This window comes from Flavobacterium aeripolare (assembly GCF_013294025.1).
In the GTDB taxonomy this organism is placed as follows: Bacteria; Bacteroidota; Bacteroidia; order Flavobacteriales; family Flavobacteriaceae; genus Flavobacterium.
Map to the genome: position 1 here is coordinate 1 of NZ_JABSNL010000015.1, position 57,671 is coordinate 57,671.

The 57,671-nt window shown below is 35.3% G+C and carries 51 protein-coding genes and 2 tRNA genes (1 of these 53 running past the window's edge); 20 read left to right on the plus strand and 33 right to left on the minus strand.

The window, feature by feature from the left end; all coding sequences use genetic code 11:
* Window positions 1–887: 887 nt before the first annotated feature.
* From HNQ00_RS15020 to dnaE, 6 genes are all read right to left on the minus strand, one after another.
* A tRNA-Asp gene (locus HNQ00_RS15020) sits at window positions 888–961 on the minus strand.
* Window positions 962–1,048: 87 nt separating this feature from the next.
* Window positions 1,049–1,975 (minus strand): DUF58 domain-containing protein, encoded by a 927-nt coding sequence (locus tag HNQ00_RS15025; RefSeq protein ID WP_173839328.1) that lies wholly within the window; start codon window positions 1,973–1,975, stop codon window positions 1,049–1,051.
* A complete protein-coding gene (locus HNQ00_RS15030; protein ID WP_173839329.1) occupies window positions 1,972–4,536 on the minus strand; it encodes a M1 family metallopeptidase in 2,565 nt (854 codons plus the stop codon). The genes HNQ00_RS15025 and HNQ00_RS15030 overlap by 4 nt, the downstream gene beginning before the upstream one ends.
* A 105-nt stretch (window positions 4,537–4,641) precedes the next feature.
* Window positions 4,642–4,959 carry a thioredoxin gene (trxA, locus tag HNQ00_RS15035; protein WP_026708908.1) on the minus strand — a complete coding sequence of 106 codons (318 nt, stop codon included), beginning with the start codon at window positions 4,957–4,959 and terminating at the stop codon, window positions 4,642–4,644.
* Between the two features lie 362 nt (window positions 4,960–5,321).
* A complete protein-coding gene (locus HNQ00_RS15040; RefSeq protein WP_173839330.1) occupies window positions 5,322–6,251 on the minus strand; it encodes an outer membrane beta-barrel protein in 930 nt (309 codons plus the stop codon).
* A 299-nt stretch (window positions 6,252–6,550) separates the two neighbouring features.
* On the minus strand, window positions 6,551–11,071 hold the full coding sequence (dnaE, locus tag HNQ00_RS15045; RefSeq protein WP_173839331.1) for a DNA polymerase III subunit alpha: 4,521 nt from the start codon (window positions 11,069–11,071) through the stop codon (window positions 6,551–6,553).
* Between the two features lie 687 nt (window positions 11,072–11,758).
* Between dnaE and leuC the strand changes: the two genes are divergently transcribed.
* The 6 genes from leuC to leuB all read left to right on the plus strand — a co-directional run bounded on the left by leuC (window position 11,759) and on the right by leuB (window position 17,558).
* Entirely contained in the window at window positions 11,759–13,153 is a 1,395-nt protein-coding gene (gene leuC / locus HNQ00_RS15050) for a 3-isopropylmalate dehydratase large subunit (RefSeq protein ID WP_173839332.1), read from the plus strand.
* A gap of 37 nt (window positions 13,154–13,190) precedes the next feature.
* Entirely contained in the window at window positions 13,191–13,577 is a 387-nt protein-coding gene (locus HNQ00_RS15055) for a GxxExxY protein (RefSeq protein ID WP_173839333.1), read from the plus strand.
* Between the two features lie 105 nt (window positions 13,578–13,682).
* Window positions 13,683–14,279 carry a 3-isopropylmalate dehydratase small subunit gene (leuD, locus tag HNQ00_RS15060; protein ID WP_173839334.1) on the plus strand — a complete coding sequence of 199 codons (597 nt, stop codon included), beginning with the start codon at window positions 13,683–13,685 and terminating at the stop codon, window positions 14,277–14,279.
* A gap of 42 nt (window positions 14,280–14,321) precedes the next feature.
* Window positions 14,322–14,831 carry a GNAT family N-acetyltransferase gene (locus tag HNQ00_RS15065; protein ID WP_173839335.1) on the plus strand — a complete coding sequence of 170 codons (510 nt, stop codon included), beginning with the start codon at window positions 14,322–14,324 and terminating at the stop codon, window positions 14,829–14,831.
* A 40-nt stretch (window positions 14,832–14,871) separates the two neighbouring features.
* Window positions 14,872–16,389, plus strand: a complete 1,518-nt coding sequence (locus tag HNQ00_RS15070) for an alpha-isopropylmalate synthase regulatory domain-containing protein (RefSeq protein ID WP_173839336.1) — start codon at window positions 14,872–14,874, stop codon at window positions 16,387–16,389.
* A gap of 107 nt (window positions 16,390–16,496) precedes the next feature.
* A complete protein-coding gene (gene leuB, locus HNQ00_RS15075; RefSeq protein ID WP_173839337.1) occupies window positions 16,497–17,558 on the plus strand; it encodes a 3-isopropylmalate dehydrogenase in 1,062 nt (353 codons plus the stop codon).
* Between the two features lie 81 nt (window positions 17,559–17,639).
* Here leuB and HNQ00_RS15080 read toward each other — a convergent pair whose 3' ends face one another.
* Complete coding sequence (locus tag HNQ00_RS15080) at window positions 17,640–18,314, minus strand: LytR/AlgR family response regulator transcription factor (protein WP_173839338.1); 675 nt, start codon at window positions 18,312–18,314, stop codon at window positions 17,640–17,642.
* Window positions 18,307–19,323, minus strand: coding sequence for a sensor histidine kinase (locus HNQ00_RS15085; protein WP_173839339.1), 1,017 nt, complete (start codon window positions 19,321–19,323; stop codon window positions 18,307–18,309). Before HNQ00_RS15085 ends, HNQ00_RS15080 begins: the two co-directional genes overlap by 8 nt.
* A 185-nt stretch (window positions 19,324–19,508) precedes the next feature.
* Between HNQ00_RS15085 and HNQ00_RS15090 the strand changes: the two genes are divergently transcribed.
* From HNQ00_RS15090 to HNQ00_RS15110, 5 genes are all read left to right on the plus strand, one after another.
* On the plus strand, window positions 19,509–20,909 hold the full coding sequence (locus HNQ00_RS15090; protein WP_173839340.1) for a CotH kinase family protein: 1,401 nt from the start codon (window positions 19,509–19,511) through the stop codon (window positions 20,907–20,909).
* 414 nt (window positions 20,910–21,323) lie between these two features.
* A complete protein-coding gene (locus HNQ00_RS15095) occupies window positions 21,324–21,614 on the plus strand; it encodes an EF-hand domain-containing protein (protein ID WP_173839341.1) in 291 nt (96 codons plus the stop codon).
* A gap of 38 nt (window positions 21,615–21,652) precedes the next feature.
* Complete coding sequence (locus HNQ00_RS15100; protein ID WP_173839342.1) at window positions 21,653–22,396, plus strand: YHYH protein; 744 nt, start codon at window positions 21,653–21,655, stop codon at window positions 22,394–22,396.
* Between the two features lie 10 nt (window positions 22,397–22,406).
* Window positions 22,407–23,018: a toxin-antitoxin system YwqK family antitoxin gene (locus tag HNQ00_RS15105; protein ID WP_173839343.1), complete on the plus strand. Its 612-nt coding sequence runs from the start codon at window positions 22,407–22,409 to the stop codon at window positions 23,016–23,018.
* A complete protein-coding gene (locus HNQ00_RS15110) occupies window positions 23,005–23,637 on the plus strand; it encodes an SCO family protein (protein ID WP_173839344.1) in 633 nt (210 codons plus the stop codon). The genes HNQ00_RS15105 and HNQ00_RS15110 overlap by 14 nt, the downstream gene beginning before the upstream one ends.
* A 92-nt stretch (window positions 23,638–23,729) precedes the next feature.
* On the opposite strand, the gene HNQ00_RS15115 is transcribed toward HNQ00_RS15110, so the two are convergent.
* Complete coding sequence (locus HNQ00_RS15115) at window positions 23,730–24,086, minus strand: RNA recognition motif domain-containing protein (protein WP_026707763.1); 357 nt, start codon at window positions 24,084–24,086, stop codon at window positions 23,730–23,732.
* A 549-nt stretch (window positions 24,087–24,635) separates the two neighbouring features.
* On the opposite strand from HNQ00_RS15115, the gene HNQ00_RS15120 reads away from it, so the two are divergent.
* From HNQ00_RS15120 to HNQ00_RS15150, 7 genes are all read left to right on the plus strand, one after another.
* Window positions 24,636–25,184: a 30S ribosomal protein S16 gene (locus HNQ00_RS15120; protein ID WP_026707764.1), complete on the plus strand. Its 549-nt coding sequence runs from the start codon at window positions 24,636–24,638 to the stop codon at window positions 25,182–25,184.
* 15 nt (window positions 25,185–25,199) lie between these two features.
* The gene (rimM, locus tag HNQ00_RS15125) at window positions 25,200–25,724 is read left to right on the plus strand and encodes a ribosome maturation factor RimM (RefSeq protein ID WP_173839345.1); all 525 of its coding nucleotides are present in this window, start codon (window positions 25,200–25,202) and stop codon (window positions 25,722–25,724) included.
* 103 nt (window positions 25,725–25,827) lie between these two features.
* Window positions 25,828–26,178 (plus strand): four helix bundle protein, encoded by a 351-nt coding sequence (locus tag HNQ00_RS15130; RefSeq protein WP_173839346.1) that lies wholly within the window; start codon window positions 25,828–25,830, stop codon window positions 26,176–26,178.
* Between the two features lie 186 nt (window positions 26,179–26,364).
* A complete protein-coding gene (locus tag HNQ00_RS15135) occupies window positions 26,365–27,072 on the plus strand; it encodes a tRNA1(Val) (adenine(37)-N6)-methyltransferase (protein WP_173839347.1) in 708 nt (235 codons plus the stop codon).
* A 532-nt stretch (window positions 27,073–27,604) separates the two neighbouring features.
* Complete coding sequence (locus HNQ00_RS15140; RefSeq protein WP_173839348.1) at window positions 27,605–28,783, plus strand: acyl-CoA dehydrogenase family protein; 1,179 nt, start codon at window positions 27,605–27,607, stop codon at window positions 28,781–28,783.
* 91 nt (window positions 28,784–28,874) lie between these two features.
* A complete protein-coding gene (locus HNQ00_RS15145; protein ID WP_173839349.1) occupies window positions 28,875–29,657 on the plus strand; it encodes a DUF3050 domain-containing protein in 783 nt (260 codons plus the stop codon).
* Window positions 29,658–29,712: 55 nt separating this feature from the next.
* Window positions 29,713–30,432: an SGNH/GDSL hydrolase family protein gene (locus tag HNQ00_RS15150; RefSeq protein ID WP_173839350.1), complete on the plus strand. Its 720-nt coding sequence runs from the start codon at window positions 29,713–29,715 to the stop codon at window positions 30,430–30,432.
* A gap of 62 nt (window positions 30,433–30,494) precedes the next feature.
* Here the strand turns inward: HNQ00_RS15150 and HNQ00_RS15155 are convergent, their stop codons facing one another.
* The 8 genes from HNQ00_RS15155 to HNQ00_RS15190 all read right to left on the minus strand — a co-directional run bounded on the left by HNQ00_RS15155 (window position 30,495) and on the right by HNQ00_RS15190 (window position 35,736).
* Window positions 30,495–30,812 (minus strand): 2Fe-2S iron-sulfur cluster-binding family protein, encoded by a 318-nt coding sequence (locus tag HNQ00_RS15155; RefSeq protein ID WP_173839351.1) that lies wholly within the window; start codon window positions 30,810–30,812, stop codon window positions 30,495–30,497.
* A gap of 167 nt (window positions 30,813–30,979) precedes the next feature.
* A complete protein-coding gene (locus tag HNQ00_RS15160) occupies window positions 30,980–31,219 on the minus strand; it encodes a NifU family protein (protein ID WP_173839405.1) in 240 nt (79 codons plus the stop codon).
* Between the two features lie 33 nt (window positions 31,220–31,252).
* Window positions 31,253–32,383, minus strand: a complete 1,131-nt coding sequence (locus HNQ00_RS15165; RefSeq protein ID WP_173839352.1) for an Mrp/NBP35 family ATP-binding protein — start codon at window positions 32,381–32,383, stop codon at window positions 31,253–31,255.
* Between the two features lie 309 nt (window positions 32,384–32,692).
* Window positions 32,693–33,292 carry a phage terminase small subunit-related protein gene (locus HNQ00_RS15170; protein WP_254598542.1) on the minus strand — a complete coding sequence of 200 codons (600 nt, stop codon included), beginning with the start codon at window positions 33,290–33,292 and terminating at the stop codon, window positions 32,693–32,695.
* 56 nt (window positions 33,293–33,348) lie between these two features.
* Window positions 33,349–33,675, minus strand: a complete 327-nt coding sequence (locus HNQ00_RS15175; RefSeq protein WP_173839353.1) for an MGMT family protein — start codon at window positions 33,673–33,675, stop codon at window positions 33,349–33,351.
* Window positions 33,676–33,706: 31 nt separating this feature from the next.
* The gene (locus HNQ00_RS15180; protein WP_173839354.1) at window positions 33,707–34,345 is read right to left on the minus strand and encodes a LysE family transporter; all 639 of its coding nucleotides are present in this window, start codon (window positions 34,343–34,345) and stop codon (window positions 33,707–33,709) included.
* A gap of 55 nt (window positions 34,346–34,400) precedes the next feature.
* Entirely contained in the window at window positions 34,401–35,078 is a 678-nt protein-coding gene (gene trmB / locus HNQ00_RS15185) for a tRNA (guanosine(46)-N7)-methyltransferase TrmB (protein ID WP_173839355.1), read from the minus strand.
* A gap of 145 nt (window positions 35,079–35,223) precedes the next feature.
* Entirely contained in the window at window positions 35,224–35,736 is a 513-nt protein-coding gene (locus HNQ00_RS15190; protein ID WP_173839356.1) for a nuclear transport factor 2 family protein, read from the minus strand.
* Window positions 35,737–35,896: 160 nt separating this feature from the next.
* Between HNQ00_RS15190 and HNQ00_RS15195 the strand changes: the two genes are divergently transcribed.
* Window positions 35,897–37,483 (plus strand): L,D-transpeptidase family protein, encoded by a 1,587-nt coding sequence (locus HNQ00_RS15195; protein ID WP_173839357.1) that lies wholly within the window; start codon window positions 35,897–35,899, stop codon window positions 37,481–37,483.
* A gap of 77 nt (window positions 37,484–37,560) precedes the next feature.
* On the opposite strand, the gene HNQ00_RS15200 is transcribed toward HNQ00_RS15195, so the two are convergent.
* The 12 genes from HNQ00_RS15200 to HNQ00_RS15255 all read right to left on the minus strand — a co-directional run bounded on the left by HNQ00_RS15200 (window position 37,561) and on the right by HNQ00_RS15255 (window position 53,422).
* Window positions 37,561–37,875, minus strand: a complete 315-nt coding sequence (locus tag HNQ00_RS15200) for an HPF/RaiA family ribosome-associated protein (RefSeq protein ID WP_173839358.1) — start codon at window positions 37,873–37,875, stop codon at window positions 37,561–37,563.
* A 259-nt stretch (window positions 37,876–38,134) separates the two neighbouring features.
* Complete coding sequence (locus HNQ00_RS15205; protein WP_173839407.1) at window positions 38,135–40,231, minus strand: prolyl oligopeptidase family serine peptidase; 2,097 nt, start codon at window positions 40,229–40,231, stop codon at window positions 38,135–38,137.
* Window positions 40,232–40,878: 647 nt separating this feature from the next.
* Window positions 40,879–42,165, minus strand: coding sequence for a DASH family cryptochrome (locus HNQ00_RS15210; protein WP_173839359.1), 1,287 nt, complete (start codon window positions 42,163–42,165; stop codon window positions 40,879–40,881).
* Entirely contained in the window at window positions 42,165–43,700 is a 1,536-nt protein-coding gene (locus HNQ00_RS15215) for a cryptochrome/photolyase family protein (RefSeq protein ID WP_173839360.1), read from the minus strand. The genes HNQ00_RS15210 and HNQ00_RS15215 overlap by 1 nt, the downstream gene beginning before the upstream one ends.
* 9 nt (window positions 43,701–43,709) lie before the next feature.
* The gene (locus HNQ00_RS15220; protein ID WP_173839361.1) at window positions 43,710–43,853 is read right to left on the minus strand and encodes a DUF2256 domain-containing protein; all 144 of its coding nucleotides are present in this window, start codon (window positions 43,851–43,853) and stop codon (window positions 43,710–43,712) included.
* A 1-nt stretch (window position 43,854) separates the two neighbouring features.
* Complete coding sequence (locus tag HNQ00_RS15225; RefSeq protein ID WP_173839362.1) at window positions 43,855–44,574, minus strand: YqjF family protein; 720 nt, start codon at window positions 44,572–44,574, stop codon at window positions 43,855–43,857.
* A 10-nt stretch (window positions 44,575–44,584) separates the two neighbouring features.
* The gene (locus HNQ00_RS15230; protein ID WP_173839363.1) at window positions 44,585–46,117 is read right to left on the minus strand and encodes a cryptochrome/deoxyribodipyrimidine photo-lyase family protein; all 1,533 of its coding nucleotides are present in this window, start codon (window positions 46,115–46,117) and stop codon (window positions 44,585–44,587) included.
* 318 nt (window positions 46,118–46,435) lie between these two features.
* Window positions 46,436–48,646, minus strand: a complete 2,211-nt coding sequence (locus tag HNQ00_RS15235) for a TonB-dependent receptor (protein WP_173839364.1) — start codon at window positions 48,644–48,646, stop codon at window positions 46,436–46,438.
* A 212-nt stretch (window positions 48,647–48,858) separates the two neighbouring features.
* Window positions 48,859–49,209, minus strand: a complete 351-nt coding sequence (locus HNQ00_RS15240) for a hypothetical protein (RefSeq protein WP_173839365.1) — start codon at window positions 49,207–49,209, stop codon at window positions 48,859–48,861.
* A 101-nt stretch (window positions 49,210–49,310) separates the two neighbouring features.
* Window positions 49,311–50,306: an aspartate-semialdehyde dehydrogenase gene (locus HNQ00_RS15245; RefSeq protein ID WP_173839366.1), complete on the minus strand. Its 996-nt coding sequence runs from the start codon at window positions 50,304–50,306 to the stop codon at window positions 49,311–49,313.
* Between the two features lie 159 nt (window positions 50,307–50,465).
* Window positions 50,466–50,882 carry a large conductance mechanosensitive channel protein MscL gene (gene mscL, locus HNQ00_RS15250; protein ID WP_173839367.1) on the minus strand — a complete coding sequence of 139 codons (417 nt, stop codon included), beginning with the start codon at window positions 50,880–50,882 and terminating at the stop codon, window positions 50,466–50,468.
* Window positions 50,883–50,977: 95 nt separating this feature from the next.
* Entirely contained in the window at window positions 50,978–53,422 is a 2,445-nt protein-coding gene (locus HNQ00_RS15255) for a bifunctional UDP-N-acetylmuramoyl-tripeptide:D-alanyl-D-alanine ligase/alanine racemase (protein ID WP_173839368.1), read from the minus strand.
* Window positions 53,423–53,672: 250 nt separating this feature from the next.
* Here HNQ00_RS15255 and HNQ00_RS15260 point away from each other — a divergent pair, with 250 nt between their 5' ends.
* The gene (locus HNQ00_RS15260; protein ID WP_173839369.1) at window positions 53,673–54,281 is read left to right on the plus strand and encodes a hypothetical protein; all 609 of its coding nucleotides are present in this window, start codon (window positions 53,673–53,675) and stop codon (window positions 54,279–54,281) included.
* On the opposite strand, the gene HNQ00_RS15265 is transcribed toward HNQ00_RS15260, so the two are convergent.
* From HNQ00_RS15265 to HNQ00_RS15280, 4 genes are all read right to left on the minus strand, one after another.
* Window positions 54,276–55,001 carry a porin family protein gene (locus HNQ00_RS15265; protein WP_173839370.1) on the minus strand — a complete coding sequence of 242 codons (726 nt, stop codon included), beginning with the start codon at window positions 54,999–55,001 and terminating at the stop codon, window positions 54,276–54,278. The genes HNQ00_RS15260 and HNQ00_RS15265 overlap by 6 nt on opposite strands.
* 475 nt (window positions 55,002–55,476) lie before the next feature.
* Window positions 55,477–56,019, minus strand: a complete 543-nt coding sequence (locus tag HNQ00_RS15270; RefSeq protein WP_173839371.1) for a hypothetical protein — start codon at window positions 56,017–56,019, stop codon at window positions 55,477–55,479.
* An 839-nt stretch (window positions 56,020–56,858) separates the two neighbouring features.
* Window positions 56,859–56,943, minus strand: a tRNA-Ser gene (locus HNQ00_RS15275).
* Window positions 56,944–57,020: 77 nt separating this feature from the next.
* Window positions 57,021–57,671, minus strand: partial view of a LysR substrate-binding domain-containing protein gene (locus HNQ00_RS15280; RefSeq protein ID WP_173839372.1) — the 3' portion only. It continues 237 nt past the right edge of the window; 651 of the gene's 888 nt are visible here — the last part of the coding sequence; the start codon falls outside the window, past its right edge; its stop codon occupies window positions 57,021–57,023.

The window sequence follows — 57,671 nt, forward strand, 5'->3', positions numbered from 1 at the left end:
GTCAATTCAATATGTCTAGGAACGTGTTCTTATCTTATTTCTCGCCTCGTTAGCATGTTAAACATGTTTCTCGAAGCGGGTGCAAAAGTAATAAATTCTTTTAATTACCACAAGCTTTTTTTGAAAATAATTTGAAAATAAATTTTTAACTCTTCTCGTTTTGCTTGCCATCATGTAAAGAACTTATGCGCTGTTGCGGGTGCAAAAGTAGGTAGTTTAAACCTATAAACAATACCCCAAAACCGCTTTTATTTGTTTTATTTTTAAACCTGATTTTAATAAGCTGGAAATGTAGTATTTGACATTAGCTCAAAAAGAGTTGTTTTGTGGTTTGTAGGATTAATCAAGAGGTTAAAAGGTAAAGTCTCCACCTAATTAGGCGAATTAAAGATTCAATCGCACTCAATATATGACTTAATGAATCAAACACTTCTTAACTTCGTTTCTAAACACTCAACGGTTATCAATATATTAATAGAGAAACCTAATATACTTATAACCACCCAAGCCTAGCCCTGATAGCAGTGGAAATCCTTTTATACCTACTCGATGGTAATCGAGTAGATATAAAAGATTGTAACGTATAGCAGGAAATAGCTCCTGAAACAAATTTAAGAACTACCATAACTACAGGGTGAAACAAATGAAAATTTAAAACAATACTACTCACATAGAAATGAGCAACCGTAAGAAGAAAATACAAAAACGATTAAAAGCAAAGTGCCTTTAAATCAAAAAAGCCATCCACAATAAAGTGGAAAGCTTTTCATTGGTCTAACTACTAAACCCGGTCTCATTGCTACCAACTCGACCAAACAACACAACTAATCTTAAAAACCTTATGGGGCAAAAAAGCCTCTCTGTTAAGAAAGGCTTCCCCAATATTGCGGTCTGGACGGGACTCGAACCCGCGACCCCCTGCGTGACAGGCAGGTATTCTAACCAACTGAACTACCAGACCCACTGCTCTATTGCGGTGGCAAAGATACAACAGAATTCGAATTACACAACCTTTTTTATAAAAAATATTAAAAAATAATTAAGAATTTTAACCAAAGTTTTGTCTTTCAACTAAATAAGTCACCATTATATTTTCAAAATTATCACTTACCGAAACTGGAACATACTTTATTTGGTTTTGAGCACAAATTAACGATAGTCTTTTAAAGTACTTAGTCTGCTCTTTTTCATATTCCTCTTTTACATTACTAGCATATAATGACACTTGCTCCCCAGATTCGACATCTATAAACTTTTTTGGACTGTTTGCAAAGTCAAATTGAGCTTCAGTCTCTTTATCAATTACATGAAACAACACCACCTTATGTTTGTTGTGCTTGAGATGCTGCAATGCTGCAAATAACCTTTCTTCTTCCTCTTCTTGAAACATATCAGTAAAAAGGACGATCATAGAACGGCGGTGAATTTTTTGTGCTATCTGATGCAAATACGTCACTGTATCTGTTTTAGCTTTAGTGTTGTTGTCTTGCAACACTTTCTCCATAGTATTCAGCAACATTCTATGATGACGATCACTCCCTTTTTCTGGAGCATAATACTCATAGCTATCTGAAAACACGCTTAACCCCACAGCATCTCGCTGTTTTTTTAGCAAACTCATCATAACCGCAGCAGCCAAGACCGAAAACCCTATTTTACTTTCATAAAAACGCTGCTCCTTATTGAGAACGGGATAATGCATTGAAGCCGAATTATCAATAATAATGTGGCAACGCATGTTAGTCTCCTCTTCGAAGCACTTTGTATATAAACGATCTGTCTTTGCAAAAAGCTTCCAATCGATATGCCTGGTACTTTCTCCTACATTATATAGTTTGTGTTCTGCAAATTCTGCCGAGAAACCATGGAACGGGCTTTTATGCATGCCCGAAATAAAACCTTCAACGATCTGGTTTGCTATTAACTCAAGACTATTAAAACTTGAAATCTTCTCTGCCTCTGATGCAATACTCATTTTACTTGGTTTTTAATTTGTTGGCAGCGGTATAAATCATCCGTAGCCTGTAACAATTTCCTTTTTAATATGGGACTAAAATCTGGATTGTCATTTAGAAATTGTTCTAAAACAGCTAAGGCATTCTTACTACTATATCGACCTATTGAATTATTCAACCAGCCTTTTGGAAAAAAGATATCTCCTGTTAACTGAATTTCTTCGGTCATTTCTAAGCACTGCTTTAAATACTTATAAGAAACATCTTGCCGTAAGGAATGATGAACAATAGCTAATGCTGATTGCACCCAGGATTCCTTTTCTCTATTTTCTTTAGCTCGCAATGACTCCATAAAAGTATCTCTAATAACAACATCGTTTGATAATGAAGGTAATAAATACACAAATCGCTTAAGCTTATCAGGGTTTTTTATCGAAATCTTAGTTGCTTCAATAATTTCCGCTTCCTTAGCATGTTTAAAAATGATTAAATTCATGGCCAAAGCCGTGTAATCGTCTTCGTTGAGTTTTAAATTGGGAATCACTAATTTTTTGTTCCAAATTTGGTACAGCGTTTCTTTAGCGGAAGCGTTATACCCTAAATTTTGATATAGACTGAATAAGGTTTTCTTCACATTTGAAGGGATTTCATCTTGCATTCGATTAAAAACCAACTGCAAGCTGTTCTCTTGAAACTGCAGTTGTTGCCCGACAGTAAAATAGTTCCAGTATATTGATTTTAATTGGTCCACAAGTACAGTTGCAACCAATTCATTTTTCTCTTTTTGTAGTGCATTTAAAAAACAGTTGAAACCAACCCCTACATCTACAGTACCGTTTAAAATATTCTCATAAATATTCACTAAAACAGCAGCTCGAGCCACATCATCTTTACACGTATCAATAGCAGTAATAGCTTCCATACTAATAGGAAAAACACCATAGCCAAAACCATCATAGTTGTAAATAATGTAGCGCGGTTTCTCTAAGCCCAGCAAATCTTTCAAACTAGTCGTTTTACGATCGATATTTACTTTAACAACCTTTGTACTATCCGCATAGACTAAAGCGATTTCAAAAACTTGAGGCCAGACTTTATCAGACCCATCCTCTGCACTTTGATGGAGATTGAATTTGGTTATTTTATTGTCTATACTATAGCTAATATCCTCAGTAAATAATGCTCTACTAGATTCGTTAACCCAGACTTCACTCCATCTTTTTAAATCGACAGAAGTCTCTTCGTCTAAAATAGTAACCAGGTCTGACCAACTAGCATTGTTGTTTGCAAATTTAGTTATGTAGCGCTGAATCCCTTTTTTGAAAGATTCGGCACCCATAATTGCCTCTAACTGTCGCATCATGATAGGTGCTTTATGGTAAATAATATTACCGTATAGCGAACCAGCATTTTTTAAATTAGCTAACTCTTGTTTTATAGGATGGGTTCCTTCTGTGCGATCCTCAGCATAGGCAGCAGGGTAATGTCCTGTAAAGAATTGAAGATTGTGATTTACTTCAGGAAAAGCGGGATTCATTATTTTGTCGGCCATGAAATTTGCAAAAACTTCCTTCATCCACACGTCATCAAACCATTTCATCGTCACTAAATCACCAAACCACATATGAGAAGTTTCATGAGCGATTAGTTTGCCGCGGTTTAGTTTATCGCTATCGGTCGCACTGCTATCTAAAAACAAGGAAGCTTCTTTATATTGAATGGCTCCTACATGCTCCATACCACCGTACTGAAAACCAGGTATAGAAGCAAAATCCATTTTATTAAAAGGAAACGGATACTTAGTGTACTGTTCTAAGAACGAAATCGCTTGCTGATGCAAATTAAAAATAGGTGCTTTACTGGCGTTAATTTTTTCTTGGTCATTTTCACGATATAGCATTTTCATTGGAAAATTAGTTCCGTTTTGAGTCAACGCTTTAAAATCTCCCGCTACAAAGGAAAATAAATAAGTACTCATTAAATCTGATTGTTCGAATACATATTTAGTAAAATCACCATCCTGTGCTTGGCTAGCCACTTTAGCTCCAGCAAGAACAGTCCAAGACGCAGGTACTTTTAGGGACAGTGAATACTTAGCTTTAAGATCAGGTTGATCAAAACATGGAAAAACAGTGCTTGCTCGATCTGGCACTAATAATGTATACAAGTAATCATCATTTCTATTTAGGGAAGCATTTCCAGCGATGAAATCAATTTGAATCGTGTTTTTATCTGACTTTAAAAATGAGCTAGCAATTATTACATGCTCTTTTTCATGAATGATAGGTATTCTTTTCCCGTTAACGGTTACGCTTTTTACATTCTCTGTACTTTCATTAAAATCTAAAAACAGCGGTGATTTCACTATTTTTAATTTAAATTCTAAAGCAAGTGTCGCTGGAATATTCTTTGATTTCTCTATTGGAATATCAAACGAGAGCGCATAACTAATATCAGTAACTTGCCCTTTACGAAATTCAGCTAGCTCCTTAGAGATTCCAGTAGTAAGTTTAACTTGACTATTGACTTGTACAGACAGCAGTAATAAACAAGTTAGGAGTAATGACAGCACTATTTTCATTAGATACAAATATTAGTAAGGTATAAAAATAAAAAAAAGGTTTGACTTACGTCAAACCTTTTTAATCTGAATTAATCAGATCATATATAAATTATAATCTTACGATTACAACAACGCGTCTAAACTATCAGCGTAAGTTTGCTTAGGAGCTACTCCTACTTGCTTACCTACTACTTCTCCGTTATGAAAAACCAATACTGTAGGGATGTTTCTCACTCCGTATTTTGCAGCAAATTCTTGGTTAGCGTCAACATCAACTTTACCAACTACAACTTTTCCGTCATATTCAGTACTTAATTCGTCAATGATTGGTCCTACCATTCTACAAGGTCCACACCATGCTGCCCAAAAATCTACCATTACCGGTTTATCTGATTTCAAAACTACTTCTTCAAAAGTAGCGTCTGTTATTGCTAATGCCATAATATCTATATTTAATGTTTACTGTTTTAACCTATTGTTAAACTAGAATACAAATTTAGAAATTAAAAACAGATTGTGCACTATTTGTGAATTAGTTTTGATTATAAATGTATTGTAAAAAACTATTAAAGAAATCAAAATTATAGAAAATACAAACCCCTTCAATCAGCTTTAACCAGCACAATATCGCTATTTAAAGACCAGTCTCCTACTAACTAAATCAACAACTACAAAGCATACATCATTAAATAAGACACTGTAGCTATTATGATGATGCAAATTCTTAATCACAAAATATATAAAACAAAAAAAAGACCTTCAATTAAGAAGGTCTTTCATATATAGTATCTATTATTTAGCTATTATAGCGTGTATTTCAATCCAAGAGTCAATCCTAGACCACTAATCCCTACGTATGAACTAATATCATCTGCAGATTTTGATCTATCAAAACCAGCTGAATTTGTCACTTTACTGTTAGAATTTGAATCAATTTTCTCTACATAATTAACGTGATTTTCTGCGTAAGAACCATCACGGAATGAAGTAGTTGAATTTAATTGATCTACACCATTTTCAGTATACGATTTTGTTTCCTTAGACTTACCATGTACAGTAAAGTTACGGTATTCTAATTCTCCATAAACAGAAATCTTTTTTCCTAATTTATAAGTTGTCCCTACAACAGCCATAAAACCTACAGTAGGATTAGGTAAAACTTTTTCTACAGTGAAAGCGTCTACAACTCCTACTGGAGTAGTATATTTTCTAGTCGTTTCAATTTCTAAATCTCCGTGAACAGGAACAATAACTCCTACTTTAGTGTACGGTTCGAACCCATTAGCTTCTCCTAAGAACAAAACTACTGCTGGCGCAACATCAAAAGCAGATATTGTTCCTATAGCATTTCCAGTAACAAATACTGGACCTGCAGCAATTAATCTATTTGTAGTTTCAACCATAGTCTTACTACTACTCTTAAAGTAGTTTACTCCTACCTCAACACCTATTCTTGCATTAAAACGGTATCCTCCAGTAATTCCAGTTCTAAAACCTTCACCAAACGAACCATGATTAGTTTCTCTAGAAAGTAGCGTTGTTCCATTTGCTGCATAAACATCAGTATTAGGTAATGATCCAGAAACTACTGGAAACTCCGTTGCTGCTGTTTGCAAAAAATAAGATCCACCAAGTTTAAGGTAATATCCTTTATCAGTTGAATCATCTTTTGATTGCCCTAACATAGTCATTGAGCAAGCCATCATTCCTAATATAAACAAGTTCTTTTTCATAATCATTAATCTTAATAGAAGTTAGTTTTTTGTTAATTGTCTTACTACAAACTTATATAATTTTAAATCACAGTTTATCAGTTTTGCTAATTAAATGTGAACAGCAAATGACCAATGTTATGCATGCATAACAAAATCAATGCTTTAGCTTATAAAAATTAACATTAGCATTCTAAAAAAAATGTTAATTTTAAGTAGCTAATTCGATAAAAAACGCCTGAAACAGTAGCGAAACAGTCAAACTACATCGTTTTCATTCGTCAAAAATCATCTCTATTTTGTTTAGCAATAGGATGCTTTTAATTTAACTTAAAGTTAATTTGCATTTTCTCTAAAGCAATCAGTAACTCATTAGAAATTTTAATTTTCAATCGCCTACTTGGCATCGTTAATTTAGTAACCACTTTAATTTCCTCAACCTCTGTAACGGTAACCGCAGTAGCAGTTTCGCCTTCCATAGCATCATCATTAAAATCGTCCCCGTCACTCTCTAGAGTTTCAGACTCTTCCTCAACCAGTTTCTTGATTGTTTCTAGCTCCATAACCTCAAATGTAACTTGGTTATCACCTTTGTTTTCGAGAAATAAATGACTTAATCTGTGAATTACCTCTTTATCTAGATCGTTGATGTTTAACAAGACCACAAGCTTTTTAGCAAAATCATCTAAAACATCTTGCAGGTATTGTACCAGCATAAATTGTATTCTAGGATCACTTTTTTTACCAGTATCTTGATTCACCCATCCTTCTTTTACAAGCACCTTCATGAACGTAAAATTATTTTGAATAAAGAAATGTCTAAATTTTAAATAATCCTCACCAAAGATTTTGAACTCATAACTCTCGTCATATCCTTCAAGTGTGAATATCCCCCAGCCTTTTCCGTTTTTAGCTACACGGTGTTGCACATTGTTGATAATACCCCCAAAAGTCAAACTTTTACCTACATGCAGATCTAAATTTTTAAGCGCTTCTAATTTGGCGTTACAAAAATATTTCATTTCGAATCTATAATCGTCCAGCGGATGCCCAGAAATATAGATCCCAACTACCTCTTTCTCTTTAGCCAGTTTTTCCATGGTGCTCCAGTCTTCACACGGTGGCACCACAGGCTCTTCAATTTGAACATCACTAGCTTCACCAAACAAACTTACTTGGGAGCTGTTTTCATTTTCTTGAAATTTGGCACCGTATTTTATCGCTTTTTCGTAGAATGTGATTCCGTCGCCGTCATCATGAAAATATTGCGAGCGTAATGTACCTTCAAAAGAATCAAAACCACCAGCAAGTATTAAGTTCTCTAGTGCTTTTTTATTAGCTGCGCGCAAGTCGATACGCTTAGTTAAATCAAAAACCGACTTATATTTTCCGTCTTTTCTGTTTTCTACAATCGTGTTTACCGCTCCTTGACCCACACCTCTAATTGCTCCCATCCCAAAACGGACTGCATAATCATCATTTACCGTAAATTTATAGAAGGATTCATTTACATCAGGTCCTAGAACTTGTAATCCCATGCGCTTACATTCTTCCATAAAGAAAGTAACCTGCTTGATATCATTCATGTTATTAGAAAGTACCGCTGCCATATATTCTGCAGGATAATGTGCTTTTAAATAAGCAGTTTGGTATGCAATCCAAGCATAGCATGTAGAGTGCGATTTATTAAAGGCATAACTAGCAAAGGCTTCCCAGTCTTTCCAGATTTTCTCTAACACCTTAGCATCATGCCCTTTTGCGGCAGCTTGTTCAACAAACTTAGGTTTCATCTTATCAAGTACCTCCTTTTGCTTCTTACCCATCGCTTTACGCAATACATCGGCCTCACCCTTAGTAAAATCAGCTAAGGACTGAGACAAAAGCATCACCTGCTCTTGGTACACTGTAATCCCGTAAGTTTCCCCTAGGTATTCCTCACAGGCATCTAGATCGTATTTAATTTCCTCTTCTCCGTTTTTTCTTCGAACAAAAGAAGGAATATACTCTAGCGGGCCTGGACGGTACAAGGCATTCATTGCAATTAAATCCCCAAAAACAGTAGGCTTTAAGTCCTTCATGTATTTTTGCATTCCGGGTGATTCATATTGAAAAATTCCAACTGTCTCTCCGCGCTGGAATAATTCGTATGTTTTTACATCATCAATAGGAAACTCATCCGGATTCAAATCGATGTTGTTTCTATATTTTACCAGTTTAACGGTATCTTTTATCAAGGTAAGGGTTTTCAAACCCAAGAAGTCCATCTTTAATAATCCCGCACTCTCCGCAACCGAGTTGTCAAACTGGGTTACATATAAATCAGAATCTTTTGCAGTAGTTACCGGAACAAAGTTGGTAATATCTGATGGGGTAATAATCACCCCACAAGCATGGATACCTGTATTACGCATCGATCCTTCTAGAATCTTCGCTTGTTGAATTGTTTCTCCCGCTAGCTCATCTGAATTTGCAATTGCAATCAATTCTTTTACATTATCAAACTCATCAGATCGCAATGCTTTTTTAACATCTTCTTCTTTTTCAGAAATAAAACGCGCTAGATTCCACTTAGACGGCATCATCGCCGGAATTAATTTGGCTATTCTATCTGCTTCAAACAACGGCAAATCCAGTACACGCGCCGTATCTCTAATTGCTGATTTGGTTGCCATTTTACCATAAGTGATAATTTGGGCAACTTGATTAGCTCCATACTTATTGATTACATAATCCATAACACGACCACGACCTTCGTCATCAAAGTCAATATCAATATCGGGCATGGACACACGATCGGGATTTAAGAAACGCTCAAAAAGCAAATCATATTTAATAGGATCAATATTGGTGATTTTCAAACAATATGCAACAGCAGATCCCGCTGCCGATCCACGCCCAGGACCTACAGAAACATCCATCTCTCTAGCCTTAGCAATAAAATCCTGTACAATCAAGAAATACCCCGGATAACCAGAGTTGGAAATCGTTAACAACTCAAAATCCAGTCGCTCTTGAATAGACTCAGTGATTTCACCATATCGCTTCTTTGCACCTTCCATCGTTAGGTGTCTTAAATAGGCATTCTCCCCTCTTACACCATTATCAGCATCATCTTCGGGGTTTACAAATTCTTGCGGAATATCATATTTAGGAAGTAATACATCACGATAGAGTGAGTAGATTTCGACCTTATCAACAATTTCTTGAATATTGATAATTGCATCAGGCAAATCAGCAAAGAGTTTTTTCATCTCATCACCTGACTTGTAATAATATTCCTGATTAGGCAAACCATAACGATAGCCACGACCACGCCCTATAGGTGTTGCTTGCTTTTCACCATCTTTTACACATAGCAAAATATCGTGCGCATTAGCATCTTCTTTATTTAAGTAGTAGGTATTATTTGAAGCAATTAATTTTACTTCATGCTTTTTAGCAAACTCAATCAAGGTTTTATTCACGCGATTTTCATCCTCTTGATTGTGACGCATAATCTCAAGATAAAAATCATCTCCAAACTGTGCTTTCCACCAGATCAATGCTTCTTCGGCTTGGTTTTCACCAATGTTTAGAATTTTACCTGGTATCTCTCCATATAAATTTCCCGAAAGCACCATGATATCCTCTTTGTACTGCTCGACAATTTTTTTATCGATTCGAGGCACATAGTAAAAACCATTAATATTAGCTATCGAAGCCATTTTGGCTAGATTATGATACCCTTTTTTATTTTTAGCTAGTAAAACAACTTGGTATCCGTTGTCCTTTTTAGTTTTATCTAAATGGTTTTCACAAATATTAAACTCACAACCTACAAGCGGTTTAATCTCTGTTTCTGTGGGTTCTTCTCCGCTTTCAACTAGTGCTTTATTTTTGGCGGAAGCCGATTTATTATAATTCATAACAGCACTTACAAAATGGAAAGCTCCCATCATGTTAGCCGTATCTGTCATGGCTACTGCTGGAAAACCATTTTTTGCAGTCGCTGCTACTAGCGGACCTACACCTATCGTTGACTGCAATACAGAAAACTGAGTATGATTGTGTAAATGCGCAAATTTGGCTTCAGCCAGAGCCTTTTTATTTTCTAAAAGTTCTCCCTTAGAGATTCCGCCACCTTGCGTATCACCAAGTTGCTGACGTATGCGATCAGAAGCCTGTTTTAAATTAATGTGCTTTAATCCTATAAGCTGAACTTCTCTAGGGTTTTTCTCTTGAAATTCTCTAAAATAAGAAGCAGGAACATCTAACTCTTCTTTTGTAAAACGCTCTCTCCTGATTAACTCTAAAAAACAACGTGTCGTTGCCTCAACATCTGCAGTTGCATTGTGCGCTTCAGAGAAAGGTTTATTAAATAAATATTGGTGCAGTTCTGTTAATGTTGGTAATTTAAATTTACCTCCACGACCTCCAGGTAATTGCAATAACTTAGCAGTAACCTCTGTACATGTATCGAGAACAGGCATAGCCGCCATAGGAGAATCTACCCCCATACGGTGAAACTCTGCGCCCATAATGTTGACATCAAAACCTAAATTTTGACCCACAATAAATTTAGATTTAGCGAGAGCCACATTGAATTTCTCTAAAACTTCTGATAGAGAAATTCCTTCAGCAGCAGCTAGCTCTGTAGAGATTCCGTGAATACGCTCGGCATCATAGGGAATATTAAATCCTTCAGGTTTAACTAAGTAATCTTGGTGCTCGATTAGCTTTCCCATTTCGTCATGCAGCTGCCACGCAATTTGTATGCAACGTGGCCAGTTGTCTGAGTCAGTTATGGGTGCATCCCAGCGTTTTGGTAATCCTGTAGTTTCAGTATCGAATATTAAGTACATAGGCTTCCTCTCCCCAGCCCTATTGAAAAATTAGGGAACTCAAACAACAGGTTTGAGCTGTGCATTTAACTGGTTTATAGCATATTATAGTTAGAATGATTTTCAAAAAATTGAACTTCAAATTTAGGGAAATTTTAGTTATAATTTAGACATCTAAAAGACATTAACACAAAATACTCCGAATAAAAATGCTAGCGATTACTATTCCTTGCCAATGCAAAAACAGACGGTGATTTTAATTGATATTTTTTTTGGATGTCGTAATCTTTAGACGTAATAATTCACATAAAATACGAACTCAAGACACAACTTACACTATTATTAATTGCTTTTTTTAATCGAATAAAAATAAAAATTGATTGCGAATAACCCAATTATCTTATCCTATCCTCATCAATATGACAATTAAGCCCCTTAGAATTACGCATCAGTTACCAATTTCTCAAAAACCTAATGAGAACCTAGATTACAAACGATGGCACTAACGGTAGTTTTTATTTTATTCTAATTCGAATAATTAATCCAAGCTTTTATAAACTAGAAGATGTGTCGCGTATAAATTAGTTTTGGGTATCGTATAAAATGAAATATCGAAATTGACACTTTGGTCCCTTTTTCTAATTTTGTTTTCTATTGCAAAAGCTAGAAGAGCCGCTATTGTAAAAATTACAATTTAAAATTAATAAAATGAGTAAGACATTATTTGACAAAGTATGGGACGCACATGTTGTACGTAAAATTGAAGATGGACCAGATGTGTTTTTTATTGACCGTCATTTCATACATGAGGTTACCAGCCCAGTTGCATTTTTAGGATTAAAATCTAGAAATGTATCTGTTTTATACCCTGAAAGAACATTTGCAACTGCAGATCACAATACACCTACAATTAATCAACACTTACCTGTTGAAGACGCTTTATCAGCAAATCAATTAAAAGCATTAGAAGACAATGCTGCCGAATACGGTATTTCGCACTGGGGATTAGGTGATCCTAAAAACGGAATCGTACACGTGGTAGGTCCTGAAAACGGAATTACTTTACCCGGAGCAACTATTGTTTGTGGAGATTCACACACTTCTACGCATGGTGCTTTTGGAGCAATTGCTTTTGGAATTGGAACTTCAGAGGTTGAAATGGTACTTGCAACACAATGTATCATGCAACCCAAACCAAAGAAAATGCGTATCAACGTAAATGGAACTTTAAGTAAAGGTGTGGGACCAAAGGATGTTGCCTTATATATCATCTCTCAATTAACTACTTCTGGTGGAACAGGTTATTTTGCTGAATATGCAGGAAATGTTTTTGAAGAAATGTCTATGGAAGGCCGTATGACTGTTTGTAACCTTTCTATCGAAATGGGTGCTCGTGGTGGTATGATTGCTCCTGACCAAAAAACATTCGACTTTCTTGAAGGCAGATTGTATGCTCCAAAAGGGGACGACTGGACTAAAGCAGTCGCTTACTGGAAAACATTAAAAACAGATGATGATGCTGTATTTGATGCTGAATTAGATATCGACGCCGCAGACATAGAGCCAATGATCACTTACGGTACCAATCCTGGAATGGGAATAGGTATCTCAAAAAATATCCCTACAGCTAGTCAAGTACAAGGTGGTGCAGAAACTTACAAAAAGTCGTTAGCCTACATGGGTTTCAATGAAGACGATGTGATGATAGGAAAACCTATTGATTTTGTTTTCTTAGGAAGTTGTACAAATGGCCGTATTGAAGATTTTAGAGCATTTACTGATATTGTAAAAGGTCGTAAAAAGGCAGACAACGTAACCGCATGGTTGGTTCCAGGATCACACGTAGTTGAAGCACAAATTAAAGAAGAAGGTTTGCTTGACATTCTAACAGAATCTGGATTTGTATTGCGTCAACCAGGATGTTCAGCTTGTTTAGCGATGAATGATGATAAAGTACCCGCTGGAAAATATGCAGTTAGTACCTCAAACAGAAACTTTGAAGGTCGTCAAGGTCCAGGTTCAAGAACTTTGTTAGCCTCTCCTATTATGGCAGCAGCAGCAGCGGTTACTGGAAAATTGACTGATCCAAGAGAGTTAATGTAGAATTTTTCACCGCAAGGGCGCAAAGACGCAAAGAATTATGGAAATAAACCGTTACGAGGAGTTAGCAAAAGAGATATTTTTAGCTAGTCTAGAGGTTCACAAAATAATGGGGCCAGGTTTATTAGAATCCGTATATGAAATGTGTCTTTTAAGAGAGTTGCAGTTGAGAAATATTTCAGCAGAATGTCAAGTTATTATTCCGCTACAGTACAAAGGATTTAATTTGTCAAAAGAATACAAAATCGATATTCTAGTTGAAGAACAGATAATAATTGAATTAAAATCGGTTGATTCGATTTTGCCAGTTCACGAAGCACAGCTAATTTCATATTTGAAATTAGCAGACAAAAGAATGGGGTTCTTAATTAATTTTAATGTTCCATTAATAAAACATGGTTTTAGAAGATTTGTAAATAACTATTAAACTTCATAAACTTAAAAAATATAGCATTGTGCCTTTGCGCCTATGCAGTAAATTAAAAGTAATATAGCATTGCGCCATTGCGTCTTTGCGGTAAAAAAAATAAAAATGGCATACGATAAATTCAATATACTTACTAGTAGTGCAGTGCCACTACCAATAGAAAACGTAGATACAGACCAAATAATCCCAGCTCGTTTCTTGAAAGCGACTGAGCGCGTAGGTTTTGGTGATAATCTTTTTAGAGACTGGAGATACAATGGAGACGATACTCCAAAAGCTGATTTCGTTTTAAACAACCCAACCTACTCTGGAAAAATTCTTGTGGGAGGAAAAAACTTTGGTTCTGGTTCTTCTCGTGAGCACGCTGCTTGGGCGGTTTACGATTACGGATTTCGTGCTGTAGTTTCTTCTTTCTTTGCTGACATCTTTAAAGGAAACTGTTTGAATATTGGTGTTTTACCCGTTCAAGTAAGCCCAGAATTTGCTGCCTCTATTTTTAAAGCTATAGATGCAGATCCAAACACCGAGCTTGAAATCAATTTACCAGAGCAAACAATTACACTAAAAGTGACTGGTGAAAAAGAATCTTTTGACATCAACGGATACAAAAAGAACAATATGGTTAACGGTTTTGACGATATTGATTACTTGCAAAACATCAAAGAAGACATCGTAACTTTTGCTGAAAAGCAATTGATCTAAACATTTCAATTTAATTATCCGTTAAAAGCAGTAGTGATTTCGATGAAAATAGAACCAAGTAGCGTCGCTGATATAGACTGCATTTTTGAATTTTATGATTTGGCTGTAGCCTATCAAAAAACCAAGTTCAACAAACACTGGATGGGTTTTGACCGCAAAATGGTTCTTAACGAAATAACAGAAAACAGGCAGTGGAAAATTATTATTGATGATGAAGTTGCTTGCGTTTTTGCCATCACATTCCAAGACGAGAGCATTTGGAAAGAAAAAAATGCTGATGCTGCGGTATATTTTCATCGAATTGTAACGCACCCAAAATTCAAAGGACAACAATTGGTAAAAAGAATAGTGACTTGGGGATTGGCTCTTGCCAAAGAAAAGAAACTACACTATTTACGCATGGATACTTGGGGAGATAATGAAGAATTAATAGGGTATTACCAAAAATGTGGCTTTGATTTTCTAGGAGTAATTACTCCAGAATACAAGGGATTACCAAAGCATTACGAAGGGATAACATTGAGTTTATTCCAAATAAAAGTAGAATACTAGCCGCACAATAGTTCAAAACTATTGGTTTAGAAATAAGATAATGGAGAAAAGAAAGATTGAAATAATGGACACGACACTTCGTGATGGGGAACAAACCTCAGGAGTGTCTTTTTCTGCTGCAGAAAAACTAACCATTGCCCAATTACTATTAGAAGAATTGAATGTAGACCGCATCGAAATTGCATCGGCACGAGTAAGTGAAGGAGAATTTCAAGGGGTAAAAGGCATCATGTCATGGGCACAAGAAAAAGGATATACTAATCGAATCGAAGTTTTGACTTTTGTTGACGGAGGTCTTTCTATCGAATGGATGAAAAAAAGTGGCGCTAAAGTTCAAAACTTATTGACTAAAGGTTCTTTAAATCACCTGACACATCAATTAAAAAAAACTCCCGAACAGCATTTTTCTGAAATTGCAAAAACGATAAGTCTAGCAAAGGAAAACAATATTGAAACAAATGTTTATCTTGAAGATTGGAGTAACGGTATGCGCAACTCCCCTGAATATGTATTTCAGTATTTAGATTTTATCGCTACACAGCCTGTAAAAAGGGTATTACTTCCCGATACATTAGGTGTACTTATACCCGAACATACTTTTGAATACTTATCTAAAATTACCGCTAGATACCCCAACATTCATTTTGACTTTCATGCTCATAATGATTATGATTTAAGCATTGCTAACGTAATGGAAGCACTTAAAGCAGGTGTTCATGGTTTGCATGTTACTGTAAACGGAATGGGAGAACGCGCTGGAAACGCACCACTTGAAAGCACCGTTGCTGTTATCAATGATTTCATGCCTGAGATAGAAATCAATGTAAAAGAGCCTTCGTTATACAAAGTGAGTAAGCTAGTAGAAGCGTTTACAGGATATCGTATTCCTGCTAACAAACCCATTGTGGGCGATAATGTTTTTACACAAACCGCTGGTATTCATGCTGATGGTGATAATAAAAACAACTTGTATTTTAATGACTTGCTACCAGAACGTTTTGGAAGAAAAAGACAATATGCTTTAGGAAAAACATCTGGCAAGGCAAATATTGAAAAGAACTTACAAGAGTTGGGTTTGAAATTAAATCAAGAAGACATTAAATTAGTTACACAACGTATTATCGAACTAGGCGATAAAAAAGAAACAGTAACTAAGGAAGACCTGCCTTACATTATCTCTGATGTTCTACACAGTAAAATATTCGAAGAAAAAATTGTAGTGGAGTCTTACATATTATCACACGCTAAAGGAATGCGTCCTTCAACAACGTTGTCACTACGAATCGACGGTGAATTAATTGAAGAACACGCACAAGGTGACGGACAATTTGATGCTTTTATGAATGCCTTAGGCAAAATCTATAAAGGCAAGAACTTAGAATTACCTAAATTAATCGATTACGCAGTGCGTATCCCACCAGGAAGTAGCTCTGACGCCTTATGCGAAACCGTAATCACCTGGACAAACAACGGAAAAGAATTCAAAACACGAGGATTAGATTCTGATCAAACAGTTGCTGCAATAGTAGCAACGCAAAAGATGTTGAATGTAGTTTAAAGAAGTAGCTAAGCTACAAAGAATCTGAGCTTCTAAGCTTTTCGAAATTGCGACTGAAGTTTGGTAACTTAGATACTTTTAAGAATTGAAACAAAAAACAAATACATATGAAATTAAATATAGCACTTTTAGCCGGAGACGGAATAGGACCAGAAGTAATCAATGAAGCGGTAAAAGTTTCGGACGCAATTGCAAAAAAATTCAATCATGAAATCACTTGGACTGCGGCACTTACAGGAGCCTGCGCTATTGATGCGGTGGGCGTTCCTTACCCTGATGAAACACATGAAATTTGTATGGCTGCAGATGCGGTACTTTTTGGCGCTATTGGTCACCCTAAATATGATAATGACCCAACAGCCAAGGTTCGTCCTGAGCAAGGATTATTGTTGATGCGTAAAAAATTAGGCTTGTTTGCAAATGTGCGACCTACTTTTACTTTTCCTTCTTTAATTGACAATTCACCTTTAAAAAGAGAACGTATTGAGGGAACTGACTTGGTTTTCTTAAGAGAATTAACTGGAGGAATTTACTTTGGAGAAAAAGGAAGAAGAGACGGTGGAGAAACTGCCTTTGATAACTGTGTTTACACAAGAGCAGAAGTACAACGTTTAGCCAAAAAAGGTTTTGAACTAGCAATGACACGTTCTAAAAAATTATGTTGTGTTGATAAAGCTAACGTACTTGAAACATCAAGATTGTGGAGAGAAACAGTGCAAGCAATGGAAAAAGACTACCCTGAGGTAACGGTAAGCTACGAGTTTGTAGATGCTGTAGCCATGCGATTAGTTCAATGGCCAAACTCATATGATGTATTAATCACAGAGAATTTGTTTGGAGATATTTTAACTGACGAAGCATCGGTAATTTCAGGATCAATGGGCTTAATGCCTTCAGCTTCTGTAGGTGAGCACACTTCGTTATACGAGCCAATTCACGGCTCCTACCCACAAGCCACAGGCTTGAATATTGCAAATCCGTTAGCGACTGTATTATCAGCAGCAATGATGTTTGAAGATGCCTTTGGTTTAACTGAAGAAGCTGCAGCAATTAGAGCCGTAGTAAACAAATCTCTAGAACAAGGAATTGTCACCGAAGATTTGGTTGTTAAAGGAGCTACAGCTTATAAAACAAGCGATGTAGGAGATTGGTTAGTAGCTAATCTGTAATTTTAATTTTGAAGGTTATATTAAAATTGTTCAAATAGTTGATAAAAGCGGTCGAAAGATCGCTTTTATTTATTTTATGATTTATGAAAACAAATCTTGCTTGACTTTATCATAGTAACTATCGCTCACAGGAATAATTAGGTCTGATAATAGTAAGTCTCTCCCCTTCAAACCCGTTACCTTATTCTTATTTACAATGTAAGAGCGGTGCACACGTATAAATTTATTGGGATCAAGCGTTTTTTCTAGAGATTTCAATGATTGATAACTCATAATCTTTTTGCCGTTGCTATAGAAGTTTACATACTCGCTATCACTTTCTATGTGGGTAATGTCGTCCAGTTTTACTTTAAAAAAATCGTATCCAGATTTAATTGTAAGTGTATCATTAGCGATGACTTGTGCTTGTTCAGCTTTAATTTTCTGAACTGCTTGCAAAAAGCGTTGAAAAGCAATTGGCTTTAATAAATAATCAATAGCATTCAATTCAAATCCTTCTAAAGCGTACTCTGAATATGCTGTAGTAAAAATAATTTTAGTTGAAGACGGAATCAATTTAGCAAAGTCGGTTCCCTTGATTTCTGGCATTTGGATGTCCAGAAAAACAATATGAACAGTCTCCTTTTGTAAAATTGAGATTGCCTCTAATGGATTTTCAAACGAACCCACAACTTCTAGAAAGTCAACTTTGCTAACGTAGTTTTTTAAAAGCTCCCTTGCCAGTTCTTCATCATCAATTATAACACATTTATACATTCAGATCCATTTTTAATTCCACTTTAAAGGTATTACTATTTTCAGTAATCTCTAGCGAATGTGCTTCTGGATAAAGCAATAAAAGTCTCTTTTTTACATTTGGAATCCCAATCCCTCCTACGCTATCTTTAACTATAGGTCCTTTCTTAAAAGTGTTTTCGATCGAAAATAAAACAGAACTTGCTGTTGAATGAATCGTAATAGCAATAAATGATTCGTCAATTTTCTGTATATTACTGTGTTTAAACGCATTCTCAACAAAAGGAATTAAAAGCATGGGAGCTATTTGTAACTTCGGATCTTCGATTGTAAATGAAGTTGTAACAGGATATTTTTTACTACTCTTTAATAAGAATAGTTGAATGAAGTCTTCTATATAAGTCACCTCTTTTTCTATTGCAATCGCAGGCTTTTCACAATCGTATAAAACATAACGCAACATATCTGACAAGTATAAAATACTTTGTTGCGCCTTTTCTGAATCGATCATTGATAGCGAATAAATATTGTTTAAAGAGTTAAATAAAAAGTGTGGATTGATCTGCGATTTCAAAAATTTAAGTTCGTTCTCCATCATTTCTGCTTTACTAATTATCAAATCTTCCTCCTTTTTTTGAGCAAATGCAAATGTTTCTAAGAACGTAGCAAAAACATAGGAAACAGTGATTAAAAGCAAATTTATAAAAATAGGACTTGGCAGCATCTTATCCCCTCTTGCAGGCGGTGGCGGCATCCCTGACCCCATATGAGGCCTCATCATCATCGAAGAAATTAAAGTAGCAGCAATTACTAAAATTACTGAATACAGCACAAATTGTACATACTTTTTTTTGAAAAGCAAATTGGGAGCCAACACATAAATAAGTGCTACAATAAGAATTGCTTGGCATGAATAAGCCAATAGATTTTGTAATAAAAATTGAGTGATGTCTTTTTGGTTTAAACCAATAATAATCAAAACTAACAACCACAATATGAGTTGAAAGATAACGCGTGTAATTTTATTCATAGTACAAATAAATAAAATAAAAAGTAATCAAATCTTGAAAACACTTCTTTTTACCTCTTTAAAACGATTGTTTGCAGACTGCCAAGTGCGATTCACAGATTACTTCTATGTATTCACTGAAAAAAAATAATACACTTTTATAATTTGTTCAAATTTGCAAGCAACAGCAACATTAAAACACAATTATGAAAAAGTTAAACATTCTGATTTTAGCAACGCTTCAACTGTTTATAATCACATCTTGTTCAAAAGAGAACTCTAGCATTGACGAGGTCGATGAAGTTGCAGTTGAAGTAGATGACACCGTTTTTGAAACTCCTGATTGGACCACAGAAACCCACAGTAAAAAAGCAGACCCTAATTTTGAAGAAGTATTTGCAGACAATACTGTAAAAAGATTAGACATTGTTATAACGAGTACACGCTGGAAAAAAATGCTCGCAGATATGACCGCTACATACGGCACATTTGGCGCGAGTTCAGGTGGTCCTGGTCTTACTTCTTCAGACGAAGATCCGATAATGGTTCCTGCAGAAGTTTTTTATAACGGAAAAGAATGGTACCGTGTGGGTGTTCGTTTTAAAGGAAATTCTAGCTTGCAGTCCACTTGGTCTAGCGGAAACTTGAAATTATCTTTCAAATTAGATTTTGATGAATACGAAGAAACCTATCCTCAAATAGATAATCAGCGTTTTTATGGTTTTAAAAAATTAAGTCTAAAAAACAATTATAATGACAAATCGATGCTACGTGAAAAAGTGGCAACAGATATTTTTAGAGCTTCCGGTTTAGTAAGCTCGCATGCTGCTATTTATGAAGTTTATGTAGATCATGGTGACGGACCAACTTATTTTGGTGTGTATACCTTGGTTGAGGAGGTAGATGATACGTTGATCGATGAATTTTCAAATAACGACGGTAATTTATACAAGCCAGACGGTACCGGAGCTAGTTTTGCTGACGGAACTTTTACAAAGGATGTATTTGTAAAGAAAACAAATGAAGACGCTGCAGATTACAGTGATATTCAAAATTTATTCACGGCTTTACATGCTAGTACTAGAACCACTGATGCTGCGGCTTGGAGAACGAACCTAGAATCTGTTTTTGACACGGATACCTTTTTAAAATATTTAGCTGTCAATACGGTAATTCAAAATTGGGATACGTACGGAAGAATGACACATAATTATTTTTTATATAATAATCCAGATACCAAAAAACTATCATGGATACCATGGGATAATAATGAAGCATTGCAAACAGGGAATCAAGGCGGTTCATATGCTCTAAATTTCTCAGGCTTAAGCACTACGTCATGGCCATTGATTGGGTATTTATATAATGATGCAACCTATAAAGCGAAGTATGATATGTATGTAAAAAGTGTCATTAATAATGCTTTTAATGAAACTACCATGAAAGCTACCTACGCGAGTTATGGAGCACTTGTGAAACCGTATGCAATAAAAGAGGTTAAAGGATATACTTTTTTAAACAGTACTTCTGATTTTCAAACAGCAATAGACGCTTTAAGCGCTCATGTTACTGCTCGTACTACTGCTGTGAACAGTTATTTAAAATAAAAGAAACCGAGTGACCTGATTTCTTCAGCGCTAAATGATTAATGACTATTTGCGTTTTGAAGCTACTTCATTGTTACGACATTCGATTAATAGTATAGTGCATTAATAAAATTAAAGACGAAGGATATTCACCTTCGTCTTTTTTGTTTTATAACTACCTTACTTTTCAAATGCAATTTTATTCGAAAAGCATTCCTTTTGGTGCCAACCAAAATACGACTACCTCTATTAAAATAAACTATTAAAAAGTAGTCTGTACCTCCTTAAAAGATTAAAACAGGTATTTTAAACAATATATTATTTAGCATACCATCCTATTCACTGAATAGTATTCTTCATTCACTGAATACAAAAATAGCACTTCAATTATTACTGCATATTTGTACTCAGTAACAATCACAAAATCAAAATATCATGAAAAACACAATAGTAAAATTAACTTTAGGAGCGATAATACTTTTAGCAACAACTTCAAGTTATGCACAACCACCTCAAGGCCATAATGGTAAAAAACAACCTACAGCAGCAGAATTAATAAAAAAGATGGATGCTGACAAAGATGGAAAATTATCAAAAAAGGAGGTAAAAGGACCAATCAAAGATGATTTTGAAAAAATTGACACAGATAAAGATGGTTATTTAACTCTCGAAGAATTGAAAAAAGCACCAAAACCAGAAAGAAAAGGTCCTGAGGAAGGAAGATAATTTTTAAATAAACCAATATGAATTCAGTAAGTAAAAACATGAAAATTAGTATAACTCTATTAACTGCTCTTAGTATTTTCTCATGTAGCAGTTCCTCATCTGAGGATAGTACAGAAGAAGCTTCGACTGCAACAGTACCTACCGTGTTTAGCACTAATTACAAAGCAGGAGTTACTTTATCTTCTGATGGTACGTCAGTAACAATGAAATCAAACGGTACTCCTGATCACGTAACTCCTTATTGGGGAGTGGGAAACAGTCTTTATGAAGAGCAAACAGAAGGACAAACATTAACTCCAGGTAGCTTACAGTCACAAGTATTTGTCATGACAATTCCTATAAATCCAGCTGCAGCAACTACTAAAGAAGCGACCTCGCTAGGACCTATTGGTATGGCATTAAACGGAGTAGCAATTTACAATGATCGTGAAGGTGGTAACGTACCTGTAGATGCTAATACGATTACTACTTTTGACAGAGCTGGAGCACACAGTGGTCCAGGAGGATTATATCACTATCACTTTAATGGCGATTTCACGTCAAAGGACGACGCTAAACTAATAGGTTGGTTAAGAGATGGCTTCCCTATATATGGTCGTCAAGATACTAATGGAACCTACCCATCTGACTTAGATGAAAATGGAGGACATACAGGAGCAACGACGGAATATCCTAACGGAATTTACCACTACCATTGTTCGAATGTAAATTATTTAAATTCGGGATTTTATATCTTAAAAGCAGGAAGTTATTATGGTACAAAAGGAACATTTACTTCTTAAAATTGTTAGTTTGATACTTATTGTAACCTGCTCATCTTGTTACAATAAATCAGCAAAGGAGGAGGTCGTAATACCGTCCTCTTTTGTTGTTAACGATACTATGATTACTATAGACACTATTTTGTCTACTAATAAAGACTTAAAATTAGATAACGGCATTGTTTATTTAAGCAATACTGTTTACTCGGGATACATCAAGCAAATGTATGAGAATGATCAAATAAAAGATGTTTTTAGTTACTACAAAGGAAAACAAGAAGGCGCCTCACTAACCTACTTCCCAAACGGAAAGCTTAAAGATAGCAGGAGCTACAAAGCAGGAAAATCTTATGGTAGACACTATGGATATTGGAGTAACGGCAATCTAAAATATGATTTTGTTTATAACAATGATAAGCGCGAAGGATTGCAAAAACAATGGTATGAGTCTGGCGGAAAATATTCGTTTTTGACATTTAAAAATGATACTGAGGATGGCATGCAAAAAGCGTGGCGTGAAAACGGAAAAACCTACATCAACTATCAAGCAAAAGACGGCCATCGTTATGGATTACAAAAATCTAATTTGTGCTACACCCTTTTAGACGGAAAATTAAAATTACCTACAAATGAAAATAAATAAACTATATCTGCTATTGATTGCGACAGTTTTTATTTCTTGCCAAAAAAAAGAGGAAACTAGAAAACTGCCCTACTACAACACCTCCGACTTTACTCCAGTGTGGGAATTACCTACTGATAGTTCTTTTCATGCGATAAGAGATTTTAATTTAATCGATCAAGAAGGCAAACCATTTACGGCAGAGAATATCAAAGGCAAAATTTGCGTGGTCGATTTTTTCTTTACCTCTTGTCCCGGAATTTGTCCTAAGATGGCAAAAAGTATGAACGACTTACAAAAGGACTTTTTAAAAGATGATAAGGTATTACTTGTTTCACACTCAGTTACTCCAGAACAAGATAGTGTATCCGTACTAGCCAAATACGCACAAAAGAATGATGTAAATTATAATAAATGGAAATTACTCACAGGCGAGAAAGAAGAGATTTATAATTTAGGAAGGAAATTTTACTTTGTCGAAGAAGACTTAGGCGAAAACAAAGATGTTTCCATCTTCTTACATACAGAGAATTTTGTTTTAATAGATAAAAATAGAATTATCAGAGGAATCTACAATAGTTTAGACCCATCGAGCATGCTGTCTTTAAAGGAGGATATTAAGCTGTTAGAAAAAGAATAAGATGCCTTTAAAAAACCAGAACCAGACTGGTTTAAATAGAAAAAGGGGACAATTTACATTGTCCCCTTTTTTTATAGTTGTAAAAAAGAATATTAATATCCTCCTCTGTTTCCACCACCACGGTTATCTCCACCACGGCTGTTTCCACCATAACCACCACGAGAGTCTCCTCCACGGTTGTTATTAAAACTTCTTCTTTCTCCTTCTGGTTTAGGCTCAGATTTGTTAACAACAATTGCACGTCCTTGAACAGTAGCTCCGTTCAATTCGTCAATCGCTTTTTGAGCGTCGTCGTCATTTGGCATCTCAACAAAACCAAATCCTTTACTTCTTCCTGTAAATTTATCCGTGATAATTTTAACTGAATCAACTGCTCCGTAAGCCTCGAAAGACTCTCTTAAATCTGCTTCCTCAATACTGAATGGAAGGCTTCCAACAAAAATATTCATATGTACTTATTTATAATAATTGCAACAAATGTACTCTTATTTTTTTCTAATCAACTATAAATTAGCTTATTTATGTTTTTATTTTGATTTGAAAATAAAATTAACATAGCTAAAGGCATTTGCAACGCTGTAAATAATGACCAAACTTTGTTAAAATAGTCATAGCCTACTACTTAACTATTTAATTTATGCACGGATTAAGCAATCAATTATCAAAATCTACGGTCATAATTAGCACTTAATTTTACAAATTATACCTGAGTTTAATCCAAAACTGTTACGCTACAATTTCATGAGAGACTCCATTTTTCTAAAAATTGGAATTATCACAATGCTAATTGTATTTCATGCTAGCATAAAAGTTGCAGTACCGTAGCTTAAAAATTTAACTTTCAAGATATTAAACCTATTTAAACATCTTATAAGAGCCACCACATAACGACAGATAAAATATTAATTTAGTAGCTAGTTAATTTATAAATAAAAAGATTATCTTTGCACCCTTAATTAATCGAGGTCGAGTACCTCAAAATTTAATCATACAAGATTATGTCAGTAAAAATTAGATTACAAAGACACGGTAAAAAAGGAAAACCTTTTTACTGGGTTGTAGCTGCAGATGCACGCTCAAAAAGAGATGGTAAATACTTAGAGAAAATTGGTACTTACAATCCAAACACAAACCCAGCAACTATCGACTTAAACCTTGATAGTGCAGTTAGATGGTTACACAATGGTGCACAACCAACTGATACTGCTAAAGCAATTCTTTCTTACAAAGGAGCTTTATTGAAACATCACCTTGATGGTGGTATCCGTAAAGGTGCCTTGACTCAAGAGCAAGCTGATGCAAAATTAGCTGCTTGGTTAGAAGCTAAAAACGGAACTGTTGATGCTAAGAAAGATGGTTTATCAAAAGCGCAAGCTGATGTTAAAGCTAAAGCTTTCAAAGCTGAGCAAGACGTTAATGCAAAAAGATTAGCTGCTGCTGCACAAGCTGAAGCTGATGCAATTGCTGCTGCTACTCCAGCTGAAGAAGTTGAAGTATCTGAAGAAGCTCCTGCTGCTGAAGAAAACAACGAAGAAACTCAAGCATAAATTTAAAAAGCGAAGATGCGTAAAGAAGATTGTTTCTATTTAGGTAAAATCGCCAAAAAATTCAGCTTCAAAGGTGAAGTCTTGGCTTATTTAGACACAGACGAACCCGAGTTGTACGAAAACTTGGAATCAGTGTTTGTTGAATGCAACAAACACTTGATTCCTTTTTTTATTGAATGTAGCTCACTACACAAAAACGACTTTCTAAGAGTTCGTTTTGAAGATGTTACTAACGAGGAAGAGGCAGAAGCAATTTTAGGCAACGACCTTTACCTACCTTTAAAAATGTTACCAAAACTTTCTGGTAATAAATTCTATTTTCACGAAGTGATTGGTTTCGAAATCGAAGACCAAAGATTAGGCTTTGTAGGAGAAATTCAGTCAGTAAATGATACGACAGCACAACCTTTATTCGAAGTAATTAAAGATGGTGTTGAAATGTTCATTCCTATGATTGATCATTTTTTAATAAAAATTGATAGAGAAAACAAAAAGATCATCATGGACTTACCGGAAGGTTTAGTCGAAATGTATCTATAGTAAAAATTCCAATCTTCAAATTCCAAATTCCAAAAAAAAAGGACAATCTAAATTCAAAAAAATCAACTACATTTGATATTGTTTTGAAATTTAAAAATCATTTATGGAGAAACCTTTCGATTTAGAAGAAAGAACTTTTTTATTTGCTAAAGATTGTCGAATCTATATTCGAGTACTTCCTAGAACTATTTCAAATATTGAAGACTGTAAGCAACTAGTTCGTTCCTCAGGATCTGTTGGAGCGAATTATATTGAAGCAAATGAAAAATTAGGTGAGAAAGATCTATCGTTCCGATTAAAGATAGCCAGAAAAGAAGCTAAAGAGAGTAAGTATTGGCTTCGATTATTACAAGAATTAAATCCAGAACATAGTAGTCTATCAAATCCGGTTCTTTTAGAAATCGAAGAATTAAGAAGGATTTTATCCGCAATCATTACTAAAACTCAAAAATAAAAAAAGAATTTATCAATTTTTACAATGCTATTCGTGCTGACGCAATTAGAAGATACTGCATCACATTATCATATAAAAAATAAATTGGAAATTTAGAAAATTACAATTCATTAAACAATAATCAAACATCATTTTAATTCAGGTGCCATTTGGAATTTGGAATTTAAAATATTGGAATTTTAACTTATGTTTACATTCAAAAAATTTGCTGTAGAACAAGATCGTTGTGCTATGAAAATAGGTACCGATGGTGTTTTACTTGGCGCTTGGACTCCCATTACCAATAACCCATTTAGCGTATTAGATATTGGCGCAGGAACGGGTATTATTGCTTTAATGTTAGCACAAAGAACTAATGCCGAGCAAATTGACGCTTTAGAAATTGACGAACAAGCCTACGAACAAGCAGTAGAGAATTTTGAAAACTCTCCTTGGAGTGATCGTTTATTTTGTTTTCACGCAGGTCTAGATGAATTTATCGAAGAGCCTGAAGACGAATACGATCTAATTGTTTCCAATCCTCCATTTTATTCTGAAGATTATAAAACAGATAATGAGCAACGTGATTTAGCTCGTTTTCAAGACGCCATGCCTTTTGAAGATTTAATTGAAGCTGCCGATTTATTATTATCTGAAAATGGAATATTCGCGGTTATCATTCCGTTTAAAGAAGAAGAAAAATTCCTAGCACTTGCTACTGAATTTGAATTATATCCTTTCAAGATTACACATGTAAAAGGAACGCCAACTACTGAAATCAAACGTAGTTTATTGGCTTTATCTCGAAATGAAACAACCGATCTTCTAGTTGACGAATTGATTATAGAAATTAGCCGACACAATTATACTCCCGAGTACATTGCTTTGACAAAGGATTTTTATTTAAAAATGTAGCACCCAATACAAAGGCACTATATCACACAATCATTCATCTGTTTGATTTGAAACTGATTTCTAACTAAGATTCCAAAGCTAACCAACTTGCATCTTTGTTTACTGTAAGTTCGTGGTTTATTGAAAAAATTAATATCCTTTTTTTAACCTTAATTACTCCTCCTCTTTTATTGCACTGCATTAAGAGTCCTTTTCAAACCAATACTTCTCCTTTTACGGTTTACTTTTTTAAGATCTGAAAAATTAAACAAATATTCACCGTAGATGATTTCCCATTTATTTACATATTCATGTCGATCTATCATTGTTCAAAATTCTTTTAAAGAACAATCTCCGGAATTTACATACTTCCATAAAGTTTTACAAATCGATGTTACAGCAGTATCAACCTGTGAGACAGCAAGCAAATTATTCCCATATAATGCTATTATTTATTTTCACTAATCACACAATTAATTTAAAAATATAACAAATGTTAATCGTTTTGTTATATTTCTTTGTGTAAATTTGTAACACACAAATTAGCAAAACCATGAAACCAGACTTATTTCAAGCTCCAGATTATTATAACTTAGATGACTTATTAACTGATGAGCACAAACTAGTGCGCGATTCTGCTCGTGCGTGGGTCAAAAAAGAGGTATCCCCTATAATTGAAGACTTCGCTCAAAGAGCTGAATTCCCAAAACAAATTATCAAAGGTCTTGGAGAAATTGGTGGTTTTGGACCATACATACCTGAAGAATATGGTGGTGCTGGTTTAGACCAAATCTCTTACGGCTTAATCATGCAGGAAATTGAACGTGGTGACTCTGGTGTTCGCTCTACTTCATCTGTGCAATCATCGTTAGTGATGTATCCTATTTGGAAATACGGTAACGAAGAACAACGAATGAAATATTTACCCAAGTTAGCTACTGGTGAATTCATGGGCTGCTTTGGTTTAACTGAACCTAATCACGGATCAGATCCAGGAAGCATGATTACCAATTTTAAAGATATGGATGACCACTATCTATTGAATGGTGCCAAAATGTGGATTTCTAACGCGCCATTTGCAGACATTGCAGTGGTTTGGGCTAAAAATGAAGAAGGAAGAATTCACGGTTTGATCGTTGAACGCGGCATGGAAGGTTTTACAACTCCTGAAACACACAATAAATGGTCACTACGCGCTTCATCAACTGGTGAATTGATATTTGACAATGTAAAAGTGCCTAAAGAAAACCTACTACCTAATAAATCAGGATTAGGAGCACCGCTTGGTTGTTTAGATTCTGCACGTTATGGTATTGCATGGGGAGCAATTGGAGCTGCTATGGATTGTTATGACACGGCTTTGCGTTACGCAAAAGAACGTATTCAATTTGACAAACCTATTGCAGGAACACAATTACAACAAAAGAAGCTGGCTGAAATGATTACAGAAATCACAAAGGCACAACTTTTAACATGGAGACTGGGTGTTTTAAGAAACGAAGGTCGCGCGACAACCGCACAAATTTCTATGGCAAAAAGAAACAATGTCGACATGGCAATACATATTGCACGTGAAGCAAGACAAATGTTAGGCGGAATGGGAATTAGCGGAGAATATTCAATCATGCGTCATATGATGAATTTAGAGTCGGTGATTACTTATGAAGGAACACATGATATTCACCTACTTATTACTGGTATGGATGTAACTGGAATTCCAGCATTTAAATAATATATACCAGCTATTGTGCTATTGGTTAAAATGATAAAAAAAGCTTCTTGGTACCAAGAAGCTTTTTTATATTTACACAAAATTAGAAACTATGACTATTCAGCACATCAACAACAAAATACAGCCCCAAAAAGAACTGTTGTTGCAACATTCACTGTATAACAAAGTAAAAAGCATTCAAGATTTACAATGCTTTTTAGAGAATCATATTTATGCAGTATGGGATTTCATGTCATTATTAAAAGCACTTCAAGCAAAATTAACGTGCACTACTACACCATGGTTTGCTACTGCTAATCCAGAAACGCGTTATTTAATTAACGAAATTGTCTTAGCAGAAGAATCAGATTTAAGCATGGATGGTCGCCGCCAAAGCCACTACGAAATGTACATTGAAGCTATGGAGGATTGTGGTGCAAATACGGCAGAGATCAATAGCTTCTTAGCAGAGATCCATTCTTTACAAAACATATTTGTAGCTATTAAAACTAGTAGTTTACATCCAAATATCAAGGCTTTCCTTGACTTTACCTTTAGAGTTATCGAAGAAGGAAAACCACACGAGATAGCAGCTGCATTCACCTTTGGAAGAGAAGATTTAATACCAAGTATGTTTACCGCTATTTTAAAGAACTTTCAAGCAAACTTTCCAGATACTGACTTGTCTAAATTAATTTATTATTTTGAAAGACATATTGAGTTAGATGCAGATGAGCACGGACCTATGGCAATGCAAATGATTAACGAACTGTGTGGTGACGATGCTCAAAAATGGCATGAAGTAGAGCAAGTATCTATACACGCCTTAGAAAGAAGAATTGGCTTGTGGGATGCTATTGAAGAAACAATTACAATCAAGGAAGTAGTTGCATAAAACCGTTCTTTACATCACTACGTAAATAGCATAACAAGCAATACAAGCTACTAATATGAAGAATTTTACAAGCTGTTATTACGTGGTATTGACAATGTTCTTATTATCGTCTTGTTCGACTGTAAAGACTAGGGATATAGGCAAAGACAACTCACAGCAGGCTAAAGAAACAATTAAATATCTAGCCTTAGGAGATAGCTACACAGTAGGCGAAAGCGTTTGTGACAGTTGTAGATTTCCTGAACAACTTAAGGAAGCGCTGGCAACATCAATAGTCAGTAAAAAGATTACTCTAAAAGTTATTGCAAAAACAGGTTGGACAACAACCAATCTTTTGACTGCAATAGCAACTGAAAAACCAGACACAGACTATGATTTAGTAAGTCTCTTAATTGGCGTTAACAACCAATACCAAAATAAGAATTTTGCAATATATGAGAAGGAGTTTGCTGCTCTTGTATCGAAAGCGATTGCTTTTGCAAAAGGAAAACGCAAAAATGTTATTGTGATTTCGATTCCAGATTATGCCTACACTCCATATGGTCAAAGTTCAAACAAGTTTGAAACCATCACAACAGAGTTAGTAAAGTACAATACTTTTGCAAAGCGATACTGTGATCAACAGGGAATAAAATATGTTAACATCACTGACATTACTCAGCAAGGTTTAAAAAACACAAAATTGACAGCTACAGATGGTCTGCATCCTTCAGAGCTTGCTTATTCTAAATTTATCGAAAGAATCGAGCCGGTTGCACTACAAATAATTAAATAATAAAAATGCCCCCAAAATTGATACACTATTTGGGGGCATTATTATATAAAAACAATTTGTATTTAATTTTCTGGTGCGAGTTCTAACTCTAAGCCTTCCAGCTCTTCGGTAATTGGAATTTGACATCCTAAACGGCTATTTGCTTTTACATAAAAAGCTTCTGACAACATTGCCTCTTCATCATCGCCCATTTCTGGCAATGCAACGTCATTAAGGACATAACATTGGCAAGATGCACACATAGCCATACCACCACAAGTTCCTTCAACAGGAAGCTCGTAAGCCTTGCAAAGTTCCATAATATTCATTGCCATATCTGTAGGTGCTTGCAATTCATGCACCACGCCTTCACGATCTTTTATTTTTATAAGTACGTCCATATAAATGGGTGTTGAGTTTAAAAAAGGGTTATAATCAGTACACAGGATTGCATGAGGGATAGCAGCTAGCTACCGAAGTAGCGCGTATAGCCCGACCGTTTTTATAAAAAAGGCTTATCACCGTAAAGTAAATAAGCCTTTTTTATCAAAGGGGTCATGCCCAAAATCTATGCTATATTTACAACAGTTTCAATTTGTGGTGCAAACTTTTTAATTGTAGTTTCTACACCGGCCTTAAGTGTCATTTGATTTACACTACAGCTCGTGCAAGCACCTTCTAAACGCACCTTTACATGCTTATCATCTTCGATAGAAACAAGACTAATATCGCCTCCGTCAGATTTCAAAAAAGGTCGGATTTCTTCTAGTGCTTTTTGAACTTCAATTGTTAATTCTTGTGTTGTCATCATGTGTTTTTTAAAGATTTATTGCTATAAATCTTATTGTTTTTTTACCGCAGAACATCCTGCCATAGTTGTAATTTTAATGGCTTCGGTTGCAGGTAAACTATCGTTTCTTCTCACGGTTTCTTCAACAACATTACGAGTAATATCTTCAAAAACTTTAGCTACGATTGAACCTTCTTGCATGGCAGCTGGACGACCAAAATCTCCTGCTTCACGTATAGATTGTACAATAGGAACTTCTCCTAAGAATGGCACGTCTAAATCTTCTGCAAGATTTTTTGCTCCTTCTTGACCAAAGATGTAATACTTATTTTCTGGTAATTCTTCTGGAGTGAAGTAAGCCATGTTTTCTATAATTCCTAAAACGGGAACATTAATTGCCTCAGAAAGAAACATCGAAACTCCCTTTTTAGCATCTGCTAAAGCAACTGCTTGTGGCGTACTTACAACAACAGCACCTGTAACAGGCAATGATTGCATGATCGAAAGGTGAATATCTCCTGTTCCTGGAGGTAAATCGATTAACATGAAGTCTAATTCTCCCCAATCTGCATCAAAGATCATTTGGTTCAACGCTTTTGAAGCCATAGGACCTCTCCAGATAACTGCTTGACTAGGCGCTGTAAAAAACCCAATAGATAGCATTTTTACTTCGTAACTTTCAACGGGTTTCATTTTTGACTTGCCATCAACAGTAACCGAAATTGGTTTTTCGTTCTCAACGTCAAACATGATTGGCATTGAAGGACCATAAATATCAGCATCTAATACACCAACTTTGAATCCCATTTTTGCCAGTGAAACTGCTAAGTTTGCAGTAACAGTAGATTTCCCTACTCCTCCTTTACCAGAGGCAACAGCAACGATATTTTTAATTCCAGGAATAGATTTTCCTTTAATTTCTGCTTTTTCAGCTACTTGAACTTTACTATTTATTTTAATTTTTGCATCAGTAGAAACTAACTCTAAGATTGTTTTTTTAATATCATCTTCAGCACGTTTCTTGATGTGCATTGCTGGTGTACTTAATACTAAATCAACGACTACCTCATCTCCAAAAGTAAGTACGTTTGCAATGGCACCACTTTCTACCATATTTTTTCCTTCGCCAGCAATAGTTATCGTTTCTAGAGCTTTAAGAATTTCTTTTCTATCTAATTTCATTATAATGGACTATTATCTAATTGGTATTTCAGTAAAAACAATATTTATTTAAACTGATTTCAGATTACAAAGATAAAGGATTAAGTTCTTATTGTAAAGGATTTAAATCGTATTTATTGATGCAGGAATTTGCTGTAGTTATTGTAGAAAACGCAGCTAGAATACTTAAAAATAAAAACGGTCTAAAAAAACAGCAATAGCCATCCTTTGTATAACACATTCGATTAAAAATAAATTAAAATAGATAAGCATAGAAAAGTCAGTGCGCTCACCATTAAATCGCCGCCCAATAAATTCAAAGAATGTTTATTATATTTTCACTTGACTCCAGTTCTCTCCTGATTTAATTCGTCTAATTTGCATTTCGCTTACACCAAATTGTTTGGCGATCATTTTAAGTCTTGTAGTTTGTCCTGGTCTAGCAAGAATCTTTTTAATAAGCATTACTTTAGTAATTGTAAGTTTCCTTCCGTTTGACTCTAAGTTGTGCTTTACTAGATTTAATCTCGCTTGCTTTACATAAGGACTTTCTCTTGTGTGCTGCGCCATTTCTTCTGCCGTGGCCCATTTTAGATTGCGATAATCATCATTATCACGTTTGCGATCAAGATGCAAAATATGAACCTGATCTTCAGAGGTTTTTGGAATAAAATATTGTGCTACCAGCTTATAAATAAAGAGGTGTTTGTTTTTTACCACACCATCATTGTACTGTTTGTATTTAAACAATCTGTAGCCATCAGTCATGCCGCCTCTTAATTCGCGCGCAAATCGCATGTCATCTACAAAGCTAATTAGCCGTCCTTTGTTAGACACTGCGTAACGTAATCTTAGTTTGTCTTCTATAGTTATCTCTTTAAACTCCTCATGTGGATAGAGTCTAATCATTTTCATTTTTTCAAGTTTCATAAGATAAAGTATTTAAAGTATGTACTTTTAGAAGTTTATCATTTTAAAACCCACTATTATTCATTCATTGGTGGATTCCAAAAATACTTCTCAAAGTCAATTATTTGATTGTCTATTACTACAATCCCTTCGCTTTCCAGTAATTGTTGCATAAGATTTGTGCCATCAAAATGGAATTTTCCTGTAAGCAGTCCTTTTCTATTCACTACACGATGCGCAGGAATATCAGCGCGATTGTGTGATGCATTCATTGCCCAACCAACCATTCTAGCAGATCGAGCTGCGCCAAGAGCTTTTGCAATGGCACCATAAGAAGTGATTTTACCAAACGGTATTTGTCTAGCGATGACATAAACTCTTTCAAAAAAATTTTCGTCTGCCATGGAATTTCAATTAGAAGAAATTTTACAACTATTACTGCTGCATGTAGTACCTAATTATATTAAAGAGGGTTACTAGAGCAATTACTCCCGTTATACTCCCAATGATAGTATTCATGTTTCTAAGAAGGTAATCAGCCTTAGACTCGATGTGCTGGAAAAAACGGATATAAAAATAAAATACCAGTGTTGATCCCAATACTACACCACTTACAAAGGTAAATATAGCAAATGGATGAAAGGAAAACAAATCGTATGAAGACAAGGTAATAGTAATAAAAACGTAATACGGAATGGGAAAAAAGTTCAAAACCGATAAAAGCATTCCTAAAAAGAAACGCTTCTTTTTACTCTTCTTCTCAATTTTTGCTTTTTTAAGCTTAGGCTTTTTTGCAATCAATAAAAAGTAAATCGCCAAAGCCCCAAATACCCCAAACCCCAACTCACGCAGTAGAATGACGATATCTGGACGTACATTGATGATATTAGCAAAAAGGATTGCTAAATACGCTTGAAAAAATATGATGATTACTGCCCCAAAGATGAACCAGAAGGCATTTTTAGCGCCTTCTTTTAAATTAACTTTTGCCGCTGTCATATTGATTAGTCCTGGAGGAATAATACCTATTACAGCCGTGACAAAACCAAAAAATAATGGTAAAATATAATTCATTTATTATAGTTCAAATATTGAAAATAGCCTATTTACTACATTAATCTGTAGCAACTTAATCTTTAATTTTGAATCGAATATACGTAATTGCTTTATTAACTTGCAAATATTGTTTTTCGTAGAATGTTTGAAAAGCAGTAACTTCCTCGGGACTACCTTCGTTTACATATACATTGTGATTCGCATATAAAACCTCATGTCCTTCACCGTGCAACAATCCTAAAGTGTACCCGTGCATGAATTCACTGTCAGTTTTTAAGTTAACTACACCGTCTTTTTTCAATATCTTTTTATACAATTGTAAAAACTCAGAATTTGTCATTCTATGTTTTGTTCTCTTATATTTAATTTGAGGATCTGGAAAAGTAATCCAAATTTCGTCAACTTCATTTTCAGCAAAAATGTGGTTTATAAGTTCGATTTGAGTTCTTATAAAAGCTACATTATTCAAGCCTGTCTCTACAGCAGTCTTAGCACCTCTCCAAAAACGAGCTCCTTTAATATCAATTCCTATAAAATTTTTATTTGGATATCTTTCTGCTAATCCTACAGAATACTCTCCTTTTCCACAGCCTAATTCAAGTACTAACGGATTGTCATTTTTAAAAAACTCAGCATTCCATTTTCCCTTTAAAGGAAATAAATCACCTACGACCTCTTCTCTAGTTGGTTGAAAAACATTTACAAATGTTTCATTTTCCCTGAATCTCTTTAACTTATTTTTGCTTCCCACTTTTTTTCAAATATTTCGGCAAAATTAATGAATTATATCAGACAGAATGGTTTGCCACCAAAAAAATTACTTTTTAATCTAGGAGTAGTATAATTACCGTTATTTTTATTTTCGAAAAAACCAAAACCACTACTACTTCTACCGCTTAGCGATGCTCGATAAACTTCGCTAAAACCTTTTCTTCGCTTGCTGTTTTAATTTTGATAACCTCTGCTGAATTTTCATTGGGAACTGTCATTGAAAGCACATAATGTTGAATCTTCCAGTTTTTTCCCTTTTTTACTAAAACACCTGAGCCTCTGCATATTTTCATTTGCGTGTTTAACAACTCGTCAAACCAAGCTATCTTACCGGATTTGTCCAGATAAACATGGCGCTCCACCGCAGTAAAGCTCCACGCCTTTCCCTTATCGAAAAAAGGTTTTGCATAGGCCATAAATTGGTTCTTATTCCAGTTTTCACTTGCATCTGTACCTATAAAAACAGCATCTGAAGTCATGCTTTCAAAATATCGTTCAAAATCAGCTGCAGCAGCAGCCTTGTGCCACTGATCAAGAACAACATTAATTTGTTGCTCGTTACTATCTTTTACGTTTCTTGAAGTAGCAAAAGAACTAAGTAAGACAACTATTACGACTATCAACAGTGGTTTTTTCATTTGAATAAATTTAGATAATTATGGCAGCGTACATTAAATACTGTAAATATAAAGCGTTACAAATATAGCGTTTTAACAAAATTTTATTATTAATTCTGAAATCGCTTTCAAAGTATTTGAATTAATGTACTTTTACGCTACTTATTAGCAACACTAAAAAATGAAAAAAACACTACTTAAAACCCTACTATTAACCTTATTAACAACCATGTTAATTGCCTCTTGCAAAAAGAACAACAGTGAAGCCCCTGCTGTATTATCAGAGCAAGAAATAAAAGATTTAAGTGAAGTCCCATTTGACAGTACCCTCGTAGCGCCCTTTTTTAACAAGCACCCACAGTTAGAAAAGTATCACAAGGATGTTACCAATCTTTATGCAAAGAAAGATTTCCGTTTTATGTGGTACGACCGTAATGGCATTAATGAATTTGCCAATATCTTGTACAACAAAATCAATAATTTGAGCGACGAAGGTGTTGAAGCTACAATTCCTTATAAATTAGAATTTAATTCTTTTTATGAAACACCTCAAACTTCAAAAGACCCGCAAATTAATGCTGAGCTGCTAACTACTGCTTTGTACTTCTTTTACCTTGATAAGGTTTACCATGGTATCGATGCTGCTAAGTCAAATGAGATGGAATGGTTTTTACCTCGTGAAAAACAAACCTATGCCGCTTACACTGATTCTATCCTAACAGATCAATCGCATGTTAAGAAGGAGAAGAAAACACTTTTTAGTCAATATTATCTACTAAGAGATGCTTTAAAAAAATACCGCACCCTAGAAAAGAAAGCTTCATGGGACAGTATTGCTATGCCGTCAGGATATAAAACTTTAAAAATAGGCGATAGCTTAAGTGCAATAGCACAAGTACGTACCCGTTTACACCTAGAGGGTTTACTTGATACAGATAGTAAAAGTGGCATGTATGATGAAGATCTAGCCGATGCCGTTGTTAAATTTAAAGCAAGCCGCGGAATAAAAGGAGATAAATTACTTTATACCTCAACTCTAAACTATTTAAGCACGCCATTAACTAATTTAATTAAAACAATCGTGGTTAACATGGAGCGATGCCGCTGGATTTCTAAAGATATTGCTAATGCAAAAGAGGTGATTGCAGTAAACATTCCTGCTTACCAACTTACCTATTTTGAAAAAGGGAAAAACGTTTTAAATCTTAATGTTGTTGTAGGGAAGACACTGAATAAAACGGTAATCTTTAGCGCTCCTATGAAATATATTGTTTTTAGCCCGTACTGGAATCTGCCACAAAGTATTATTAAAAATGAGGTTAACCCTGCTATAAAACGAAATCCAAACTACTTAGCACAACACAACATGGAGTGGAACAATGGTAGGGTAAGACAAAAACCAGGAGCAGGAAATTCTCTAGGAAGAGTGAAATTTTTATTTCCTAATTCGAATGCAATCTATTTGCACGACACACCATCTAAACATCTATTTAGTCGCGATAAAAGAGCTTTTAGTCATGGCTGTATTCGAGTGGAACATCCTGAAGTACTGGCTGCCACAATCATGAGAAACGATCCAAACTGGGATGCTGAAAAAATTGACGAAGCTATGCATCTTGGAAAAGAGAAATGGTACACCTTAAAGAACAAGATACCTGTGTACATAGGTTATTTTACATCATGGGTAGATGCTAATGGAACACTACATTTTTATGATGATGTCTACGATAGAGATCCCGCACTAGCCGCTTTATTATTCGAAAAATAGCAGCAAAACAAAATAATGGAAAACAAAAAAGACTATCAAATGATAGTCTTTTTTTATATAGCTAATAGAAGTAAATTCTAGTGTTCTTTTTGTTTTTCAAATGTTGTCGCTAGTGACTTTTTAATTTTGTCAAGAGCACCTTTGAAAGCTTTCTCTACAGTATCAGCATGATCAGTTACAACAATAGGTTGCAATTTTGCTGGGCGAACTTCAATTAAACAACGTTTGTCATTGATTCCTGGCTTTGCACTATTCTCATCTCCTACGTGAACTTCGATTCTTGTGATTTTATCTTCAAATCTTGCTAATGCAGTTTCTAATTCAGAAGAAAAGTAAGCTTCTGCTCTTTCATGTCCTTCTACGTTTTTATCTGTGTTAAATTGTATTTTCATAGTGTAAAGTATTTATGTTTGTCTCTCAAAGTTAACGAACGACAATCCAAAAAACGAAGAAATTAGTAAAAAATTGTGAAAATAAATGACGTTATAACGGTGTTAGCAAGGCTTTCAGCAACTTACCTCATCATTATGTAAAAATATATTAAAAGCAAAAGCGCTATTCTTGACGAATAACGCTTTATAAATGCCCATTTTTCAATTTCCTCACCAGAAATTCGTAATACCTAATCTAGCATCAAGTAATAAAAACTACTTACTTGCTAGTAGGCAAATTTTTAAAACCCATATTATACAACGTAAACGCTTGTATATCTACATTCTCTTGAATACTTGCCGCTACTGATTTTCCTGCTCCATGCCCTGCTTTAACATCAATTCTAATCAATGTAGGATTTGGTCCTGTTTGCTTGTCTTGTAATTCGGCTGCAAATTTAAAACTGTGTGCTGGAACCACACGGTCATCATGATCTCCAGTAGTGACCATTGTTGCTGGATATTGTATTCCTGCTTTTACATTATGTACCGGCGAATACGCTTTAATATACTCATACATTTCCTTGCTATCTTGAGCTGTTCCATAATCATAAGCCCAACCAGCACCTGCAGTAAATGTGTGGTAACGTAACATATCTAAAACTCCCACAGCTGGTAAAGCTACTTTCATCAAATCTGGACGTTGTGTCATTGTAGCTCCTACTAGTAATCCACCATTAGATCCACCGCGAATTGCTAGATAATCAGATGTTGTATATTTTTGAGCAATCAAATACTCTGCAGCAGCTATAAAGTCATCAAATACATTTTGCTTCTCCATCTTAGTTCCTGCATCGTGCCATTTCTTTCCATATTCACCACCACCACGTAAATTAGCAACAGCATATACACCTCCATTTTCTAACCACACAGCATTTGCAATGCTAAAACTTGGCGTTAAGCTAATGTTGAAACCACCATAACCATAAAGCATTGTTGGATTTTTACCGTCTAGTTTCAAACCTTTTTTATACGTAATGATCATAGGGATTTTTGTACCATCTTTTGAAGTATAAAAAACTTGTTTTGATTCGAAATTATCACTTTTAAAATCAACATTAGGTTTTTCATACACCTCTGATTTTCCTGTTGTAGGATTTAATGCAAAAACGCTCCCCGGAGTAGTGTAATTTGTAAAAGAATAATAGACTACTTTGTCTTTTTCTTTTCCTCCAAAACCTCCCGCTGTTCCTACTGCAGGCAATTGAATTTCGCGTACCATCTTCCCGTTATAATCATATTGCTTCACCACAGAAACCGCATCTTTGATATAATTTGCAAAAAAGTATCCCGAAGCAGTAGATGGCGACAACACGTTTTCGGTTTCTGGAATAAAATCTACCCAGTTACTAGGATCAGGTTTTGCAACATCCACAGTAACCACACGTTTATTAGGTGCCATATAATCTGTTGCGATGTATAATTTATTTCCTTTAGTTTCAATAACATTATTGTCACTATTAAAATTATCAACGATAGTAACAATAGGACTATCAGGAGTTTTTAAACTCTTAATGTAAAGTTCATTTCCATAAGTAGAATTTGCTGCAGATATAACTAAATAGGCATCATCTGCGGTAACATACCCACCTATATAACGGCGTTTTTGATTAGCCCCAAAAATAACTTTATCTTCTTTTTGAGCAGTTCCTAGCTTGTGAAAATACAATTTGTGCTCGTCGGTTTTAGCAGACAATTCACTTCCCTTAGGTTTTTCATAACTAGAATAATAAAAACCTTCATTTCCCCTCCAGGACAAACCACTAAATTTCACATCTACTAATGTGTCCTCAACAATCGTCTTAGAAGCTGCATCCATGATAATCACTTTTCTCCAATCACTTCCACCTTCCGAAATAGCATAAGCGACTTTTGAACCGTCTTTTGAGAAATCTAAACCTCCTAACGACGTAGTACCGTCTTTCGAAAAAGTATTTGGATCTAGAAAAACCTCTTCTTTGCCTTTGCTATCTTTTCTATAAACAACTGACTGATTTTGAAGTCCGTTATTTTTCGAATAATACGTATACGCCCCTTCTTGTGACGGCGCTCCTATTTTTTCATAATTCCACAATTTTTCCATGCGAGATTTTAAAGCTTCTCTAAACGGAATTTGGTTTAAATAACCATAAGTTACTTCGTTTTCTGCCTTAACCCAATTTGCTGTTTCTGTAGATCGGTCGTCTTCTAGCCATCTGTAAGGGTCATTTACTTTTGCATCAAAATAAGTGTCGACAACATCTCCTTTAGGTGTTGCTGGGTATTTTAATGTTTGTTGCTTTTGCGCAACTGCAACTATCGAGGGTAGTACTGCCATTATTAAAATTAATTTTTTCATTAGTTTTTGTTTTTTTTTGTGGTTTGAGATAGCAGTCGAATGCCCCATAAATGAAGACTGCTTTTTATATGTCGGTTAGTTTGTTGTTTTGTTACTTCATTGCAGGTTAAAGTTACTACTTAAAACGGCCGTGATGCTTCGGGAAATGACAGTTATACAACTATTCCCCATAGACTCACAATTTTTCCACCATTAAGGAATTAAAATAAATTAAGCACAAAGCATTGCGGTACTTTGCGCTTCCCCTTGCGAATCTTTGCGTAACTGCTCTTTAAACAGAGAGACTCACAATTTTTTCCATCATTAAGGAATTAAGATAATTTAAGCACAAAGCGTTGCGGTACTTTGCGCTTCCCCTTGCGAATCATTGCGTAACCCCTTTTTAGACAGACACACACAATTTTTTCCACGTTGAATAAAATAAATTAAGTATAAAGCATTGCGGTACTTTGCGCTTCCCCTTGCGAATCATTGCGTAACCCCTTTTTAGACAGATACACACAATTTTTTCCACCATTAAGGAATTAAATTAAGCACAAAGTGTTACGCTACTTTGCGATATCCTTTGCGAATCGTTGCGGAACTACTTACCTTAAACTTTTCGTACTTGTTTGCGTTACTGTTTACTACAACCACAGTTTGCGAAATTCGCCTTCTTTGTCATAATCCTTTGCTTGTTTTTCTATATTAAAGTAGCGGTGTTTTCTTGGGTCGTTACCTACTCCTGCAAGGTATGCCCAGTTTCCCCAGTTGCTACAAACATCATAATCGATTAATTGTGACTCAAAATACGCAGCTCCTATTCGCCAGTCCATTTGGAGTTCGTTACAAAAATAACTAGCCACATTTTGCCTTCCTCTGTTGCTCATGAAACCAGTTTCTTTTAATTCAATCATGTTTGCATTTACAAATTCAGAATCGGTAGTTCCAGCAATCCAGTGCTGTAGTGACGCCTCATTTGTTGCTTTAGAATTAGGCTTTTCAGCAGCAATGCCAGAATATAGAAAGAACTTGGTTTGGTACTTCTTGAACATGAATCTGAAAAAATCACGCCATAATAATTCAAAAATCAACCAGTATGTCGAGTCATTTGCTTCGTGCTCTTCTTCAAATTTCTTCACCTCGCTGTAAATTGTTCGTGGTGAAATACAGCCCATTGCTAACCAAGCACTAAATTTTGATGAGTAATCACTCCCCACCATTCCGTTGCGGGTTTCTTTATAAACTGCTAACTTTTTAGATTCAAAAAAATAGTAATTCAACCTGTTCATCGCTTCAGATTCTCCCCCTTTAAATTGGATCGCCGCTCGCTTGTCTATTTTTTTATTGGTTAAATTCAAATCAGTTAAAGTAGGCAACTCCATTGGTGGAATCTCCGGAGAATTTATCGCTTCTGGCGCTTCAAAAACGGCTCTCACAGTTGCTTCTAGTTCGGTTTTCTTTCTAAATACTGTAAAAACATCTGGTATTTTCTTGATCGAAAAAGGCAAATCTTCGGCGTGGTACAAGGTACTGGTACTGAAAGTTTCTAATTCGCATCGCAATTTAAAGAGCAATTCCTGAATCTCCTGCTCAACTTTCTTTTCTTCATAAGCGACTTCGCGTTTAGCAAACACCTTCTTAGCCTTGTATTGCGCTACGACTTTGGGGATTTCAACCTCAGGCTTTCCCCTTAAAATAACCAAACCAGATCCAAGTTTCCTTAAATTATCATCTAAATTTTGAAGTGATTCTAATAAAAATTGTGCCCGATAACTGCCCGTTTTATCAAAACCATACTCGGTTTTTTTAAAGTGGTCTTCATCAAAGCAATATACTGGTACAATTTGTTCGCTTTGAGCAATTGCCTTGATAAGTGTTTCATTATCAAATAATCGTAAATCCGTTTTAAACCAAACTATAGCCGTTTTCATTATATTTTATTTATGTTTTTTAAATAGTAATCTGCTTGTTCTAGTAGCGCAACCTTTGCATCAGGCTTCATTTTCTTCCAGAGTGCATATACCATACGCAACCGTGGATTTGCCTGTAATTTATCTGCATTTTTATCAAAGAAATTCCAATACAAACTATTGAAAGGACAGGCTTTCTCTCCCGTTTTTACTGATTTTTTGTAAAAGCAAGAACCACAATGGTGACTCATCTTATCGATGTACGTCGCAGAACTAACATAGGGTTTTGTACCTACAATTCCGCCATCAGCAAACTGACTCATTCCCAGTGTATTTGTAATCTCCACCCATTCAATAGCATCTATGTACACGCCCAAATACCATGCACTCACCTCATCAGGATCAGTGCCAGCTAGCAAAGCAAAATTTCCAGTAATCATCAATCGTTGAATGTGATGCGCATAACTATACGTTAACGTTTGCTGAATTGCATCTCTTAAGCAGTGCATTTTTGTATTTCCGGTCCAATACCAATCCGGCAGCTTTGCTTTATTTTCTAAATAATTCAGTGAAGCATATTCTGGCATTTTCAACCAATAGATTCCGCGCATATACTCTCGCCAACCTATAATTTGCCGTACAAATCCTTCTAACTGATTGTATTCTATTTCAGTGGGTCTTGCCTGCCATTCATCAATTGCGCGATTTACTACTTCTTGTGGAGTAATCATTTTTAAATTCATCGAAAACGATAATCTCGAGTGGTACAGCGACCACTCTGTAGGAACCATAGCATCTTGATAGCTCCCAAAAAGTGGCAGACAGTTGGTCATGAAGTGTTCCATTAATTGCAACGATTGTTTTCGGCTCGTAGGCCAAAGAAAATTCTTAGCATCTACAGTACCTATCGTTTTAATAGTAGCCTTTTCAATTTCTTTTGCGATAGCAGAAAGATCATTTTCAAAAACTAATGGTTGTAAAGGTTTGTGTTCCTTGGGCATTTTCTTTCGATTATCGCCATCAAAATTCCACTGGCCGTTTATCGGTGTTTGCCCATCCATTAAAACATCGTGCTTTTTACGCATAGCATGATAAAAATTCTCCATGATAAAGCTTTTTTTACCCTCGTAAAACGCCGCTAATTCTGTGCGAGTAGTGTAAAAATGTTCGGTATCAATTAACGAGTGCGAAATTGAAAGTGACTGGCAAAATCCCTTCAAAATTTCATCTACACGAAATTCGTCAGGAAGCTGGTATTCAAAATGCGTGAAAGAATGTTCGGTTATAAGTTGGTTTAGGTTTTTAGCAAAATCTTGTTGGTTATTCTCTTCATTGATTGAAATGTAAATAACATCATGACCTGCATCCCTTAACTCTTGGGCAAATTTGCGCATTGCAGCAAAAAAGCCCATAACTTTTTGAATGTGATGGGTAGCATAATCTGTTTCGGTACGAATTTCCATTAACACATAAGTGGCACTCTCACTAGTTGAGTCAAACCAAGAATGAGTGCTGTTTAATTGATCTCCTAATAATAACCGAATCGTTTTTTTCATTCTTCTATTTTATTTTGCTTTGTTCATTCTGCATTTATCACTGCAATACTTCACCTCATCCCACACCTTTTCCCATTTTTTCCTCCATGAAAAGGGCCTTTGACAAACCACGCAGATTTTAAAAGGCAAATTTTGCTTTTTTACATTTCTCATATTACAACAGTAATTTGTGCCGCTTCCACTCAATCGCTACCACTGATCCTTCGGCTAGATACACGCTGTCAGGGACAGCACTACTTAAATTAGCAAACGCAGGACCATACATTTGAGCAAAATCACAGTCAATATCATAATCAATTACCTCATTTACTAACCAGCTAGGGTGTTGCAATCGGTACTCTTCAGTACTTACCTCGCTGGCTTTTGTGTAACCATAATAATGTTCGAATATAAATTGTTGTAAGGAGTCCGTTTCCATCACCTTAGCCTCATTATATGCCTGTACTGCAATTCGATTCCACTTTTTGTTCAACAGCCATTCATAATTGATTCTCTTTTTATCTATTCCTCTTTCTATACTGTGCCTCGTTTTTACGACCGTGTAATGTTCTTTGTATAATTTATTTGCTACCCAAGCCACTACAGGGTACGGTATGGTTTCATTGATAAATACAACGCCTCTTTTTACTTTTCCATTTTCGATTCTAGAAACATAAAATCTCAAATTGATCTCTTCAAAGGTCCCAAACCACGGTATGGGAATATTGAATAACTTGGTGTCTTTAAATAAAAATCCTACTAGACTAACGTAGGCTTTGCCATCAAACAAGTCTAAAGTCACTCCTGCTGGTAAATATGGTGCGAGTACAGCAGGATTAACCGCGTAATTTGCCATAATTAATTGTTCCCACTTTGCTTTTAAAAATATTGCCATGATGCGTATATTATTCTGTTGTAGCCTTTACATTTGAATCCGAAAACGAAAGCATTTCTTGTTGATCAACAAATATTGGTCTTCTACTGCTGTGTTTTTTGATGATTCGTTTTCCCTCTATCTTGACCTCTTTTTTCTCTCTAAAACTCCATACAATTTCGCTTGCTCGTTTTCTAGTTTCTTCGATATCAACAATAGGCCCTGGGTAATCCTCGCCTATTCTGCAGTTGTAAAATTCTTGCTCGATCGCATTAAGTTTCCATGGTTCATGAATTAATTCTGCTGGAATGGCAGCTAGTTCAGGCAACCACTGCTTGATAAAAATGCCATCAGGATCGTGGTCTTGCGAGTTTTTTATGGGGCTATAAATTCTTATCGTATTTGTTCCCGTAGTACCCGCCTGCATTTGCAATTGAGGGTAGTGAATTCCAGGTTCATAATCCAAAAACTGTCTTGCTAGAAAATGAAGTTCACGCCAATCTTGCCATAAGTTGAATGTGAAAAATGAAACTAACATTGCGCGCATTCTAAAATTGATATAACCCGTTGCAATCAAACAGCGAATACAAGCATCAACAATAGGAACACCCGTTTTTGCTTGTTCCCAAGCTTTAATATAGGCTTCGTTTTTTGGTTTAACCAAAGCGTCATAAGCACTATTCACATTATTAAACTCCATGCTGCATTCATCTTCAAATTTTTGCATAAAGTGACAATGCCAGTGCAATCTTGAAACAAAATTTAAAACCGCACGCTTGTTATAGGCATTTTCATAATGCTGATTTGTGTATTGATAAATCATGCGCATGCTTATGTTACCATAGGCTAAATATGGCGACAAACGGCTACAGCCTTTTCTACTCAACGCGGGTTTAGAAATATGCTTGCTATAATTTACATAACGCTCTTTGACAAAACTATCTAGATACCGCCAAGCCAGACTCTCGCCTCCTTTTTGGAAATTTTTATTGTAGGTTGTGATTTCATTTGAAAGCTCCGGTCCTTTGACTGCATTGTACAAAACCTCAGAAAGTCTAATGAGTTTAAAATCCTGCACCGCGCTCATCACTGGAATTGCGCGCATGACGTTCTCCCAATCATTACTCCAGTTTTGCCTTGACTTTAATTTTCTAATCACACCGTGCAACTGCGATTCTTTCCATGTAATGTTGTTATTTTCGAAAAAAGACTGCATTGCAACATCTCTATCATAAGTGACTTTATTGCCTACCTCTTGATGAGAAAAAACGGTATTGATGTTATAGTTTTTAAGTAGTTCAGAGAATACAAGCTGCACCTCATTATGAAAGAAGTAAAATTTGCCTTGAATCGGGTTTAACTTTAGTTGCAGATCTTGAATAGATTCAAATATAAAACGCCAGTGCCGCACATCGGCATCAGGATAAGCCATAACCGAAGGTTCGAAGCAATAGATAAACAGCAAAGGAAGACCTGAATTGTGAGCAGCATGCAAAGCTTCATTGTCAACAAAGCGCAAATCACGCTTGAACCAAACAATATTTATAGCAGGCTTATTTACCATAGTTCTTTCCTTAAAATTTTAGAAAAAAAAGCTACACTTTTTGTTTAAGCTTTTTATTTATATCTTAAACAAATATACTGAAATGTATTTAGAATTCAGTTCCATAGCAACAAAAAAAGACCTCCATTAACATTACTTTAAGCTTATCAGGTATTCGAAATAAATTTTAATTTTAGAGCATACTTAAATAACTACTACCCCTGTAGAACGAAAATGTAATAATGTAATTTATTTTCGAAAAAAAACCATTAAGAACGCGTCTTCAAATTAATTGTGAACCGTACTTAATGGTTTCATCCACTACACTATTTATTAGAATTAAATCGTAAAATTTACTCCTAATACTAGGTTGCGACCTATGTTTGCTACGCCATCTGTTTTTAATCGAGACAGGTGCGCAATATATTCTTTATCAAAAAGATTGTTAGCGTTTAAATTGACATCAAACACTGTTTTACCAAATTTCACCGTACCTCCTAAACCTAAATTCACTAGGGTATAACCCGCTGAACGCGTTTCAAAACCGCTCACATTATCTTGATTTAAAGTAGTACTTACATTAAGTGTCGCAAATCCTGAAGTCAACCAATCTTTGATTGTAAACTCCCCTCTAAGGGTGTTGTTCCAGTTATTTGCTGGAATTAAAGGCAGGTAATCCCCCGATTGATTTTTTGCAGTTACTGTTTCAAAAGCCGTTTCATAATGCAACCAGTCAAGAGGATGTGGATGCACATGTAAACCTATCTCACCACCATATAACTTTGCATTGCTTTGAATGTAATTAAAAACAGCATTCTCCTCAATCACTGTTCCTGCTGGCGAAGTATAGATGTAATTGTTGATGTGATTGTAAAATCCATTTACAAAAAACTCAAAGTGATCTGTTTTGTACTCTAAGTTTAAGTCAGTTTGAAAATTCTGTTCCGTTTTTAGTTCGCTATTTCCTATTTCGTAACGATTCGTACCTTCATGTACTCCGTTTGAGGTTAGTTCTGCTAAGTTAGGTGCTCTAAAACCAGAAGCTAGGTTCAAACGCATGGTAAAATTAGACGCTAGATCTGTCTTATAACCTAAGGCAGCATTGAAGCTGTCAAAAGATTTATCGATAGCTTGAAAATACCCTTCTTCGCCTACTGTACCGTTTTCTTCACTAGTTATTTTTCTATTGTCATAACGCAATCCTGCTTGCAAGGCGCTGCTAGTTCCCCACTCATAGTTTGCCGTACCAAAAACTCCAAAGTCATTTGTTGTTGCATCAGGAATCAATAATTCTTCGCCAAAATTAGCATTAGTTTGATGCATTCCTTGCACTCCTAGTATTGTCTCTAGATTCCCTACTTTAGGTAAATGGTACTTAGCATTATAATTGAATGTCTTTAATTTCATGTGCAAACTCGCTTCGTTAGAATCTTCAAATTCAGAGCGATCATTTGTTACATAGCCTAAGTCAACATCTAATTTTGTATTTGCAAAATAAACCACCGAATTCAAACTCAATAAATGGTTGAAAACAGCTTGTCTAGGCAACTCTGTATTTTTACTTCTCGATTGCGCCGCAATACCATCCTCAGGCAAACCTAAATCTAAATCATTGTAATTGTATCGTAGTACTGTAGAAAACTTAGCGTTGCTATATCCCGCCGCAGTTTTAAAATCGGTTTCATTGTAACGGGTGTTTGTGACACGATCGCCACCAGAAACACGATAATCAGAATGCGTATTGTAGCTTCCTCTTGCTAGGAATTTCCAATTTTCGGTAGATGTTTTTAATCCAAGTGAGGTATTGCTCCCTAGCGTATTCGAAAATAATTTTTGATTTAAATTTGCTTTAAAAGTATTAGCATCAGCAAATTTTTCTGGGTTAAAATACAGCACACCACCAAGCGCATCTGAGCCATAAAGCAACGAAGCTGGCCCTTTAATCACTTCAACACTTTCAATACCGGCATCATTAAGACCCAAACCATGCTCGTCACCAAATTGCTGATTCTCCATTCTTACTCCTTGCGAGTAGACAAGAACGCGATTTCCGCTTAATCCACGTATTACTGGTTTCCCTATAGACGTTCCCGTAGAGACTTGAGAAACCCCAGGAATAGTAGCCAGACCTTCAATAAGTGTTGCGGTCCCTTTTTGCTGTAGTTCTTTGATTGTTTCATGCTCCACTTTCATCACGTTTTGTGATTGAATCTTATTAAAAGCTGTAGATACAATTACTTCATCCATTTCAAAGATGCTTTCTTCTAGAACAACATTGATGGTTTGTGCAGCATCAGTATTGTTTAAAGCAATATTCTGACTTGTAAATCCCACGTATGTAAAACTTAATTTGAGTCCGCTTTTAGGCAAATTACTCAAAGTATATTTACCGTTTTCATCTGTTTTCGTACCTTTTTGGATGGCTCCAATATAAACAGATACGCCTTTTATAGGTCGATCAGCCATATCAGTAACTGTTCCTGAAACTGCTATTTGCGCTTGCAACACAGCCGAAAAACCCAATAATAGGGTTATGATAATTTTTTTCATTTGGATATAGAATCGTGAGACTGCTTGAATTAGCATACCTCAATTGTGATTTTTATAGTAGTTTTTTATTCGAAAAATAATTCCTAAGACACTATTTCCTTCTGTATAAAATGAAAATATATACCGCCACTATCAGGTATAACAGGCATGCCTATTACAACTAAGAGTTGGTTATTTTTCATTCGATTAAAGCAAAAATAAAATGGAATTACCTAGGTTATTTGCGCGGGTGGACCACGATGTGAATACAAACAGCCTGTAAAACTAATAAGTGCGAGCCTTTTAAGACCTGGATAAAGAATTACTGCATAATCGCGAGTTACCTTATAAGTAAAAGAAACCGGAGCGATGTAATTACCAAAGCTAAAATGACACACTTTACAGCTATCGTAGTTATGATGCTGGTGTGTAATTTCGGTGTGGCTTGGATTGTATTTATGGTGGCATTCTGTTTGAGCTAATTGTTTTATCAAGTGCTCATAGGTATGTAGTGATTGAAACAGCATTGCAAACAATACCGTCATCGCTAAGAAAGTGGGCAAAAAAAGCTGTTTCTTTATCATACGTTGCAAAGGTAGGTAAAGCTAGAAAAAGAAAACCATCTGTTGTAACAAAACATAACGCTTGTTACAACAGATGGCTTAAAATATAAATGATAGACTTGTTACACTAGTTTAGCGGCAACTAAATATTCAGCAATTTGAATGGTATTTGTAGCTGCACCTTTACGTAAATTGTCAGCTACGATCCACATGTTAACTGTATTTTCTTGGCTTTCATCGCGACGAATTCTACCTACAAACACATCGTCTTTACCTTGTGCATAAATAGGCATTGGGTACGTATAGGTGTCGTTATTATCTTGAACCACTACACCATCAGTATTGTGTAAGATGGTTTGAATATCGGCCACTGTAAAGTCATTATTAAAAGCCACGTTTACAGCTTCGCTATGACCACCTACAATAGGCACACGTACTGCCGTAGCGGTAACTGCGATGGTTTTATCGTTTAATATTTTTTGTGTTTCACGCACTAATTTCATTTCCTCCTTAGTGTATCCATTTTCTTCAAATGAGTCACATTGAGGAATGGCGTTGCGATGAATAGGATATTTATACGCCATTTCTCCTTTAGCTCCAGCATATTCATTTTCTAATTGCTGTACCGCTTTCACTCCAGTACCTGTAATAGATTGGTAGGTAGAAACTACAATACGCTTGATGTTGTATTTTTTATGTAATGGCGCTAGCACAAGCACCATTTGAATTGTAGAGCAGTTTGGGTTTGCAATGATCTTATCTTCCTTTGTCAATGAAGTTGCATTGATTTCTGGAACAATCAGTTTTTTTGTTGGATCCATTCTCCAAGCAGATGAGTTATCGATTACTGTTGTTCCCACAGCAGCAAACTTAGGCGCCCACTCTAATGAGGTTTCTCCACCAGCAGAAAATAGCGCGATATCAGGTTGCATTGCTACTGCCGTGGCCAGCCCTACTACACTATAATTTTTACCATTGAATGCGATTTCTTTTCCTACTGATCGCTCTGAAGCAACAAGAATTAATTCATCTGCAGCGGTAATAAAATTTCTTTCTGCTAATACTTGTAACATCACTTCTCCAACCATACCGGTTGCACCTACAACTGCTATTTTCATCTCTATATTTTTATAATTGAATACTTAAATTGAATTACAAAAGTAAGTAATATTAAAACCAAAACAATCGCATTCACAAAAAATAACAAAATGTTACAAATAAAACAATTGACAAAAAAACCACGTCAAGGACGTGGTTTTTATATGATTTAAGAGCTATTATTTTTTCAATAAATCTCTAATTTGAATCAATAAATCTTCTTGAGATGGTCCTGCTGGAGCAGCAGCTACCGCTTCTTCTTTCTTTTTAGATTTCTCAGCAGCTCTAAGTATAATAAAGATAAAGAATGCGATGATTATAAAGTTGATAAGCGCTTGCACTAAGTTACCATAAGTCATAACCGCAGCACCGGCTTCTTTAGCAGCATCTAAACTTGCATACTCTTGTCCGTTTAAAGAGATGAATTTTGTTGTAAAATCAACTCCTCCCGTTATTAATCCTACTACTGGCATAATAATATCGTCAACGGCAGAACCGATAACTTTACTAAATGCACCACCAATTACAACAGCAGTTGCTAAACTCAAAACATCGCCCTTCATTAAAGAGGCTTTAAAATCGCTAAAAAATCCCATAAGTTGTCTTTTATTAAATTTGTAAATTTTCTTATTAAAAACTAAATTAAGATTATTTTAACAGTTGTCACTATATAATCGGTATTAATCCTATTTTATCGATAAAACACACGTTTTACACGCTGCGAAATGCTGGTAAGGATTTCATAAGGGATTGTATTTAGTTTTTTTGCTATGTATGAAACCGTAGGTTTATCACCAAAAACAATTACTGAATCTCCTTCGGTGCAATCAATTTCAGTGACGTCTACCATGATCATGTCCATGCACACATTTCCTAGAATTCGAGCCTTTTGATCTTTTACATTAATGTACCCCACTCCGTTTCCTAAGCCTCTCGAGATTCCGTCAGCATATCCTATAGGAATTGTAGCTACTCTGGTCACTCTATTTGCAACAAACTTCCTCCCGTAACCCACACTCTCTCCTGCCTGAATAACTCTAACTTGTGAAATAACCGATTTTAAGGTTCCTACAGTTTCTAAATATTTTTGCTCTTTAGGGTCATTAGACACACCATATAATCCAATTCCTAAACGCACCATATTGAATTGATTATCTGGAAAATTGCTGATACCTGAAGTATTTAATATGTGCCTAATAGGATTTATGGCTAATTCTCGAACTATTTGTGAAGACAGCTCCTCAAATAAATTAATCTGGCTTACTGCAAAATCGCGCTGTAAAGGATCGTCGCTAGTGGCTAAATGCGATAAGATACTTTTTACTTTTACGGTATTATTTCCTTTTAAGGTAGCAATAAGTTCTGGTATCGTATCAACCTCAAAACCTAGGCGGTGCATTCCTGTGTCTATCTTTATATGGATAGGGAAATCTTTTAAGTTCTTTTGTTTAGCTATTTTTAAAAAAGCATGCAGTCCCTTCAAGCAGTAAATTTCAGGTTCTAACTGATGTTGTATAATCGCCCCAAAACTGGTATTCTCAGGATTAAGGACCATTATAGGTGTTTTTATTCCACCATGTTTTAAAGAAATTCCTTCATCGGCAAAAGCCACACCTAAGTAATCAACATTATGATGCTCAAGTAAATTAGCAATTTCGAGTCCACCATTGCCGTAACCAAACGCCTTAACCATCACCATTATCTTAACACCCGGTTTTAACTTAGACTTAAAAAAGTTTAGGTTATAACTGATCGCATTTAGATTAATCTCTAAAACGGTTTCATGAGTTTTCTCTTCGAGTAAAGCAACAATTTCTTCAAACTGAAAAGAACGTGCACCTTTTACTAGAATAGTTTCATTAGAGAAATCGATGTGTTCAAAATCTGCAATGAATTCTGCAGTATTATTATAGGTAATGCAATTAGCAAACTTGTCTTTAAAATCACTAATCGTGTCGCCTATTCCTATTACTCGATTGACATTATTAGAAATAATAAGTTGGGACACTCGCTCGTAAAGTTCCTCGTTTACTAAACCACTTTGAAATATATCCGAGAGAATAACAGTCTTATTTTGGAATTGTTTCTGACTTTCGAGAAAATCCAAAGCTATTTTTAACGACTGAAAATCAGAACTGTAGCTATCATCTACTAGCGTACAATTGTTGATTCCATTTTTCACCTTCAAACGCATTTCAACAGGAAATAGCAACCCCATTCTTGCTTGAATTATCGCACTATCGTATTTAAGATATAGCAAAACCATCATACAAGATATCGCATTTTCTATAGAAGCCCTATCTACAAATGGAATTTTGAAATGCGATTTTGCACCTCCATAGTTGTAATAAATTACCGTTTCTAGGTTTACAATTTCTTTATTATAAATGTACACGTCAGCATTTTGATCCTCAAAACTCCAAGAAAATGTTTTACTACTTGGTTTAATAAAAGGATCTACCAACTTATTTTTTTGATAAATCAAGATTTCAGCATGATCAAATAACTGTAATTTCTCCTGGATTTTCTCTTCTATACTAGCGAATCCTTCATCGTGCGACGAACCAATATTAGTTAATACTCCTATCGTGGGTTGGATTACTTTTTCTAGATGCTGCATTTCGGCGGTAGTAGAAATTCCTGCCTCAAAAATACCTAAATTGTGTTTCTCATTGATTGCAACAATCGACAAGGGCACGCCTACTTGAGAATTGTAACTTTTTGGACTTCGGATCACATTAAAATCTGGACTTAATAAAAAGTTCAGCCACTCTTTGACGATGGTTTTTCCGTTGCTTCCGGTCAATCCTATAACAGGGAATTCAAATTTATTTCGATAAAAAACAGCAAACTGCTGCAGGGCTTTCAAGCTATTTTGAACAAGAATAAAGTTTGCCTTTTCTTCTAATCCTTCTGGCACGTACTGCACCACAAAATTTTGAACGCCTATACTTATTAAATCTTCGATGTAGTTGTGCGCATCATTGTTAGCACCTACAATTGCAAAAAATAATGTTGACGGACTATTTTGTAAAGACCTACTGTCGATAGATATGTTTTCAATCTCGGTTTCGTTTTTCAATCCCAACCAACTGGCATTTAAAACCGAAACTATTTTCTTTAAACTTATACTCATTTTATATTCGATTAAATATTGAAAAAGTTTGTAACACACGCAGTCCTATATAGCGGCCTGAGCTATTGTACTTTTACAATGTTTCTTAATTCTATTGTTTCAAAGATACGACATATTAGAAAATGATAGCAGGCCTAGTTCTAGTTCTCGCTGTCGCAAAAGGGAATCTGCCAAGCCAAATGTATTGTGATTACTAAAATATTTTGATTTGTAATTTTAGTATATTTGTTAGATCAAGACAACATACACGATGCTTAAAAAAATATTACCTGCTGTATCTTATATATTCCACCCCATCTTTATTACGTTATACGCAACGATTTTTTACCTTTTTTCGAATAATTCTACCTTTATAAATCAAGAAAAGATTTTTATAATTGCACAAATTGCTATCATAACGGTAGTAGTACCAATGTTGTTTTTTTTTGTTTTGAAATCGACTAAAATCATCAACTCCTACAAAGTATTATCAGTGGGAGAACGAAAGATACCGTTAATAATTCACTGTTTTTTACTGATTTTAATATTAAAAAAAACCATCACAATTGAGCGCTACACCGAGTTGCACTTCTATATACTAGGCGCACTTACTAGTACAATTATCGCCTTGATGATTGCATTTTTAAAACGTAGAGTGAGTTTACACATGATAGGAATAAGTAGTCTAACTATTTTTATAATTGGTCTAAATCTTCACGACCAAGTACCTTACACCATTGCTATCGCATTTTTAATTTTAATGAACGGGATTATTGCCTCTTCACGACTGGCTTTAGGCAACCATAGCGAACGCCAATTGATAGTGGGGACTTTGATAGGAGCGCTCCCGCAAATGTTACTGCTCTACTTGTGGTTATAAGATATAGAAAATAAGTCCTACGTTAAGCGCTTTCATATCGATGCTTTTATCTGCAATAGCAGCTGTTTTAAACATTGAATTTAAGCCATAGTAAACATAGACGTTGATGGTGTTATATCCCGCAGAAGCGTACAAGCCATATAAAAATTTATTAAAATCTTTATTGCTTGTGATGACTGCATTTGTAGTGGCATCAGTAAACACAGATCTGTCGTGTAGTAAGTAGCTAAATTTCAATCCGCCATAAATACGCCAGAATTTGTGACTCTCATAGGTTGATGTTCGCCATCTAAACTCAACTGGAACATCTATCAATAATTGTGAAAACTTATTAGTGCTGTAATCACCGGTATTCACTGTGTACACTGCATTATTGCTACCGCCAGTAATCGCTAAGTTTTGAATATAGTTGTTATAAGTGATCCCCAATCCCGTTGCAATAGCCACAGTGCGATCTTTATTAATAGGCATATCCCGTAAAATACCAGCTGAAAAACCTGTAGAGAACTTATTTTGAGATAAGTCCGTTGGTTTTTGCTGCAAAGTGTTATACGTAAAAGCAAAGAAAAATTGGTCTTCACGGTACAATGAGTCAATTCTAATCAAAGGTACTTTCTCTTCTTCGTCTGTATCCTGTGCGTAAGAATGTACATTTGTCAAAGCAAAGAAGCTAAGTAAGAATATCTTTTGGATTGTATTTTTAGAAATAAATAATCGCATTGTGCTATGAGGTTGTGAGGTAAATAATATCGCTTTACAAAGATATGTTTTTTTGATATGTTTATTAACGCTAAAGAATATGCTGGGTTTGTTTGTATAGAGCAAAGTTTCACAAAGGATTTCTCTTATTGACTAAACCTCCCAAATTCTCTAAGACTACATTTTGAGAAAAACCTACCGATGTCACTGCTAGCAATAGCAGTACTAACTTTATTTTTATACTAAATGTTGTTCTAAAAATGAATTCATCATTGTTTATTTATTATGTAATTGATGTTATTTCTTTTTATTTACAATCAACACGAAAGGATTCTTGTGGGAGCGGGGATACATCAACTTACCTTCTCCAAAAAGACATTTGTGTCAAAAGAATTTTAAAATAATTTATTCCATAAGGATAGCTTAATATTTCGTTTATGGTTTTCCCTTCTTCATTTTGTATTCTAGGATTATGCCAATTTTTTATATTAAACCATTACTCGATTGTTAAATTATATTGTTTAAAAAAAATCCCTTTATCTGCTCCTGCCAAAAAACCTATAAATTGTTTTATTTCATCGGGTAATCTATTGTCATTTTTCAATTGATTATAAATCTCATATTGAGTAACAAAATTGTGATATTTTTTATCTAGATATGCATAAACATATACCATTTCATCATACCTGCTTTTATCATAAGCGGGTTGAACTAATTTGGAAATTATTTTTGACCAAATTTCATTATCATAAGTATCAACCTCTTTAAAATATTTTTTTAAATATTCATCAAATGGTAAAGTTTTGTATTCCTCAGATTTTTTTAATATGAATTCTATTGTCTTACTGGAAGACTGTGATAAGTCTTTTCCGACGCCTAATCTTGTCAAATATGATAACATAATTATTTTATATGGGGTTTTGCCAAGTAATATTTGGTCTGCGTAATTTTGTTCAAATATTATTACATTTTCATAATTTGTTGCACCTCTTGCGCCAGACCCCCGCTCCACTAAGTGCTCGTTTCCACCGCTGCGCAAATGTCTCCGACTTTGCGCCCTATCCGAATGGTCTTTACAACATCTTAGTACTTATTGTGTTTTATAAATGACTAAGACTTCAAAACACCCACTATAGAACTATCCATTTTTTCTATCTCAACTAAACCACTACCACGTACATATTTGGTAGCATTAGAGTAAATATAATCCGAGGCTTTTTCAAATATACCAGTTCGAACTAGATCAATATGAATATAATTTAGCTTTGACCACACAAACCTAGAGGTATAATTTCTTCTGCATGATTACCATATTGCCACCAGAGCATGAAAGTACAACCTGACTTAACCGGTTTGTAATATCTATAACGAACTTATCTTTAATACAAATTTTAATTATTTGAAAGAAATTTTTGATGGTTAAAAATAGTAATCTTTAAGCAAATATAAAACTGCTTTTAAAATCTAACCACTAAATAAACTATGCTTACAAAACTGGGGTCAATTTGGGTGTAGTTAAAGTAAAAAATGGACTTGAAGACAACATTTAGAAAAACAGGATTAACTCCGTTGATCCCACAGGGGGCGTCTCACAAAGAAATAATGCTTGGCATTGCATGCCTGAGCCTTTTTTGTTTTATAGCGTAGCCAAACTAGAAAGTTTGACATTTTCTAAAAGGATTAACTCCGTTGATCCCAGAAGGGGCGTCTCACAAAGAAATAATGCTTGGCATTGCATGCCTGAGCATTTTTTGTTTTATAGCGTAGCCAAACTAAAAAGTTTGATGTTTTCTAAAAGGATTAACTCCGTTGATCCCACAAGGTGCGTCCCACAAAGAAATAATGCTTGGCATTGCATGCCTGAGCATTATTTCTTTGCAGAGAGAAAGGGATTCGAACCCTCGATATGTTGCCATATACACGCTTTCCAAGCGTGCGCCTTCAGCCACTCGGCCACCTCTCTAATTAGGATTGCAAATAACACTAAAAAAAATGAGCTTTAGCAATAAATAGCAACAAAATTTTGCCAGCTTTAGTAATCTACAGACTTGTTTTTGATAGGATGTTTTTGAAAGCTTCTACAAATAACTGCACTGCTTTTTTTTGGTACTCATTGTTTAATGTTAAAATAAACGAACTCCTTCCAGTTTCTACTCCGTCTAGTTTAACGGCTTTTAAATGCTGCCAACCATTCAAGGCCATTTCTGTTACTACAGTTGCCCAGTCACTATTTTCTATGATTTGCAACAAAGGATGAATCGCGTTTAGCTCAATAGGAATCGTAGGATGCATATTGTTTTTTTCGAATAGATTATCAAGAAACTCCCTTGAATTAAAACCGCGAGAAGGAAGAATCAATGGTATGTTTTCTAAATCTTTAAACGGTATTTTCTCTAACTTGGCCAGCGGATTTGTTTTGGCTACAGCCATAACCAACTCGGAGTCAAACAATGCAACCGACTTAATAGTGGGACTGATTTTATTTGCTGAGATTACCAGTACTAAATCGAGTTCGTTATTTAATAATTTTTGCTCTAAGGGTTCGGTGGCGCCATATTCAACACTTATTTTAAGTTGTGGATACTTTTTTGCAAATGTTTGTACTACCGGTAGCACTAAAGCACCAAAAATATAGGTTACCCCTATTCGTAATTCTCCCCCTATCATGGCGTTTAAATCATCTATCGCCTG

Excerpts from the sequence above, each read along its gene's own strand:
- HNQ00_RS15170 (WP_254598542.1), bottom strand. The coding sequence starts at position 33,292 with ATGAAACTTGAAAAAATGAAAATGATTAGACTCTATCCACATGAGGAG.
- HNQ00_RS15135 (WP_173839347.1), top strand. The coding sequence starts at position 26,365 with ATGTTTACATTCAAAAAATTTGCTGTAGAACAAGATCGTTGTGCTATG.
- HNQ00_RS15025 (WP_173839328.1), bottom strand. The coding sequence starts at position 1,975 with ATGAGTATTGCATCAGAGGCAGAGAAGATTTCAAGTTTTAATAGTCTT.
- HNQ00_RS15040 (WP_173839330.1), bottom strand. The coding sequence starts at position 6,251 with ATGAAAAAGAACTTGTTTATATTAGGAATGATGGCTTGCTCAATGACT.
- HNQ00_RS15255 (WP_173839368.1), bottom strand. The coding sequence starts at position 53,422 with ATGAGTATAAGTTTAAAGAAAATAGTTTCGGTTTTAAATGCCAGTTGG.
- HNQ00_RS15085 (WP_173839339.1), bottom strand. The coding sequence starts at position 19,323 with ATGAATAAAATTACACGCGTTATCTTTCAACTCATATTGTGGTTGTTA.
- leuB (WP_173839337.1), top strand. The coding sequence starts at position 16,497 with ATGAAATTAAATATAGCACTTTTAGCCGGAGACGGAATAGGACCAGAA.
- HNQ00_RS15205 (WP_173839407.1), bottom strand. The coding sequence starts at position 40,231 with ATGGCAGTACTACCCTCGATAGTTGCAGTTGCGCAAAAGCAACAAACA.
- HNQ00_RS15080 (WP_173839338.1), bottom strand. The coding sequence starts at position 18,314 with ATGTATAAATGTGTTATAATTGATGATGAAGAACTGGCAAGGGAGCTT.
- HNQ00_RS15055 (WP_173839333.1), top strand. The coding sequence starts at position 13,191 with ATGGAAATAAACCGTTACGAGGAGTTAGCAAAAGAGATATTTTTAGCT.
- leuC (WP_173839332.1), top strand. The coding sequence starts at position 11,759 with ATGAGTAAGACATTATTTGACAAAGTATGGGACGCACATGTTGTACGT.
- trxA (WP_026708908.1), bottom strand. The coding sequence starts at position 4,959 with ATGGCATTAGCAATAACAGACGCTACTTTTGAAGAAGTAGTTTTGAAA.
- HNQ00_RS15120 (WP_026707764.1), top strand. The coding sequence starts at position 24,636 with ATGTCAGTAAAAATTAGATTACAAAGACACGGTAAAAAAGGAAAACCT.
- mscL (WP_173839367.1), bottom strand. The coding sequence starts at position 50,882 with ATGGGATTTTTTAGCGATTTTAAAGCCTCTTTAATGAAGGGCGATGTT.
- HNQ00_RS15145 (WP_173839349.1), top strand. The coding sequence starts at position 28,875 with ATGACTATTCAGCACATCAACAACAAAATACAGCCCCAAAAAGAACTG.
- HNQ00_RS15225 (WP_173839362.1), bottom strand. The coding sequence starts at position 44,574 with ATGGCAATATTTTTAAAAGCAAAGTGGGAACAATTAATTATGGCAAAT.
- HNQ00_RS15180 (WP_173839354.1), bottom strand. The coding sequence starts at position 34,345 with ATGAATTATATTTTACCATTATTTTTTGGTTTTGTCACGGCTGTAATA.
- HNQ00_RS15260 (WP_173839369.1), top strand. The coding sequence starts at position 53,673 with ATGCTTAAAAAAATATTACCTGCTGTATCTTATATATTCCACCCCATC.
- HNQ00_RS15265 (WP_173839370.1), bottom strand. The coding sequence starts at position 55,001 with ATGCGATTATTTATTTCTAAAAATACAATCCAAAAGATATTCTTACTT.
- HNQ00_RS15160 (WP_173839405.1), bottom strand. The coding sequence starts at position 31,219 with ATGACAACACAAGAATTAACAATTGAAGTTCAAAAAGCACTAGAAGAA.
- HNQ00_RS15070 (WP_173839336.1), top strand. The coding sequence starts at position 14,872 with ATGGAGAAAAGAAAGATTGAAATAATGGACACGACACTTCGTGATGGG.
- HNQ00_RS15245 (WP_173839366.1), bottom strand. The coding sequence starts at position 50,306 with ATGAAAATAGCAGTTGTAGGTGCAACCGGTATGGTTGGAGAAGTGATG.
- HNQ00_RS15165 (WP_173839352.1), bottom strand. The coding sequence starts at position 32,383 with ATGAAATTAGATAGAAAAGAAATTCTTAAAGCTCTAGAAACGATAACT.
- dnaE (WP_173839331.1), bottom strand. The coding sequence starts at position 11,071 with ATGTACTTAATATTCGATACTGAAACTACAGGATTACCAAAACGCTGG.
- HNQ00_RS15065 (WP_173839335.1), top strand. The coding sequence starts at position 14,322 with ATGAAAATAGAACCAAGTAGCGTCGCTGATATAGACTGCATTTTTGAA.
- HNQ00_RS15155 (WP_173839351.1), bottom strand. The coding sequence starts at position 30,812 with ATGGACGTACTTATAAAAATAAAAGATCGTGAAGGCGTGGTGCATGAA.
- HNQ00_RS15175 (WP_173839353.1), bottom strand. The coding sequence starts at position 33,675 with ATGGCAGACGAAAATTTTTTTGAAAGAGTTTATGTCATCGCTAGACAA.
- leuD (WP_173839334.1), top strand. The coding sequence starts at position 13,683 with ATGGCATACGATAAATTCAATATACTTACTAGTAGTGCAGTGCCACTA.
- HNQ00_RS15150 (WP_173839350.1), top strand. The coding sequence starts at position 29,713 with ATGAAGAATTTTACAAGCTGTTATTACGTGGTATTGACAATGTTCTTA.
- HNQ00_RS15110 (WP_173839344.1), top strand. The coding sequence starts at position 23,005 with ATGAAAATAAATAAACTATATCTGCTATTGATTGCGACAGTTTTTATT.
- HNQ00_RS15130 (WP_173839346.1), top strand. The coding sequence starts at position 25,828 with ATGGAGAAACCTTTCGATTTAGAAGAAAGAACTTTTTTATTTGCTAAA.
- HNQ00_RS15220 (WP_173839361.1), bottom strand. The coding sequence starts at position 43,853 with ATGAGAAATGTAAAAAAGCAAAATTTGCCTTTTAAAATCTGCGTGGTT.
- HNQ00_RS15190 (WP_173839356.1), bottom strand. The coding sequence starts at position 35,736 with ATGAAAAAACCACTGTTGATAGTCGTAATAGTTGTCTTACTTAGTTCT.
- HNQ00_RS15240 (WP_173839365.1), bottom strand. The coding sequence starts at position 49,209 with ATGATAAAGAAACAGCTTTTTTTGCCCACTTTCTTAGCGATGACGGTA.
- HNQ00_RS15140 (WP_173839348.1), top strand. The coding sequence starts at position 27,605 with ATGAAACCAGACTTATTTCAAGCTCCAGATTATTATAACTTAGATGAC.
- HNQ00_RS15115 (WP_026707763.1), bottom strand. The coding sequence starts at position 24,086 with ATGAATATTTTTGTTGGAAGCCTTCCATTCAGTATTGAGGAAGCAGAT.
- HNQ00_RS15210 (WP_173839359.1), bottom strand. The coding sequence starts at position 42,165 with ATGAAAACGGCTATAGTTTGGTTTAAAACGGATTTACGATTATTTGAT.
- HNQ00_RS15090 (WP_173839340.1), top strand. The coding sequence starts at position 19,509 with ATGAAAAAGTTAAACATTCTGATTTTAGCAACGCTTCAACTGTTTATA.
- HNQ00_RS15200 (WP_173839358.1), bottom strand. The coding sequence starts at position 37,875 with ATGAAAATACAATTTAACACAGATAAAAACGTAGAAGGACATGAAAGA.
- HNQ00_RS15095 (WP_173839341.1), top strand. The coding sequence starts at position 21,324 with ATGAAAAACACAATAGTAAAATTAACTTTAGGAGCGATAATACTTTTA.
- rimM (WP_173839345.1), top strand. The coding sequence starts at position 25,200 with ATGCGTAAAGAAGATTGTTTCTATTTAGGTAAAATCGCCAAAAAATTC.
- HNQ00_RS15100 (WP_173839342.1), top strand. The coding sequence starts at position 21,653 with ATGAAAATTAGTATAACTCTATTAACTGCTCTTAGTATTTTCTCATGT.
- HNQ00_RS15235 (WP_173839364.1), bottom strand. The coding sequence starts at position 48,646 with ATGAAAAAAATTATCATAACCCTATTATTGGGTTTTTCGGCTGTGTTG.
- HNQ00_RS15030 (WP_173839329.1), bottom strand. The coding sequence starts at position 4,536 with ATGAAAATAGTGCTGTCATTACTCCTAACTTGTTTATTACTGCTGTCT.
- HNQ00_RS15230 (WP_173839363.1), bottom strand. The coding sequence starts at position 46,117 with ATGGTAAATAAGCCTGCTATAAATATTGTTTGGTTCAAGCGTGATTTG.
- HNQ00_RS15195 (WP_173839357.1), top strand. The coding sequence starts at position 35,897 with ATGAAAAAAACACTACTTAAAACCCTACTATTAACCTTATTAACAACC.
- HNQ00_RS15215 (WP_173839360.1), bottom strand. The coding sequence starts at position 43,700 with ATGAAAAAAACGATTCGGTTATTATTAGGAGATCAATTAAACAGCACT.